At 48.7% G+C, this 57,671-nt stretch carries 40 protein-coding genes (2 of these 40 only partly in view); 14 read left to right on the forward strand and 26 right to left on the reverse strand.

Features of this window, described 5'->3' with window-relative positions:
* Positions 1-850: the 3' portion of an amidohydrolase family protein gene (locus H6570_11125; GenBank protein MCB9319827.1), read on the forward strand. 488 nt of this gene lie to the left of the window's left edge; only the last 850 of its 1,338 coding nucleotides appear in the window; its start codon lies off the left edge, out of view; it ends in the stop codon at positions 848-850.
* On the opposite strand, the gene H6570_11130 is transcribed toward H6570_11125, so the two are convergent.
* The gene (locus H6570_11130) at positions 844-4,110 is read right to left on the reverse strand and encodes a VCBS repeat-containing protein (GenBank protein ID MCB9319828.1); all 3,267 of its coding nucleotides are present in this window, start codon (positions 4,108-4,110) and stop codon (positions 844-846) included. The two genes, H6570_11125 and H6570_11130, sit on opposite strands and share 7 nt — an antisense overlap.
* Before the next feature lie 378 nt (positions 4,111-4,488).
* Between H6570_11130 and H6570_11135 the strand changes: the two genes are divergently transcribed.
* On the forward strand, positions 4,489-5,547 hold the full coding sequence (locus tag H6570_11135; protein ID MCB9319829.1) for a LacI family DNA-binding transcriptional regulator: 1,059 nt from the start codon (positions 4,489-4,491) through the stop codon (positions 5,545-5,547).
* Positions 5,548-5,735: 188 nt separating this feature from the next.
* On the forward strand, positions 5,736-8,000 hold the full coding sequence (locus H6570_11140; GenBank protein ID MCB9319830.1) for a CRTAC1 family protein: 2,265 nt from the start codon (positions 5,736-5,738) through the stop codon (positions 7,998-8,000).
* Positions 8,001-8,862: 862 nt separating this feature from the next.
* Here the strand turns inward: H6570_11140 and H6570_11145 are convergent.
* Both H6570_11145 and H6570_11150 read right to left on the reverse strand, forming a co-directional pair.
* Positions 8,863-10,443 (reverse strand): SusD/RagB family nutrient-binding outer membrane lipoprotein, encoded by a 1,581-nt coding sequence (locus H6570_11145; protein MCB9319831.1) that lies wholly within the window; start codon positions 10,441-10,443, stop codon positions 8,863-8,865.
* Between the two features lie 11 nt (positions 10,444-10,454).
* Complete coding sequence (locus H6570_11150; GenBank protein MCB9319832.1) at positions 10,455-13,439, reverse strand: SusC/RagA family TonB-linked outer membrane protein; 2,985 nt, start codon at positions 13,437-13,439, stop codon at positions 10,455-10,457.
* Between the two features lie 609 nt (positions 13,440-14,048).
* Here H6570_11150 and H6570_11155 point away from each other — a divergent pair.
* Positions 14,049-14,636: a hypothetical protein gene (locus tag H6570_11155; protein MCB9319833.1), complete on the forward strand. Its 588-nt coding sequence runs from the start codon at positions 14,049-14,051 to the stop codon at positions 14,634-14,636.
* A 125-nt stretch (positions 14,637-14,761) separates the two neighbouring features.
* Here H6570_11155 and lnt read toward each other — a convergent pair whose 3' ends face one another.
* From lnt to H6570_11210, 11 genes are all read right to left on the reverse strand, one after another.
* A complete protein-coding gene (lnt, locus tag H6570_11160; protein MCB9319834.1) occupies positions 14,762-16,519 on the reverse strand; it encodes an apolipoprotein N-acyltransferase in 1,758 nt (585 codons plus the stop codon).
* Entirely contained in the window at positions 16,516-18,666 is a 2,151-nt protein-coding gene (metG, locus tag H6570_11165) for a methionine--tRNA ligase (GenBank protein ID MCB9319835.1), read from the reverse strand. The genes lnt and metG overlap by 4 nt, the downstream gene beginning before the upstream one ends.
* A 462-nt stretch (positions 18,667-19,128) precedes the next feature.
* Positions 19,129-20,436 carry an NADH:ubiquinone reductase (Na(+)-transporting) subunit F gene (locus tag H6570_11170; protein ID MCB9319836.1) on the reverse strand — a complete coding sequence of 436 codons (1,308 nt, stop codon included), beginning with the start codon at positions 20,434-20,436 and terminating at the stop codon, positions 19,129-19,131.
* 32 nt (positions 20,437-20,468) lie between these two features.
* On the reverse strand, positions 20,469-21,077 hold the full coding sequence (gene nqrE / locus H6570_11175) for an NADH:ubiquinone reductase (Na(+)-transporting) subunit E (GenBank protein ID MCB9319837.1): 609 nt from the start codon (positions 21,075-21,077) through the stop codon (positions 20,469-20,471).
* Positions 21,078-21,100: 23 nt separating this feature from the next.
* Positions 21,101-21,841, reverse strand: coding sequence for an NADH:ubiquinone reductase (Na(+)-transporting) subunit D (locus H6570_11180; protein ID MCB9319838.1), 741 nt, complete (start codon positions 21,839-21,841; stop codon positions 21,101-21,103).
* 22 nt (positions 21,842-21,863) lie between these two features.
* A complete protein-coding gene (gene nqrC / locus H6570_11185) occupies positions 21,864-22,607 on the reverse strand; it encodes an NADH:ubiquinone reductase (Na(+)-transporting) subunit C (protein ID MCB9319839.1) in 744 nt (247 codons plus the stop codon).
* Positions 22,600-23,847, reverse strand: coding sequence for an NADH:ubiquinone reductase (Na(+)-transporting) subunit B (locus tag H6570_11190; GenBank protein MCB9319840.1), 1,248 nt, complete (start codon positions 23,845-23,847; stop codon positions 22,600-22,602). Before H6570_11190 ends, nqrC begins: the two co-directional genes overlap by 8 nt.
* 35 nt (positions 23,848-23,882) lie before the next feature.
* Complete coding sequence (locus H6570_11195) at positions 23,883-25,433, reverse strand: Na(+)-translocating NADH-quinone reductase subunit A (protein ID MCB9319841.1); 1,551 nt, start codon at positions 25,431-25,433, stop codon at positions 23,883-23,885.
* A 165-nt stretch (positions 25,434-25,598) separates the two neighbouring features.
* A complete protein-coding gene (locus H6570_11200) occupies positions 25,599-26,207 on the reverse strand; it encodes a nicotinamide mononucleotide transporter (protein MCB9319842.1) in 609 nt (202 codons plus the stop codon).
* Between the two features lie 9 nt (positions 26,208-26,216).
* Positions 26,217-28,613: a DUF1573 domain-containing protein gene (locus H6570_11205; GenBank protein ID MCB9319843.1), complete on the reverse strand. Its 2,397-nt coding sequence runs from the start codon at positions 28,611-28,613 to the stop codon at positions 26,217-26,219.
* 31 nt (positions 28,614-28,644) lie between these two features.
* Complete coding sequence (locus H6570_11210) at positions 28,645-29,673, reverse strand: PorP/SprF family type IX secretion system membrane protein (protein MCB9319844.1); 1,029 nt, start codon at positions 29,671-29,673, stop codon at positions 28,645-28,647.
* 273 nt (positions 29,674-29,946) lie between these two features.
* Between H6570_11210 and H6570_11215 the strand changes: the two genes are divergently transcribed.
* From H6570_11215 to H6570_11230, 4 genes are all read left to right on the forward strand, one after another.
* Positions 29,947-30,945, forward strand: a complete 999-nt coding sequence (locus H6570_11215) for a DUF2279 domain-containing protein (protein ID MCB9319845.1) — start codon at positions 29,947-29,949, stop codon at positions 30,943-30,945.
* Positions 30,946-31,049: 104 nt separating this feature from the next.
* The gene (gene pckA, locus H6570_11220; protein MCB9319846.1) at positions 31,050-32,675 is read left to right on the forward strand and encodes a phosphoenolpyruvate carboxykinase (ATP); all 1,626 of its coding nucleotides are present in this window, start codon (positions 31,050-31,052) and stop codon (positions 32,673-32,675) included.
* Between the two features lie 20 nt (positions 32,676-32,695).
* On the forward strand, positions 32,696-33,883 hold the full coding sequence (locus H6570_11225; protein MCB9319847.1) for a metallophosphoesterase: 1,188 nt from the start codon (positions 32,696-32,698) through the stop codon (positions 33,881-33,883).
* Between the two features lie 150 nt (positions 33,884-34,033).
* Positions 34,034-35,740 (forward strand): PQQ-dependent sugar dehydrogenase, encoded by a 1,707-nt coding sequence (locus tag H6570_11230; protein ID MCB9319848.1) that lies wholly within the window; start codon positions 34,034-34,036, stop codon positions 35,738-35,740.
* 17 nt (positions 35,741-35,757) lie between these two features.
* On the opposite strand, the gene H6570_11235 is transcribed toward H6570_11230, so the two are convergent.
* The 5 genes from H6570_11235 to H6570_11255 all read right to left on the reverse strand — a co-directional run bounded on the left by H6570_11235 (position 35,758) and on the right by H6570_11255 (position 43,768).
* The gene (locus H6570_11235) at positions 35,758-38,235 is read right to left on the reverse strand and encodes a zinc carboxypeptidase (protein MCB9319849.1); all 2,478 of its coding nucleotides are present in this window, start codon (positions 38,233-38,235) and stop codon (positions 35,758-35,760) included.
* On the reverse strand, positions 38,236-39,192 hold the full coding sequence (gene metF, locus H6570_11240) for a methylenetetrahydrofolate reductase [NAD(P)H] (GenBank protein ID MCB9319850.1): 957 nt from the start codon (positions 39,190-39,192) through the stop codon (positions 38,236-38,238).
* 222 nt (positions 39,193-39,414) lie between these two features.
* A complete protein-coding gene (locus tag H6570_11245; GenBank protein ID MCB9319851.1) occupies positions 39,415-40,083 on the reverse strand; it encodes a carboxypeptidase-like regulatory domain-containing protein in 669 nt (222 codons plus the stop codon).
* A 273-nt stretch (positions 40,084-40,356) separates the two neighbouring features.
* Positions 40,357-42,762: an endopeptidase La gene (gene lon / locus H6570_11250; GenBank protein ID MCB9319852.1), complete on the reverse strand. Its 2,406-nt coding sequence runs from the start codon at positions 42,760-42,762 to the stop codon at positions 40,357-40,359.
* Between the two features lie 97 nt (positions 42,763-42,859).
* Positions 42,860-43,768, reverse strand: coding sequence for an alpha/beta hydrolase (locus H6570_11255; protein MCB9319853.1), 909 nt, complete (start codon positions 43,766-43,768; stop codon positions 42,860-42,862).
* A gap of 205 nt (positions 43,769-43,973) precedes the next feature.
* On the opposite strand from H6570_11255, the gene H6570_11260 reads away from it, so the two are divergent.
* A complete protein-coding gene (locus H6570_11260) occupies positions 43,974-45,749 on the forward strand; it encodes a chloride channel protein (protein MCB9319854.1) in 1,776 nt (591 codons plus the stop codon).
* Positions 45,750-45,851: 102 nt separating this feature from the next.
* Here H6570_11260 and H6570_11265 read toward each other — a convergent pair whose 3' ends face one another.
* On the reverse strand, positions 45,852-47,759 hold the full coding sequence (locus H6570_11265; GenBank protein MCB9319855.1) for a type IIA DNA topoisomerase subunit B: 1,908 nt from the start codon (positions 47,757-47,759) through the stop codon (positions 45,852-45,854).
* Between the two features lie 161 nt (positions 47,760-47,920).
* Complete coding sequence (locus tag H6570_11270; protein ID MCB9319856.1) at positions 47,921-48,415, reverse strand: hypothetical protein; 495 nt, start codon at positions 48,413-48,415, stop codon at positions 47,921-47,923.
* A gap of 169 nt (positions 48,416-48,584) precedes the next feature.
* Here H6570_11270 and H6570_11275 point away from each other — a divergent pair, with 169 nt between their 5' ends.
* Positions 48,585-49,139 carry a CvpA family protein gene (locus H6570_11275; GenBank protein MCB9319857.1) on the forward strand — a complete coding sequence of 185 codons (555 nt, stop codon included), beginning with the start codon at positions 48,585-48,587 and terminating at the stop codon, positions 49,137-49,139.
* A 331-nt stretch (positions 49,140-49,470) separates the two neighbouring features.
* Here H6570_11275 and H6570_11280 read toward each other — a convergent pair whose 3' ends face one another.
* A complete protein-coding gene (locus H6570_11280) occupies positions 49,471-50,187 on the reverse strand; it encodes a gluconate 2-dehydrogenase subunit 3 family protein (protein ID MCB9319858.1) in 717 nt (238 codons plus the stop codon).
* Positions 50,188-50,189: 2 nt separating this feature from the next.
* The gene (locus H6570_11285; protein ID MCB9319859.1) at positions 50,190-51,929 is read right to left on the reverse strand and encodes a GMC family oxidoreductase; all 1,740 of its coding nucleotides are present in this window, start codon (positions 51,927-51,929) and stop codon (positions 50,190-50,192) included.
* 280 nt (positions 51,930-52,209) lie between these two features.
* On the opposite strand from H6570_11285, the gene H6570_11290 reads away from it, so the two are divergent.
* Together H6570_11290 and obgE are read left to right on the forward strand one after the other, a co-directional pair.
* Positions 52,210-52,788: an adenylate kinase gene (locus H6570_11290; protein MCB9319860.1), complete on the forward strand. Its 579-nt coding sequence runs from the start codon at positions 52,210-52,212 to the stop codon at positions 52,786-52,788.
* Positions 52,789-52,813: 25 nt separating this feature from the next.
* Positions 52,814-53,809, forward strand: a complete 996-nt coding sequence (obgE, locus tag H6570_11295; GenBank protein ID MCB9319861.1) for a GTPase ObgE — start codon at positions 52,814-52,816, stop codon at positions 53,807-53,809.
* A gap of 16 nt (positions 53,810-53,825) precedes the next feature.
* Here obgE and H6570_11300 read toward each other — a convergent pair whose 3' ends face one another.
* From H6570_11300 to H6570_11310, 3 genes are all read right to left on the reverse strand, one after another.
* Positions 53,826-54,593 carry an amidohydrolase gene (locus H6570_11300; GenBank protein MCB9319862.1) on the reverse strand — a complete coding sequence of 256 codons (768 nt, stop codon included), beginning with the start codon at positions 54,591-54,593 and terminating at the stop codon, positions 53,826-53,828.
* 242 nt (positions 54,594-54,835) lie between these two features.
* Positions 54,836-55,411, reverse strand: a complete 576-nt coding sequence (locus H6570_11305; protein MCB9319863.1) for a 50S ribosomal protein L25 — start codon at positions 55,409-55,411, stop codon at positions 54,836-54,838.
* 138 nt (positions 55,412-55,549) lie between these two features.
* Positions 55,550-56,482 carry a ribose-phosphate pyrophosphokinase gene (locus H6570_11310; GenBank protein MCB9319864.1) on the reverse strand — a complete coding sequence of 311 codons (933 nt, stop codon included), beginning with the start codon at positions 56,480-56,482 and terminating at the stop codon, positions 55,550-55,552.
* A gap of 382 nt (positions 56,483-56,864) precedes the next feature.
* On the opposite strand from H6570_11310, the gene H6570_11315 reads away from it, so the two are divergent.
* Both H6570_11315 and H6570_11320 read left to right on the forward strand, forming a co-directional pair.
* On the forward strand, positions 56,865-57,464 hold the full coding sequence (locus H6570_11315) for a hypothetical protein (protein MCB9319865.1): 600 nt from the start codon (positions 56,865-56,867) through the stop codon (positions 57,462-57,464).
* A gap of 31 nt (positions 57,465-57,495) precedes the next feature.
* Positions 57,496-57,671, forward strand: partial view of a flotillin family protein gene (locus H6570_11320; GenBank protein ID MCB9319866.1) — the start only. 1,276 nt of this gene lie beyond the right edge of the window; only the first 176 of its 1,452 coding nucleotides appear in the window; the start codon lies at positions 57,496-57,498; the stop codon falls past the right edge of the window.

Here is a 57,671-nt window from a genome sequence, read left to right on the forward strand (position 1 = left end):
AGCTCAAAACCCGGAATACTTTCAACCTGCATCAGCGAGCCTGTTTGATCGTTTACAAGATGCAGCTGGAGGGCACATCCGGATCGCCAACATCCCTGCGGAACACGGACCTTCCGGCCTTGATCTGATCAGGCATCTGGTCGATAAGGGTGTTACAGTGGCAGGAGGGCATTCTGGAGCCTATGCAGCGGATACCCATAAAGCAATTGATGCCGGCATGCATCTAGCCGTCCATTATTTTAATGGGCCTAACCGTCAATCTTACAAAACATTCCACCAGGGCGGAACCATGGAAGCCTTCCTGGTACGCGATGAAGTTTCATTGGAATTGATCGTTGATGGGTATCACATCAGTCCCGCTTACGTCCTGGATGCAATAAACCGGAAAGGAACGGAACGCATCATTGCCATCACCGATAGTCTTTTCGTGAGTGGCAGTACATCCATTTCCACATTCAGCCTGGCAGACATACCCGGCATGGTATCCGCCGACAAACAATACCTTAAAGTAAGGGGACAGGATGACACACTTTTTGGAAGTATCCTGACTCCAATTAAAGGCTTCAGTAATTTACTGAACTGGATGACCCGGGAAATGGAGGGTGTCTGGTACAGGAAACATCCCCACCTACCATTTCATGACGCGCTTAACCGGATATCGCAGATGATGAGTGGAAATCCGGCAAAGCTGCTTGGGCTGGATAAAGCACTTTCCGGAAGGGCTGCTACCGGTAAAATTGCTACCGGACATCTTGGAGATCTGATTATTATGGACCTTCCCCACTCCGCTAGCGATAGCTATCAGCCGGTTCTTAAGCATTGTTTTTTGGCTGGAAAAATGATCTATTGAATGGCAGCCGGATTGACAATATCGTAAACCATCAGCGGGAGTCCATTGCGTCCAATGACTAGTTTTTTCACAGATCCTGCCTGGATCTCAGCAGAACTCCGCACATCACCCCGGATCCATAAACCCGAATCAGGGACCTGTCTCCAGTCGCCACCGGCTCTTTCCAGCAGAACACCGTGATTGGCATCTATCTCGCCAATTTTCACTCTGGTTTTAGAAGCGTTTCCCGTCAACAAAAACCGGTTGCCCTTATTTATAGAGCCCGGCACTTCGGTAATGGAAAATACCGGTGCTACCTGAGCACTTTGGGGGAAGGGTACAAAGGTCCAACCATCTGCATGATGATCCAGATATCCGGAACGCAATTCATTGATGGTATCAGATTGGACCGACGGCAAATAGGTAAGCAGGGTCTTGGTGGTGGCATTTGCATAGGAGGCATAGTCTGGAAACTGCTTTTTCAACGAAGGAAGCTGTGCCAATAGATCATCCCTGGAAATGAAGGGGTAAGATACGCCATCCGTAAAACTGGTCAGGATGGCATCGGTGTCTCCATTGTTATCACAGTCTCCAAAGTAAAGCACCATTGGCTCGTTTCCAGTCGCTCTGAATGGTGAATTCAAACCAAGATTACCCAGTACTATTTCCAACTCAGGATCCTCATCAACATTGAGGGCTTGCAACGCGGTCCACCAACCCCGGTCCGAAGATTTATACATCAATTGCCATTGCGTGGAATATTGCCATATTTCTACCGGCCGCCAGGGGGCGGTAAGGACCAGCTCTCCCCTGCCATCTCCGTCCAGGTCCGTCCATTGTGAAACCTGGACGCCCAAATGGTTGAAAGGTGTGTGCCGGTCAATGGAAAATGAACCTTCTTGCTGGAGTAGCACAAAACTTTCACCAGCTAGTGGATACTGTCCGGTCACGGTTGGGGAACCGGCAAAAATATCCTTTTTGCCATCCCCGTTAAAGTCTCCTATGCTAAGAGTAAAAATACTGGAAGCAGGCAAAGACGGCAATGGCAATTTGGAAAAACCTCCCTGTTTGTTTTGCAGGTATACACGCACCGGTTCGTGGTTGATACTGTCAGCTTCCACTTCAATGGCACTTCCAATGACCACATCTTCTAAACCGTCGTCATTCAGATCAGCTACTGCGACTGCAACATCTTCAAAACGAGCATCTGAATCCAGCGCCACCGGGACTTCTATGACAAATTTCCCGTTTTTCTGATAAGCAATTTGAGCCGGATATCCTTTCCCACCGGTTAAGAGCAAATCCGGTGTTCCGTTGTGGTCGAGATCTGACACAGCCATTGCCGGGCCTTGATCTGAATAAAAGAATGGCAAGGAGGGATGATCGAAAAAATCAATGTATTCATCATCCCGATGTGTCATCACCAGAGTAGATGAATCCAATGTAAATAGTGCCGGTTTTTGATGATCCGTTTCAGGCAATGGCTTGCCTTCCCCGCGCTGAAGCGTGACCATCTGGTCAGCAGCAAAAGCACCAAAGGTCTCCCGGTATCCATCACTCCACCGAACCTGGATGGAATCGATGTGATCTTTCGTTAAACCAGCGTGGATGACCGGTTCCATAGAAGACTGGTATCCTCGTGTGGTGTACATGGCACGGTAAAGCATTTGGTCAGATGTATATATCCGGCAACTGGCGCCTATGCCAAAAGGATTATTTTGTTGGCCCCGGCACATGATTTCCACATAGTGACCCTGTCCCAGCTCCCGGGTGTTATTCCGAAAGAGGGTAGCCCTTGCATTGCAATTATTCAGGATCAAATCGAGGTCGCCGTCACGATCCAGATCCGCATAGGCGGCCCCGTTTGAGAGTCCGTCCGAAAAAATGTCCGGTGATGCTGCAGCATCGGTAAACGTTCCATCCGATTGTTGCATTAGCAGACGGTTAGGTACATTGATCTGGGGCATTTTGCGGATCAGGTCGCTGATCTCCATTTCTTCTCCTGGATTGGCCTTCAATTTTTGATCTACGGTGTAAGACAGAAAATCCATGTTGGTGTAGTCACGGAGGTAACCATTGGAAATAAAAAGATCCGGCTTCCCATCCAGATTATAATCAGCGATCAGGGGAGCCCAGGACCAATCCGTGGCACTGATGCCCATTTCCTGACCCACCTCTGAAAATTGACCATTTCCATTGTTGATCTGAAGCATATTGCGCATGGATTGCTTGTAAAAACCCTGGTCAAGGAGGATCCGGTATTTACTGTAATTATCCGGTCCAAATGCCATTTTATTGCGGTAATTGGTTGCAGGCAACATGTCCATCGTCACCAGGTCAGGTATTCCATCATTGTTGATATCACTCGCGTCCGATCCCATTGAAAACAATGAGGTGTGATCGAATGCTTCTCTCAGCTCTTCCCTGAATGTTCCATCGTGTTGATTGACGTAGTAATAATCTTCTTCATTGAAGTCATTGGACACAAAAATATCAGGCCAGCCGTCCTGGTTGAAATCTTCAATCGCCACTCCCAATCCAAACCCCAATACATTCTGTATGATCCCTGCCTGACTGGTTACTTCGGTAAATTTTCCCTTGGTACTCAGGTCATTTCTGAACAATTTATCTCCATAAAAGCGATTTGTTCTGCTCTTAAGGTGCCGGATCGCCTGATTGAAATTGGTAAATTCAGGTACGGAATGGTTCAGCAGGTAGACATCCAGGTCTCCATCCCGGTCATAGTCAAAAAATGCAGCATGCGTGGTATAGGCCGGGTCATTCAATCCATACTCGGCTGACTTTTCGGTGAATGTCAGGTCGTGATTATTAATAAACAACAGGTTGCGGCGTGCATCCGGGTCGGAAGAAGCAGAGCGGCAAACATATATATCAAGCCAGCCATCAGCGTTAACGTCGGCCATGACCACTCCGGTATTCCAGAAACCGGCCGCTTCTACACCGGCTTTTCCGGCGATGTTCTCAAAATGCCAATCGCCTTTGTTCAAATACAGGTGACTGGCCGTCATATTCCCGGTGAAATAGATATCCGGTAAACCATCGTTGTTGATGTCGCCAACGGCCACCCCTCCTCCATTGTAGAAGTATGTATAAGTCAATACATTGAATTCCGGATTCTCCTCAAGCTGATTGACAAAATCGACACCTGAGCTTCTGACAGAAACGGCACTGAACAGATTTTGATGATCTTCTTCCTGGCTGCAATTCGAGAGGATGAAGCAAATGAGGGCAAACTGAAGAAGAATCAATGTGTATTTCATACCCCGAAAATAAAAAAGTACCAGCTAATTAAAACTGGCACTTTTTTTAGCCTTATGAAAAATGTACTTACTACTAATGCGTGTCAAACGTTGTTTTTGAAAAATGTGTGCGAACACAGTAACAAATTAGTTTGACACCGTTCTTTAAATATAGCAAAATCAAATCAAAAATGTCGTTTTTACAATTATTTTCTGACTGATTTGTCCTGAAAAACGGATTGGTCCAAATCAATCCGGGATACCGGAATCAGGGTACCTGACAACCTGGCTATATTTGAATTAATCGGGCCATTTTCGTTTGGCAAAGTCTCACGTGAAGGCTCGATCATATGCCTGGAATTTGGTAACTTCCCCTTAATAAGCAAGTAAACAATCTTAATGGAGAAGGTACGGATAAAGGATATTGCGGCCATTGCTGGCGTATCTCCAGGTACAGTAGACCGCGTAATCCACAACCGTGGTAATGTTTCGGAAAAAGCCAGGCAACGCGTCCTGGAAGTAATGCAGGAATTAAACTACCAGCCGAATATCATCGCAAGTACGCTAGCCTACAATCGTACCTTCAGGCTGGCTATCATGACACCATCCCCAAAACACGATTCGTATTGGGAGCTCCCCTACTCAGGGATCACCAAAGCATGGAATAATGTTAAACATTATGGTGTGGTGATCGATGAGTATTTTTATCATCCCCGTCTGGAAGCCTCTTTTCAGGCTCGTGCGAAACAAGTCCTGCAGGACCGGCCGGATGCCATTCTGCTAGCCGCTGAAACCGAAAAGGAAAGCCTCGACTTTATCCACTCCTGCCTGAAAAAGAACATTCAATGTATGCTGATCAACACCCTGCTAGAATCACCGGACATTATTGGATATGTCGGACAGGATTCATTTCAAAGCGGTATCCTGGCTGCTAAACTGCTTTCAAGTGTCATTGAACCATCGGATTACCTGTTGATCATCCACGCAGAAGAATATTTTGAACAATCGAGACATCTGGTTGAAAAGGAACTTGGGTTCCGGCAATTTATGGAACAGCATAGTAATCCAAAAGTCGAGCACCTGGTTTTTAACAATCATCATGAAGATTACATTCAAATGGAGCTGAGTGATTTCGTCAACCAGCATGGGGTGCCCGGAGGCATTTTCGTTTCCAATTCAAGAGGCCATTTGATAGCACAGGCGTTGAATAATTTGAATATTCACACGAACATCGTCGGATTTGACCTCATCGAACCCAACATTCGTCTGCTAAACGAGGGATCCATTTTGTACCTGATCAACCAGAATGCTGAACTACAGGGCTATTATGCCCTGATGAGTATTGTAAATAAATGCATCCTTAAGAAAGAAGTCCCGGCCCGCCATTTTCTGCCCATTGATATTGTTGTGCCGGAAAATGTCTCGTACTATCTGGACACCATGCGCTGGATCACGTAACAATCTTTGGTTTATTTGCAGCGCCTCAACTTCCGGGCCATCAGCCAGCAAGCTATCCCTCCATCCACACTCAACCAGTTAGCATTCTGCGATTAAGGTTCGTCCAAACCATTTTAGTCGAAAATTGTATATTTCGCTCCATTGAGGTTGAATTATCGACATAAATTCAATGCAAAAAGAAAGCTGAAATGGATTGGGGCAGCGTAAAAGCAGGAATTCTTCTTTGCATCCTATTTGCTTGTAACACTTCAGAGAATGACCCTTCGGGCATTGCTATCTGTACGACCAAAGTAAAGCCTGACAAGGCTACCCGTGAAATGATTGACAAGGTCCAGTCGGCGTTCAATGCCATTGATCCCCTCCAGGCCGAATACATCTTCAATAGCCGGCGTGCAGAACTCCTGGAGAAGAAAATGGATGGAATGAAACCGGGCACCGAGCGAAACCTGGTAGTCTATGACTATGGCATTGAATTATTGCGGGCAGGACAGACCGATAAAGCGATCGAAGTGTTCGAAAATTTCAATAACTACTTCAAGGATAAGTTTTTTATCAACAAGGATAAAATCCTGGAGGAATTCAGAAAACAATTGGCTATCAGCTATATGCGCAAAGGTGAGCAGGAAAACTGCATCATCAATCACAACAACGAATCGTGCATCATTCCCCTGTCTCCCAAAGGTCAGCATATCAACAAAGAAGGATCAACCAAGGCCATCGAATACCTCAAAGAATGTCTTGAAACCGATCCGTTTGACTTTGAGAACCAATATCTGCTGAACATAGCTTACATGACGCTGGGCGGTTATCCGGACCAGGTTCCCGAAGAGTTTTTGATTCCCCAGTCTTATTTTGATCAGCATAATTTTCCTAAGTTTCATGACATAGCAGGTTCCCTCGGTGTGGACGTGAATCACATGTCGGGGGGCGTCTGCCTGGATGATTTCAATAACGACGGCTACCTCGATATCATGGTATCCTCCTGGGGCTACCAGGATCAGATCAGGTATTTTGAAAATGACCGGATGGGAGGGTTCATTGATAAGACTTCAGCAACCGGGCTCCTGGGAGTCACCGGCGGTCTGAACCTTAAGCATGCAGACTACAACAATGACGGAAACGTTGATTTCATCATCCTGCGGGGTTCCTGGTTGGAGAATTACGGCAAAATCCCCAATTCGCTGATCCGCAACAATGGGGACGGAACTTTTACCGACGTTACCATGGAGGCTGGTGTTTATTCCGAGGAACCAACCCAGACCGCCATCTGGACTGATTTTAACCTCGATGGCTGGCTGGATCTTTTCATCGCCAATGAGTCATCCGACAAAGGAGCTTTCGGATGTGAGTTTTATCTGAACAACGGGGACGGGACCTTCAGTAACAAGACGATGGAGTCCGGCATTACAGAGATCGGCTATTTCAAGGGTGTGGACTCCGGCGATCTCAATAACGATGGCTATCCGGATCTTTACCTATCCAATTTTAATGGTAAAAACCTCCTTTATTATAACGAAGGTGTAAAAGAGGGCGTATCCTTCCGGTTGGCGCCGGACAGTGTGGGCGTCTCCGATCCGACCCACAGTTTTTCAACCTGGATATTTGACTACAACAACGACGGGTTTGAAGATATTTTTGTCTCCGCCTACTCGGATGTGGAGCGTTCTGCCGCCAATATATTCATGGCGAATATCCGGTTGATGGAAGACCCCCGCGTAGATCAACGCACCCCCCGACTGTACCGGAATAATGGTAATGGAACGTTTACCAATGTATCCCACGAGGCTGGCCTGACCGAACCATTATCCACCATGGGTTGCAACTTTGGTGACCTGGATAATGACGGCTATCTTGATTTTTACGCCGCCACTGGTGACCCCAGTTACATCTCTATCGTTCCCAATAAGATGTACCGGAATGTGAATGGAGAATCCTTTGAAGACGTCACTTTCAGCGGCGGTTTTGGCCACATCCAGAAAGGTCATGCCGTAGGATTTGCCGACCTGGACATGGACGGTGATCAGGACATCTATGCCGTTCTGGGGGGAGCTTACGAAGGCGATAACTTCCGGAATGTATTGTTCGAAAATCCGATCGGCAATCAAAACAACTGGATCAACATCAAACTGGAAGGTAAAACCTGCAACCGGTCTGCCATTGGTGCCAAAGTCATCGCCACCATCGAAGAAGATGGAAAGACCAGGAAAATATTCAATACTGTAGGAACCGGAGCCAGTTTCGGAGGAAACAGCTTATTGGCAGAAATTGGCCTGGGAAAGGCTGAAAGCATCAAAACCCTGGAAATAATCTGGCCGGATAAGGGAAGAACTACTTCTGTATTCAATGATGTCCCGGTAAATCAAGTGGTAAAAATCACCCAGGGTATCTCTGAAATACAATCAACCGGCTTATCCGCACTGACATTCGTCAAGACCGCTCACGAGCACCATTAGAGAGATTTGAGATTTGAGATTTCAGATTTGAGATTTCAGATTTGAGATTGGCAAATTAAGTTGTATCAGACAAGACTGATTGCGGAAGTTGTTCATATGGACATTCCGTGCATTCATCTTCTCAGGACGCTTTGAAGTTGGTCTTTATGGTCAAACTATTTCAGGCATGAACATCACACCCCATACCCCATACCTTCTTTAGAGTTAATGAGTTAATCAGATGATGAGTTAATGTGTATGATGGAAAGATCGTACTATTGAAGCTATGGTCCCAGCCCATGCTGACTGAAGCGTCAGTACCCCGTACCCTTCTTTTAAGTTAATGAGTTAATCAGGTGATGAGTTAATGTGTATGATGGAAAGATCGTACTATTAAAGCTGTGGTCCTAGCCCATGCTGACCGAAGCGTCAGTACCCCGCACCCTTCTTTTGAGTTAATGAGTTAATCAGGTGATGAGTTAATGTGTATGATGGAAAGATCGTACTATTGAAGCTATGGTCCCAGCCCATGCTGAACGAAGCGTCAGTACCTCATACCCCATGCCCTTCTTTTGAGTTAATGAGTTAATCAGGTGATGAGTTCATGTGTATGATGGAAAGATCGTACTATTGAAGCTATGGTCCCAGCCCATGCTGACCGAAGCGTCAGTACCTCACACCCCATACCCTTCTTTTGAGTTAATGAGTTAATCAGGTGATGAGTTAATGTGTATGATGGAAAGATCGTACTATTGAAGCTATGGTCCCAGCCCATGCTGACCGAAGCGTCAGTACCCCATACCTAATATCTAACTTCCCCAATAAAAAAATGGCTACCCGAAAATTCGACTAGCCATTTTTTATTTTAAAAGAGATTTAATCCCTAGAAGTTTGGTCCTCCGGTATCCCACCACAGGTGCGTACCGATCTCATCAGGGCCACCCAGTTTCTGTGTAGCGTCAGCCACACCGCCCGGGTTGTTGGAACGCTCGCCATTGACAAATGGCATACGTCTCAGGAAGTCGTCTTTTGCGATGACACCCCAATCTGCGTTACTGTCGTTCTGGTAATTGTAAGGAAGTTTCGGATAACCGGTACGACGGTGATCCACCCAAATTTCAATGCTATTGTGAACAGCGGCAATCCATTTCTGGGTCATGATCTTCTCCAGCTGTACCTCTTTGTCGTCCGCTTCGTCCCATTTTACCGGAACTTTGATTCTGCTGATAAAGTCATTGACATCACCACTTGCTTTTGGATCATCATAATCCAGCGGCAGGAAGGTTTCGTCCTGTTGCAGATAAGCATCCACACCGGCTGCGCCCCATTCGGCAAAGCTTTCTCTTACACCGGTTTCGTAATTTTGCTGAGCGCTACCAGCACCAGCCCATCCACGCAGAGCAGCTTCAGCAAGGAGAAAATACGTTTCACTGGAAGCAAAGCATCTCCGTGCCGGCCAGGTAATGAATGCCGTTGCAATCGTTGAATACGTGAGACGGTCGTCTTTTGCAACTAAAGTAGCACCGTTACGTACCCCTTTGTACGGGAAATCCGGGTGATCGGGATAGAGGGTATTGTCTGTCGCCGGATCAAAGTATTTGGAAACACGGGGGTCTTTATAACCACCGAGTACCGATTCCATCGTAGCACTCATACGCGTGTCACCCCATCCAAAGCAAATCCGGGCAGGACGGAAAAATCCATCGTAATTCTTGATGTAAAAATTATCGGATGTGGTTGTGATCATGCCTCCGGGAGCTGCTATGGCTTTTTCTCCCTGGGTTTTGGCCAATGCGGGGCTTACCTTTGAAATACGCATGGCTAATTGCAGGCGCATGCTGTTAGCAAGTTTAATCCAGGCACTGACATCCCCCTGAAAACTGTCATCAAACTTCGTCATACCACCGTAGTCCACGTTACGACTGAAGGCGTCGACAATTTCATCCAATTCCGCAAACCAGGTATTGTACAGTGTTTCTTCACTGTCGTACAAAATGGTTTTATCCGATGAACCATAATTCGAGTAGATGATCGGGCCATGATAGGCAGACAATCTGGAAGCTGCCAGAACACGAAGCAACTTAGCCCAGGCAACAAATACTTCATTATTCTCTGCTTCAGCGATTTGCAAGACCTGGCGCACAGGAGCGAAGATGGATCCGTAGATACGGCCCCAGTAACTATTCCAGCGAATGTAATAGGTTGTGTTGTTAACACCCCCTACAAAAGGTGTCGGGGTACCTAACTGTCGGGTAAAGGACTCATTACACAAGTTGTGTTCAATCTGGTCCCCGAAGATGTTGTTGAGCATCGTTGGGAAATACGCTCCAACGTGATTGTTGTCCTGCCTTAAGGATTCATCCGAGATCTGATAAGGATTGGTGTTTAATTCAGCAAAATCCTTCGTGCAACCGGAATATAAGGTAAGAACAATTAGAATGGAAAATATGCTTAGCTTTTTCATATTGTCAGTTCTTAAAAATTAATGTTGATGTTAAACCCAATTGTCCTCGTTGCTGGTGTATTGAAGGTGTCCAGTGAATTTGAACTCCGGTCTGTGCTCATAGCCAATTCCGGATCAAATGGAGCCTTCAAATAAAGCAATAACAGGTTCTGACCAACAAGTGAAATGGTCGTTTGTGCTTTTGAGAACAATTTGGGACTGTAGGTCAGTGCAAACTGTGTCAGGCGCACGTTGGTCCGGTCATAAACATAGGGTTCGCCGATACCATTCCGGTCACCGACTGCCCGATACCAAAGTTCGGCATCTACCTTTGAAACAGGCGTTTCATTTTGTACGGCATTAACAGTTACTCCACCAGCATCACGGGCATCGGCTGTTCTTTTCGACACACCAGCTCCGTCAAGCATGGCTTGGGTCTGGCTGAAACACACACCGCCGAATTTACCATTCACGATGAAGTTCACGCCAAAGTCACCAAATTTAAAGTTGTTATTCCAACCCAAGCTCCAATCCGGGTTCAGGTTACCAACCAGTTCCTGCATGGCTGTCTTTAAAGGTTTGCCATTGTTGGGATCAAGAATGATCCGGTCCTGGTCATCCCTTTGGAATTTGTAGACATAAAGATCTCCAATGGAACCTCCAGCTACAAAACGTGAACCATAGCCTTCTGAATCACCTGTGCTGATGGAGGCCAGGTCAGGATGCATCTCCACAACTTCATTTTTGTTACTCCAGAAGTTGAAGGAAGTAGTCCACAGCAGCTTAGGCGTATAAACCGGGGTAAAGTCCAGGGTCATCTCAATACCCTTGTTAACAATCTTACCCGCGTTAACATAATACCGCGTATATCCGGAACCGGAAGGTGCCGGCAGGTTAATGAACTGATCGGTACTTACCGTATTGTAGTAGGTAAAGTCAACTCCGATCCGGTCGTCCAGAAAACGCCAGTTGGTACCGTATTCGCTACTGGTGATGATTTCCGGTTTCAGGTTTTCAAAAGGTTGCTGGGTATTACGGTTTACACCGCCTGAGGATGCAATTGTATTCTGAGGATTAACTACGTTGAAAGGTACTTCATTACCCACTTTGGTATTGGAGTATCTGATCTTGGCAAAAGTGATTGCTTCTGGCAATTCGATCATTTTACTCAATATCAAGGTCGCTCCGAAGGAAGGATAGAAATAAGATTCGTTACCAGTGCCGGCGAGGGAAGATGCCCAGTCATTACGGCCGGATAGATCAACGTATACCATATCCTTGTATCCTACCGTAGCATTCGCGAACACAGCCTGCTTAACCAGGCGGCTGTTCAGTGTTGACTGCACCTGAACATTCGGCGGCAGGTTCTGGAAGTAAAATTCATTGGCATAGATCAATCCATTATTGGCATCTCCATCAACCCGGGTACCTAACCCGAATACGGTTTTCTGATAGCTGGATCCTCCGATAACACCCAAACTGAAATCTCCAAAGCGATCGTTGTAGTTCAGGATAGCATCGGTATAGAGGAGCTGATCGGTATAGTTCCAGTAATCCCAGCTTCCGTTAGGATGCACGTTGGTGGTATTACCACCACTGGTAAACCGCTGTTCCTGCAGCTTGTCTGCGTAGTCATAGTTTCCACGTGCGGATATCGTAAGCTTATCACTGATTTTGTAGTCCAGGTTCACACTACCGATCATCCTGTTTGTCTTATCAGTACGTGGTTGCTCATGCAACAACCAGTAAGGATTGGACTGATGGTGGTCGATAACAAACCAGTTCTGGCCAATCACATTACGGTCAGGATCGACGACTGAATAGTTTTCCTTGTAATATTCAAAATCACGGTCTCTCGGGAAGTAATAAAGTCCCGACAGTGGATTCAGATAGTAACCGGTAGCCGGACGGTTTTTACCCAATTCATTGGTCAGGATCACATTCGAGCCAATGGTCAGTTTATCGTTCAGCATTTTAGTGGACTGCTTGAAGGTCACATTATACCGGTTGTAGGTATTCAGCGGAACAATGCCCCGGGCGTTCACATTGCCAAATGAAAAGTATGCTTTGGTTCTGTTGGTACCACCGCTGACCGAGATCGAGTTGATCTGATTCAGTCCGGTCTGGAAGAAATCATCCACATAATCACTTGGATAATTCCCCGCTGTTGATGACCAGCTTTCCTTGGCACCACCAACACTACCATACTTGAATTGCAATTCGGGTTTGAGCAGAATATTTTCGAAGGTCAGACCGGTGCTAAAATTGACTTTTGCAGGTCCTTCTTTCCCAGATTTGGTCGTTATCAGAACCACCCCGTTTGCGCCCTGGCTTCCATAGAGGGCAGCTGCATTGGAGCCTCTCAGAATGGTGAGGCTTTCGATGTCATCCGGGTTCAACTGGGACATACCATCACCACCGTCAAATCCGCCCCACATACCGGGTTGGCTGGTACGGTTGTTAGCCATAGGAATACCGTCGATGACAAAGAGTGGGTCACTGTTTCCATTCAAAGACTTATCACCCCTCAATACGACCCGGGTGGATCCGCCTGGTCCGGAGGAGCTCTTCTTGATCTCCACACCGGCAGCTTTTCCGGATAAGCTGTTCAGGAAGTTGATGTCCCGCGCTTCCAACAGCTCATTAGCCCCAACCGTTTGCTGAGCATAGGTCAGTGAACTCTTTTCCCGCTCGATTCCAAGAGCGGTTACAACCACTTCCTCGAGGCCGATCCCTTCTTCCAGGGAAATATCAATCACGGATCGCCCTTCTACCGGAACTTCAGCAGTTGTAAATCCAGTGTACGAGAACTCCAGGACCCCGTCGGCCGGAACATTCAGGGAATATTTACCATCAATATCGGTGACGGTACCATTGGAGGATGTTCCTTTCAACAGAACGTTCACTCCAATTAAAGGGTCACCCTCTACTGAGGTTACCGTCCCTGTGACGGTGTGTTGGGCCATAATCCCCGTACTAACACATAGTATGGCAAGAATGGTAAAAAATAGTTTCATAAACGATTAATTTTCATGATTGGAAAAATGATATTAGGCATTTCGATATAATCATAGAATAATAATACACTAAACTTTTTACCAATTATAACTTTTGATCTGCAAATATTTCAAAAGTGGAAAGAGGGGTTGTAAAAGTTCCAGCTGATGATAATTGCAGTCGATATTGAATTGTTGGTCATTCCATTTCAATCCGCATAGATCCTGATGCCACCGCCCGGATTAAACCATCAACCAGGATCTTGCCCACTTGAGCCTACCCATAGCTATCCCGCCATCCCTAATCAAAACTTCTTACCTGCTCAAACCTGTCTTTTAGAGATGATAACGTACAGTATCAATAAAATGCTTATCCGTAATATGAAATGATATGATGGAACAAAATATAGAATTTTATTATTGTATGCGCACACAATTTGCAAAATTTTAGTTGGTATTTGAATTTTGTTGAAGATTACAGCAGAAGTATGGAACTTTTTAGCTGAAACATAAACCTCAGAAATTAATGCAAATTGCAATAGCCAGACTAATGCCGGCACACAAACCGTCGGGCGATTTGTTACCCTTGGATTGTTCATTTTCGATACCTTTGAGCCAAATCAGATAATCATGTTCACACTCAATATTTATCTACGTCTGGCCCTGATGGCTGTCACCCTCATCGGAGGGACAGTCCTGATCTTTACAATGGGGTTCTGGTACGGATTCCCCTTTGTGCTGGTAGGCCTGACCCTGCTCTTTGGATATTTATGGCTGGGCACCGTTCAGTCTGCCGCAGAATTAATGCAGAAAATGGATTTTGCCGCTGTGGAAAAAAGGCTGGCTTTAACCCTGTTCCCAAAACTGCTTTACAAGCCTAACCGTGCCTACTACTTTCTGATCAAAGGGTCCGTAGCCATGCAAACCAAAAATTACGAAGCAGCAGAAACATGGTATAATGAAGCCCAGGAGATTGGTTTACCCGGTGATAATGAAAAAGCAATGGTTGCCCTCCAGATGGCCAATCTTAAGGCCGCCAAAGGCAAATGGAAAGAAGCCCAGCTGATCTTTAAGCCCATCAAAAACTACAAAGTCACCGAAGCTCAACTGCGGGAGCAAATCAAACATTTCGAAAAAGTTCTTCAAAACAGCGGGCAGGTTAAAGCTCACCAGGGTATGGGAGTGAGCCAGAAAATGAGAAGGTACAAGAAGTTTTAAGCACCCCTCCACCCTTTTTGACCGGAGACTAATCTTGCATTTACCCTAAAATCGAGTTCTGCTGGTAAGTTTTCAGAAAAAATCATTGAGGGAAGTGGATCAAGGGATACGGACGGGCAATGATGCTAAGTCTGTTCCTTACGGCGGTATTTGGCCGTAATGGCCACGATCGCCGCCAGACCGGAGATCAACAGGGCGATCCGCGCCAGAAAGTCGCCGATCCGGGCATAATAAGTTATCGTGTCATTCACATGGATGGTCTGCTGAGCCGCCGCTTCTTCACCATAAGCATTTACCACCTGGATATCTCCTCTTTGATTGATGTAACTGCACCAGCCCATATTGGCGGAACGAACCACATCTTTTCGCAATTCAACGGCTCTTAGTCTGGCCAGGGCTGCGTGCTGCCGGTGTCCAGGCGTATTATCCCACCAGCCGTCATTGGTCATGACAGCTAGCCATTGTGCACCATCCAGGACGTATCCGATGTCGTATTGGCCAAAGATGGATTCGTAACAAATGACCGGCCCAACATTAGATGACTGGCCATGGAATGCAGTCGGGTGTTCCTGTTGCCCCCAGTCACCCATGGCACCACCCAATTTCTTGACTATTGGCCGCAGGAACGGCAAAAATCGCTTAAACGGAAACAACTCCGCTCCCGGCACAAAGATGGACTTCAGGTATTTGGAGGGTGGTTCGTTAGCGGTAAACTGCCAGGCACTGTTCTCCTGTGCCACGAACTTGTCCCCATACTGATCAAAGTCGCCGGGAGGCTTATTCTCTGCCGTATACATCATATAAGAGCTCAGGCCGGTCAGTAAATGTAAGCGGGGATGCACATTGACCAGCGCCTGAAGCGAGTCGATGACCGGTTGGTCATCCAGAAAGTTGGAAGGATAAGGGCCAAAGCTTGTTTCCGGAAAGATCAGGTAATCGGTGGTATCGGTCAGGACAGACCGGCTCAGTCTTAAAAAACGCTCCAGCTGTTCTGCATCGGGAATGTTGAATTTATCGTAGTGGGGCTCAAAATTCGGTTGCACCACGGCAACATGGATAGGCTTGCCGGTCTCCTCGTAACGATTGTACTGGACTATACTGATGATCAGTGGTGCGATCAACATAACAACCAGCCAGGTCGCTGTTTTCCAAAATGAACGCTGGTTCTCCTGTCCTCTGGTCGTCCACAATACATAAACCAGAATATTGACCACCCAGACCCATACTGCTCCTCCAAAGGCACCGGTATAAGAATACCACTGGACCCAGGCCGGATGAGCTGCAAAATAATTACCAAGATTAAGCCAGGGCCAGGCCAGGTCCCAGTGCAGGTGCAACCACTCAAATGCCGTCCAGTAAGCGGGTATGACCAGCCAGGGCAAGACTCCACCGGTTAGTCTCTTCTGCGTCTGGAAAGCAAGCCAGTACACCCCGGCCATGAAAAAGCTATTCAACCCGATGGCCGTCAGACCGGCGACAAACGCGGTGTTCATCACCCAGAAGGTACTTAATGCATTCCACAGATAAAAAGCATGAAATGCATAGAAAAACACTCGTCGGCCTTCATTGGGCCTGCCATAAAGATCCCTGGTCACTAGAAAGAGCGGCACGAAGGCTACAAAAACAAGCGGTGTAATCCCCGGATCCGGGAACGCCAGGTACAGGAGCAATCCGGTAAGCGAAGCCCTGGATATATGAGCTGTTTCCTGCACATACTTCCAGCGTGTCAGGAAAATATACGTTAACCATAATCCGAGAAAAAATGGAATCGGCCAGTAGGACCATAAAGGGAGGTGAAACAACTGATACCCGGAAATACACAATGCCAGTACTCCGATCACTAAACCGGCCCAGCGTGCGGTATTGGGTAATGGATCCGTCATTTCACTGTACTACCAGGTGAAACCGGTGTCACCGGTTGTACAAAAATAAGATTGCCGTCAGGATCCTCTGCTGTCAGGATCATCCCATTGCTCACGATTCCGCGCAATTTACGAGGTGCAAGGTTAGCCAGCACCAACACGGATTTCCCTACGATGTCCTCCGGCTTATAATGCTGAGCAATACCCGAAACAATAGTTCTTTTTTCAAATCCAAGATCCACCTCCAGTTGTAATAATTTATCTGCTTTGGGAACGTAACCGGCATTCAATATCGTACCTGTCCGGATATCCATTTTACTAAACAGGTCGTAATCAATACTTTCCTTCAACGGTTCTCCGGTGAATTCCGATCCCGCAGGTTTATCAGCAGGCTGATTCAGCTTGTTGATCTGCTCCTGGATAACCTGATCGTCAATACGGGTAAACAAATGTTCCGGTTTCTCAACGTAATGCCCTGCTTCCAGCAAAGGAAGCCCTTCGGCAAGGTCATCCAGCATCTTTACCAGCTCTCCGGATTCTTTGATCGGCTCCATGTTCAGCATGGTACGCATCCGATCCGAGGTAAAAGGTAAAAATGGTCTCACGACAACGCTTAATGCGGCAACCACCTGTAAACAGAAATTGATCACTACTTTAACGGATTCCGGGTCATCATTGATGGTTTTCCACGGTTCATTGTACTGCAGGATGGAGTTACCCATACTGGACAGCTCCATGATCCGTTTGAGCGCTTCCCGGAATTCGAATTCGCGCAAGGCACGCGATACTTCCTGTAAATGATCAAACATCAGGAGCATCTCCGAATCGTGGTAACTGGGCCAATCGGGGTCAAAAGCTCCCGTGAAACCTTCATCCGGATCGAAGGCAGGCACTTCTCCCTGATAAAATTTGTGGGTGAGAACCAGTACACGGTTGATGAAATTGGCCAGGTTGCCGACAAGTTCGTTGTTATTGGCATCCTGGAATGATTTCCAGGTGAACTCGCTGTCCCGCTGCTCAGGCATGTTCTTGACAATGGTGTACCTCAGGACATCCTCACGTCCGGGAAAATCATCCAGGTATTCGTGCACCCAAACGGCCCAACCTTTGGAGGTGGATAATTTTTTTCCCTCCAGGTTCATGAATTGATTGGCGGGGACATTTTTCGGCAGAATATACTGACCATGGGCATTCAAAATGGCAGGAAAAATCAGACAGTGGAAGACAATGTTGTCTTTCCCGATAAAATGGACCAACTGTGTATCCGGATCCTGCCAATAGGTCTTCCAGTCTTTACCATGATCAGCTGCCCACGCCTTGGTTGCGGATACATAACCAATCGGAGCGTCCATCCAGACATATAGTTTCTTGCCTGCTGCCCCGGGGATCTCCGGAGGTACATCCACACCCCAGTCGAGGTCCCGGGTCATTGACCGTGGATTCAACCCGGCATCCAGCCAGGAATTACACTGACCGATCACGTGGTTCTTCCATTCGGATGGTTCGTGCAGCTGAGCGCCATTGAGTTCTCCGGTATTGATCCAGTGTTTCAACCAATCTGCATATTTATCCAGTGGAAGAAACCAGTGTTTGGTTGGTTTAAGAACCGGAGTAGAGCCTGTCAGGGTTGATCGCGGATTGATGAGTTCCTCCGGGCTGAGCGTAGAACCACATTTTTCGCATTGATCCCCGTAAGCCTCTTCGTTTCCACAATTCGGACAAGTGCCCATGATGTAGCGGTCAGCAAGAAACTGTCCGGCTTCTTCATCAAAATACTGCATTGTCTCCTGCTCGACGAACTCGCCTTTCTGATACAGGGTACGAAAGAACTCCTGGGATGTATCGTGATGAATTGGAGCGCTGGTGCGATGGTATATATCAAACGAAACACCCAGCCGCTCAAACGTGTCTTTAATAAGGGTATGGTAGCGATCTACTATTTCCTGCGGACTGACTCCTTCCCTGCGGGCCCGGATCGTAATAGCAGCCCCATGCTCGTCGGAGCCACACACATGTACAACCTCCTTTCCCATTAGCCTCAGATATCTTGTGTACGCATCGGATGCAAGATATGCACCTGCCAGATGGCCGATGTGCAGCGGGCCATTGGCATAGGGTAAGGCGGAAGTGATCAAATACCGTTTGGGTTGAAAGAAAAAATCTGCCATGTGACCGGTTTTTGAGAATTCCTATCCGCCACGAAGATAGCATTCACCGACGGATAGAATGATTATTTATATGAAAAATGAGAATAGTTGTGGGATTTGGGGTGTGGGGTACTGACGCTTCGGTCAGCATGGGCTGGGACCATAGCTTCTATAGTACGATCCTTCCATCATACACATTGACACATCACCTGATTAACTCTTTAACTCAAAAGAAGGGTGCGGGGTACTGACGCTTCGGTCAGCATGGGCTGGGACCATAGCTTCAATAGTACGATCTTTCCATCATGCACATTAACTCATCACCTGATTAACTCATTAACTCAAAAGAAGGGTGTGGGGTACTGACGCTTCGGTCAGCATGGGCTGGGACCATAGCTTCAATAGTACGATCTAACTGCAAAAAAAATGCCCTGGTCAGGCAAGTCTGACCAGGGCTTATTATTTATTTGGCTTAAGAAGTGATTATCCTCCGAAGTCGTCGAATGAAATGTTGTCGTTCGGGACTCCCAGTTCATCCAGTGTCTTCAACAGAGCTGCATTCATCAGTGGAGGACCGCAGAAGTAATACTCGATCTCTTCCGGTTCCGGATGCTTGCTCAGGTATTGATCCAGGAGAACCTGGTGGATGAATCCGGTGAAGCCATCGCCATTCGGATCATCAACATTTTCTTTCACCGTCCACTTATCCTCATCGGTGGCATTGGACAACGCGATGTAAAAGCGGAAATTGGGAAACTGTTTCTCAATTTCACGGAATTCTTTCACATAAAACAACTCACGACGTGAGCGTCCGCCATACCAATAAGAAACTTTACGATCGGTCGTCTTCAAGGTGTGGAACAGATGGAACAAATGTGACCGCAACGGAGCCATACCGGCGCCACCACCGATGTAGACCATTTCTTTCTTGGTGTCTTTGATAAAGAATTCACCATAGGGGCCGGAAATGGTGCATTTGTCACCAGGTTTGAGGGAGAAAACATACGAAGAACAGACCCCTGGATTTACACTCATCCAATTGTTGCTCTTGCGATCCCAGGGAGGTGTTGCGATCCGGATGTTCAGCTTAACGATGTTTCCTTCTGCCGGGTGATTGGCCATGGAATAAGCGCGAAACTGAGATTCCGGGTTTTTCATTTTCAGATCCCGCAATTTCCACTGGATCCATTCATCTTCAAATTTGCGCGGATCTTCATGGTATTCCGGGTGAGCCGTTATATCCATATCCTTGAATTCCACATCACATACCGGCACGTCAATCTGGATGTATCCTCCCGGTTTGAAGTTCAGGACCTCACCTTCCGGCAGCCTAACGACAAATTCCTTGATAAAGGAAGCCACGTTGTAATTGGAAATCACTTCACATTCCCATTTCTTAATTCCGAATACTTCCTCCGGAACACGGATCTCTAAATCCTGGCGGACCTTAACCTGACAAGCCAGGCGCATGTGTTCAGCGACTTCTTTGCGGGACAGGTGATTCAATTCGGTAGGCAATACGTCCCCGCCGCCACTGTCCACATGACACTCACACATGGCACAGGTTCCTCCACCTCCGCACGCGGAAGGAAGAAAGATGTTCTTGTCGGCGAGTGATGAAAGCAGCGAACTTCCCGGCTGGACTTTGATCGGATGTTCCTGATCGCCATTGATGACAATGGATACAGCACCCTGGGGCACCAGCCGCTTACGGGCATAAAGTAACATCACCGCCATCAACAGGATCAATCCGCTGAAGACTGCGACTGCTAATATCAAATTGGAAACCATTGGAATGATCTTTTTGAATCCTTGGATAAAAATTATTTGCCGGCCAATGCTGCCGGATCGATGCCCATCAAGCTCATAAAGGCAATGCCCATCAACCCCGTGAGGATAAATGCCATTCCCAAACCGCGTAATGGTGCAGGCACCTGCGAATAGCGCATTTTCTCCCGGATGGCTGCGATCGCCACGATCGCCAGGAACCAGCCGAAACCACCACCGAGGCCGAATGCCACCGACTGGGTAAAGTTGTATTCACGGGATACCATGAACAAAGAACCTCCTAGGATCGCGCAGTTTACTGTGATCAGAGGAAGGAAAATACCCAGTGAGGTGTACAATGCCGGTGAAAATTTCTCAATGACCATCTCTACCAGCTGCACCATCGAAGCGATCACCGCAATGAACAGGATGAACCGCAGGAAGGTGAGGTCGGTATGGAAGATCCCATTCTCTCCCAGCAGGTATTCATTGATCAGCCAGTTGATCGGAATGGTGATACCCAGTACGAATATGACGGCCAGTCCCAAACCAAATGCTGTTTTAATCGATTTGGAAACGGCCAGGTAAGAACACATGCCCAGAAAATAGGCCAGGACCATGTTCTCAATGAAAGCGGACTTGATGAAAATATTTATAAAATCCATGACTGGAGTTTTAATTCAGTGAATCAGGAAATGTCAACCAATTTCTTATTGAGTGAACGGTGGATCCAGATGATGATCCCAATGATGAAGATGGATGCGGAAGACAACACCATGAGGTTGTTGTTCAGGTACCAGGAACCAAACCAGGCTCCTACCCCATGATCAGATGCTGTATTGATCCAGTATTTGGTGATCTCATTGCTGGGGCCGATGATGTTCATCGCCGCCGGGCTTCCGGCAAACAGGGTCCCTTTTCCGAACAATTCGCGGATAATGGCGATGATTACCAGTATCCCGCCATAGCCTAAACCGTTGCCAATCCCATCCAGAAAGGACCGCCAGGGCTTGTTTGCCATGGCAAATGCTTCCAGACGTCCCATCACGATGCAGTTGGTGATGATCAGACCGATGAATACCGACAGCTGCTTCCAAATGGCATAATTGAATGCTTTCAGGATCAGCTCGACCACGGTCACCAGCGTGGCGATGATTACCAGCTGGACGATCATACGCACCTGCTTGGGAATATAGGTTCGCAGCATGGATGTGAATAAGTTTGAGAACGCCACCACCAGGGTTACGGCAATAGCCATAACAATGGATGGATAAACCAAAGAGGTGACCGCCAGTGCCGAACAAACACCCAATACCTGCACGGTGATGGGGTTGTTGTCATTCAAGGGGTCGGTGAGAAGCTTCTTCTCCTTTTTACCAAAGAAGGGTTCCTTCTCTTTTACGGCTTCTTTGACAGTTGCTTCAGCCATAGTCTTTGTTTAATGTGTTTTTTTAACCTTTCTGTTTGTTAAAATAAGCTTCGTATTCCTTGATACCACGAAACATCATTTCGGATACCCCGTTACTCGTGATGGTTGCCCCGGAGATGGCATCCACCTGATGGGTCGGATCTTTCACACCACCTTTCACCACCTGTACAGAGACATAATTCCCTTGTGGATTGTACAATTCCTTTCCGCGGAATTTTGCACTGAAAGCCGGGTTGTCTTTGATCTCGGCCCCTAATCCGGGTGTCTCTCCTTTATGATCAAACGAGGCGCCTACAATGGTGTTGAAGTCGCTCTTTACTGCAACGTTACCCCAGATCTCATCCCAGAGCCCATTGCCCCGGATCGACAGGATGTAGACTTTTTCGCCTTTGTTATCAAATACATAAACTGGATACATCCGCTGATCTTCCGGCTTCTTGCGTTCCTTGGCCATATCGATATCCTCCGGCAGACCGCCTTTATAGCCAGCAGCCAGAATCTGTGATTGCTCGATGAGGTTGCCTTTGGTATCAACAGCTTCTTCCTGAACCTGGTTGCTGAAAACATCCACAACTTCCTGGTCGGTCATCTGACTGACATCTTTATCCAGCAGGGTATTTACCGAGGATAAGATAGCCCGTTTTTCAAAGATCTTGGCAGCAAGATCAGCCCTGTCCTTTGTCCCAAAAAACAACAGGGACAAAATCGTGGCTGAGACGATGGTCAGTATCAGGGTAAAGATTAAGGTATATCTGGTATTATGCACGTTTCAAGCGTTTTGTGATATTAGACTGAACAACGAGATAATCAATCAGAGGTACAAACGTATTCAACAACAAAATGGCCAGCATCCATCCTTCCGGATAGGCCGGGTTCAACACGCGGATGACCATACCGATGCAACCGATCAAAAATCCGTAGATCCATTTGCCGCGCTGGGTATTGCTGCCGGTAACCGGATCCGTGGCCATAAATGCCATTGCGAAGAAAAAACTACCCATATAGAACTGGTAATACCAGGGCACTTCCATAAATGGTGTGGCTCCCCAGGCATTTAAACCCAGGGCTACCAGGGCTGCACCCAGGATCATACCAGCCATGATCCGCCAGCTGGCGATACCGGTTATGATCAGTACCAATGCTCCGATCAGGATCAAAGGCTTGCTGGTTTCACCAATCGAACCGGGGATAACCCCCCACCACATCTGGGAGGGTGAATACACTTCGGTCACTTCGTGCCATCCGGCATGGGCGGCAATTCCCAGCGGAGTGGCGCCGGTAAAGGCATCTGTGATATGTGCAGAATCATTAAAGGTACTCCATCCGAAGGCATTGAACAATCCGTTGAAGAGGTGCTCGGCCCATCCATAATCCACGGCGGCGCCGGGAGTCAGATGTTCGAACCCGGCAACCCATACGGTGTCTCCGGAAATGGTGGTCGGATAGGCAAAAAATACAAATACCCGGGATAAGAGGGCAATGTTCCAGATATTCATACCGGTACCACCAAAGGCTTCCTTGCCCAGGATAACGGCAAAAACAATGGAAAAGGTCAGAATCCAAAGCGGGATATCCGGTGGCATGATCAACGGGATCAGCGCTCCTGTTACCAGGAATCCTTCTTCAATACCGTGACCCTTCCGGTTGGCGAAATAAAATTCGATGCCGAGACCTACAACCATGGAAACGACCCAGATCGGTATGATCTTGATCAATCCAAAGATCAACTTGAGATGTAAGGCTTCGTAATAACCGGTATGCTGGCCAATCGCCATAAAATGCTGCTGGCCGATATTGTAAGCTCCAAATACAAACGGCAGCATTAAGGCCAAAACCACGAAAGTCATGGTCCTTTTCAGATCCATTGCATCACGAACGTGGACGCCCCCTTTGGTTACTGTATTCGGCGTAAAGAGGAACGTAAAAAATCCATCGTACACGGTATGCAGAAATGGACTCTTCTTCTTATCCGGTTCTAATTTTTTAGCAAATTCGAGCAATCCCATGCTACGTATATTAATTCTTTTTATTCAATGTGATGTTAACCCTGCTCACGGATGGCATTCAATCCTTCCCGCAGGATCTTCTGCACCGGGCTTTTTGAGGTACATACGTACTCACACAAAGCCAGATCTTCTTCCGAAAGCTCCAATATACCCAACCCCTCCATACTCTCCAGGTCACCGGCCAGAATGGATTTGATCAGATGCTGAGGATAAATATCCATGGGTAAGACTTTCTCATATTGACCGGTCACTACCAATGCGCGTTTTTCACCGTGGGTGTTGGTATCCACATTGTAAGCTTTATGGTCGACCCATGAATTGAAATACGTCTTGGAAAGTGAGGGAATGGCTTTGCCGGGTACCAGCCAGCCAAACGTGTCGTAATAGTCCCCTTCGGGGATGACCGTGACCTGGTCATCGTGGATATTCAGGAAGCCTTCCGGCTTTTTTGCCTCCCCGGTCAATACATCGCCAGAAATGATGCGGGAATGTGTATCCGTAAGGCTGCCAGCCAGCAGTTCTCCGATATTGGCACCTACAACCGTACGCACATAATGCGGGTCTTTCACTTCAGAGCCACAGATCACCACTACCCGGCCCATATCCATATGACGATCCAGGATCAATTTACCCAACGTAATCACTTCCTGCACACCCAGGGTCCATACTACGTCACCATTTTTGATCGGTGCGGTGTGGTGCATCTGTATGCCTACATTCCCGGCCGGGTGAATCCCTTTAAACCAGGTCTTCTCCACATGCTGGGCACCAGTGAATGCTTTATTAGGAGCCTGGCTACCATTGGCATTGAGGCCGAGATATACCTTGCCGTCCGTAAGCTTGCTCAGTACATCCAATCCCTGCTGGAATGCAGCTTCCTGTCCTTCGACAACCAGATTAAGGTCCGGCGCCAGCGGGGCGGTATCAAACGTGGAAATAAAGATATTTTTGGGCGTTACTTCCGGATCGGCAATTACGTCAAACGGACGCTGATTGATCAGCGGCCAGAAACCGGAAGACTTCAGGTAGCTGATGATGGAAGCACGATCGGATTTCTGCAAGTCCAGTGCCGGCAATTCCCGGTATTTCTGATCCTTGTCCGCCAGGATGACCACTTCAGCTATTGAACGCTTTTCGCCCCGGTTGATGGCAATGACCTCGCCACTTACCGGAGCCACATATTTGATGGACTCGTCGTTTTTGTCGTGAAACAGCGGATCCCCGGCTTTCACTTCATCCCCTTCATTCACCTCCATCTTGGGGATTGGCGAAATCCCGCGGAAATTGGGCGGTATAACTGCAAAGCGGGTCACCTGACCACCTTCGACGATCTTGCTGCTGGCGGCACCCTGGATATTCAGGTTGAAACCCTTCTGCAAACCGACAAACTTGCCTCCGCCGGTATAGGACGGAGCCTTGGATCCTTTACGGTAAAAAAGGTCCCCCAACAATCCCAGCGCCGCCAGTACGACGACGATAAGGACGATCCAAAATGAATTTGAACTGGGTGAACTGGTGGTTGATTGGGCTTGTATTGAGAGAAGACCGGATATTAAAAATATCCCTGATAGAGCTGTTTTTCGCATTCCCATGGTTAAGAATTATTGCCTTGGAAGCTAGTCGTCAAATCGTTTTTCAAAAACTCCGCAAATATAGAAAGCTTTTATATTAAAATCACAGAACCTATGTAGCTTCAAGAAAGAACTCATTATTTAGACCAAATCTAAACATAATGCCCGGCAGGCATTCCGTCAGGTCTGTTGTCTATGCCATTCCCTGCGCCACGAGACCCATCCAAAAACCGCAACCAGTGTATAAATGAGGTATAAAAGAGCATACAGGTAGGCAGACCGGGACCAGGTTATGCCGATGTAGGCGACATCGATCAGAATCCAGTAAAGCCAGTTTTCCAATCTTCTTTTTACGGTAAGCCAGGTAGCTACTATTGCTCCGATGGTTGTGAAAGCATCCGCATAAGTGGCAGCTGCAGGTGTATAATTATCGAAAAAATAACCAAATAACAGACTGAGAGGTACGATCCAGATCATCAGTTTCAGATGTTCCGCCCAGGGCATGCGTTCGATCCGGATACCCGTGCCGGATGCAGAGGCATTCCACTGAACGAGTCCCCACACCCCCATTCCCACATAAAACAACTGAAGAATGGCATCAAGGTAGAGCAGATAATAGTAGACATCAGCATAAGCCCACAGTAAACAGCTTACGATACCCCAGTACCAGCAGGAACGTTGTTGCCGGGCCGCCAGCAACACGTAAACGATGCCGGTCCCCAGAGCTAGCCACTCGTACCAGGCAAAACCAATCAATGCCGTGCGGACTTCATTCCAGAAAGCCGCCATTTGCTGCTGTTATTCGGACCCTTTCACGAAGGCACGAATTCGCGCTTCCGCAACATTGGGAATTGCGTTGGTAACCAATTGAATGGTTACTTCATATTCCCCCTGTTTATCCGTGCTGTCAAAGGTTACTTTAACCTCCCCCGATTTACCGGGGTGGATGGCTTCCTTAGGCCACTTAACCTTCAGGTCCTTGCCCGCGGTAGCCAATCGTATGATCAGGTCAGAGTCTCCCGTATTCGTAAACACAAAAGTGTGATCCTTAACATCTCCTGCTTTTAATAAGCCGAAATCGTGGAAGGATTCATCAAACTTCAGGACGGGCATCAGTATACGGATAACCGGGTCGGCTGAAGCGTCGGGACCTCCGTGATTCTGATTGTTCGGCTGTGACAGGATCTCTTTCTGAATTTCGATGGTGGTTGGTCCTTCCAGGATCTTGAACTCCGTGCGCCGGTTGAACCGGTGTTCGTCGTCGGAACAGGGAACCCCATTGGTACAACGATTCAGGATAAACCGTTCGCCATAACCTACCGCCTTGATGCGATTGGGGTCTATTCCCCGCTCCACCAGCCAACGCTTGGCTGATTCGGCGCGGCGCTGGGAAAGATTATCGTTGTAAGCATCATTACCCTGTGAGTCCGTATGCGAACCCAACTCGATAACCATTTCGGGATACCGGTTAAGCAGATCCAGCAGGACAGCAAGGTCTTTCTCAGCATCCGGTAATATCTGATCGTCATCAAAATTATAATAGATATTACTCAAGCGGATTGGCTCTGTCACGGTAATGGTCTCGGTCTCTGGTTTCGCAGGTTTTTGTTTCAGCCGGATGGCGCGCTTGATGGTGTAATCATCCACGATTCCCACGGTGTGAAACTGGATGGTGTCCGGAAAATATCCTTCCCGGTCCACCGTTGCTGTGTAGGCCTTTTCGCCTTCCAGAGGAATATCAAAGATGTTGTTGTCATCCTGCTTCAGGCTGGCCGCCGGCTGGTCCGCCCGTTCATCTTCCAGCATCTCGAAAACCTTGACGGTAGCTCCGGATAGGGCCTGGCCTTTGTCATCAAATATTCCTGCCAACAGGTTGATCTTAATGGTCTTTTCCGTGAAGAAGTAAATGTCATCACAGCACGTCTTGTTCATGACCGAACGTGCGGTTGGACTGGCCCGGTTGGAAACCAAAAATCCGTTAACCCCGGATCCGTCTACGTAAAAACTCAGGTCATCGGCTGTCGAGTTAAAACGGTAGCCCATATTTTTAGGCTCACTCCAGGTGCTTCCATTCCATTCGGTTGAAAAGATGTCAAAGCCCCCCATTCCGGTTCTGCCGTCGGTTGAAAAATACAACTTGCCGTCCCGGTAATAGGGTGAAAGGTCGTCACCGGCGGTATTGATCACATCACCCAGATTGACGGGAGCACCAAAGGCATCCGCACTCTGCCGGGGAGCATAGTAGAGGTCGAAGCCACCTTTCCCTCCGGGGATATTGGCCGCAAAAAAGAGCACATTATCTCCGTACAGCTCTCCTTCCATCGGGTGCTTGACCAGGTAGTCACCATTGATGCCCTGTACAAATTTAGGTGGTGTCCAGCCCCTGCCCCGTTTGGTGGAGACAAACAGTTTGCTTTCTGTCAATGAATCACCGTCATAAGCCATGCGGATAAAATACATGGTGGAACCATCCGGTGAGATGAAGACATTCCCATTGTGGATACCTTCCACATTGATATCATCGGGCAGCGCTTTGGGTTTATCCCATTTGCCTTTATCGTCCTTGGAAGTCTCATAGATCTTGGCATAGAGGTCGGTCTCCTTGCCGTCCTTTACCAGCAATTTATTGCGCTGAAAGGAGGTTATGTACAGGTTGCCTTCCGCATCCATACTCGGAGAGGCATCGGTGTACATGGAATTGACCGGCCGGCCCAAATTGATGACAAGCATGTCCTCATTCTTGGGCAGATCATCCTGTGCAAGAATACCTGCCACTTCTTTCTGAACCATCGGCCTCAATGGGTTCTGCGGAAAACTATCCAGGAAATATTTGAATTCCTGGAAGGCCTCCTGATATTTTCCATTTTTACGGAGGTAGAGACCGTAATAATAACGGGAATCGGGATACTGATTTTTAGTATCACGCTTGGCGATCCGTCCCCACCAGGCTTCGGCCAGTTTATAATTCCGCAGTTCACCATAGATCCCTGCAATTCTGACGGCCAGCTCTTCCGTCCTCAATTCCTTATACGCCTCTTCATACCACTGGACCGCATTGACATAATCATGTTGCTCCAACTTTTCATCCGCAGCCTCAATCAGTAACGGTGGCGTGGTGCCCCGGATAGGCTGGGCGAATAAACCAGTAAACCACACTGTGAAAACGGCGAGGATGGTAAAGCGAAGCATTATCATCTTGCACATATTGTTATCCATATAAACTTCATTAAAAACGCGGACAGAAAAAGATATTGTCTGCCTTTGGCTTTTTATAAATGCGGGCGATGTATGAAGCCGCTATTTCGATCCCGCCCACGGTCTTACTGGCAGACGAGAATTTGGAGGCATTGACATCATACGCCATACCCACCCGGAATGGCCCGTAGTCCATACCTACCAGCACTTCGATGGCATCACCAAAACGATATCCGGGACCGAAACTGAACAGGATGTTCTTTTCAGGATCAAGCAAAAACCCTACCGGTAATTGAAGCGCCGCTTCAGAGGCGGAGCCTACTTTCTGAAAAAGAAAGGCCGGTGTCAATAACAGACGGTCTGATAAAACATAGTTGAATGCCGCATGGGCCAGCAGCCGGTTAGGCTTCAGCGACCGTCCGGATTTACGCAATGAGATATTCGGCCCGGCGATGTGTCCTACCGAGATGCCGATCGACATATCCAGTACATCATTCACAACCCCCTGGTAAGAAAGTCCGGCGGTGATATCCGTTTTGTCCTTGCCGGTTGCCTTTTTACTCTCCTTGTCATTCAGGTCTGATTTATCCGGACTGGTAGCCCCACCGGGCAACAATTCATCTTCGAATTCCAGATCCTGAACGTTGCCGAAGTAGCGGAAAGATTTGCCACCCTGTACGCCAATGGAGAACACCCTTGAAGCGTCTTTATCCAGGCCTATATGGTAGGTACCACTCAGATAGGCGCCACCCTGCGTCAGATTGCCGGCACCGGATACATCCTGGTAAATGGTAGCTCCAATCCCCACCCAATCCTGTTTGCGGAACCCGGTTATGATGGGCGCATCGACGTATAAAGAAGGTGTCTGATAAGCTTCAGCAACCGAGAACCACTGAGTTCTGAATATTCCTCCAATCCGGAAAGTTCCCTCGTAATTACCAGTCAAAGCAGGGTTCATTGTTAAGGGCGACATGTAAAACTGTGAAAAATGAATATCCTGGCTAAACACCGGGAGGGCTGCCAGCAGGAAAATGCAAATTTTCAAGTAGACATTACGCATAGCATGTGTTTGTAATGCGAAAGATAATCTTTATTTGGCGAACACGCCTATTTCTTTAACGCTTCGGGGTTTATTGCGCGTTGGTTAAACCTTTGGAAAATGTCAACCAACGCGTAAATCAACAAAAAATTCAGCGGGTTCATTCTGTTCCGCCTAAAATTTATCAGTTTAGTCCACCTAATGTTCCGAAATGGCCGGCCGATCAGCATTGGTTCCAATTACAGGTGTTCACATCACGGATCAGGATGTTACGGAATGTTTCTAAATTCGGGCATGCATGAAAAACGTGTCACCCGATATGCATTCATTTGTTTGTTTTTATTACTCGGTAGTACGATCCGGATAACTGCCCAGCAACAGGCTGGTTCGTGGCAGCGTTTCTGGACGCCAGCAGACACCTTTCACCAGGCCCGGTTTTGGATCGCCACAGGTAGTGGAACCGCCTTGTACGCGGTAACTATGGTGGGGTTGAATGAGGCCTGGTACAAGACTTTTCCGCGCAGTTCTTTTCACCTCCATAATGATTGGGGAGAGTGGCTTATGATGGACAAGTTCGGCCATGCATTCACCACTTATACGGAAAGCCGGCTGCTGACGCAGGGCGCCCGCTGGACCGGGATGCGGGAATCATCCTCGCGATGGCTGGGTACCGGCGTAGCACTGGGTCTACAGACGAGCATTGAATGGCTCGATGGTCATTCCAGTCAGTGGGGCTTCTCCTGGCCGGACATGGGTTTTAATGGCCTGGGTGCACTTACTTACGCGGTGCAGGATATGATCTGGCACGATCAGCGGGTGGTGTGGAAGGTGTCCAACTGGTTGCCGGCCTATCCGGCCCAACCGAGGACAGAACTGGGTGGCTATTCGCTGCGCCAGCGGTCAGAAGAACTTTTCGGCTCTGGATGGGCAGAGCGGTATCTGAAAGATTACAACGCGCAATCGGTGTGGTTATCCATCAGCCCCAAGGCTTTTTTTCGGGATTCGCGATGGCCTCCATGGCTGAATATTGCACTGGGATACAGCGCTGAAAACATGTTCGGCGGTTATGCCAACCGTTGGGTGCTTCCGACCGGCCAGTTTGTCCAGCTCGATGCAACCAGTTATCCCCGCTACAGCCAATATCTGTTATCTCTGGATATTGATTTCACCCGTATACCCACCAAAAGCCCATTTCTGAAAGCCGTTTTCGAGGCATTAAATGCCTTCAAATTCCCTTTCCCGGGTCTTGAATACAACTCCCTGGGGCAATGGAAAGCCGGGTGGCTGTATTGAAAACACCTTCGTCAATTACCTTGAGAATGGTTCAATTAGAGACCTTGCAGACCAATTAGTTGGCAGGGATTACCTATTTTAGGCCCGAATAAAAAAACAATTTCATGTCATCCAGTAATCAACCGATAACCCCTCAACAAGCTATTGAATCGATTATCAAGAACAATGAATTGGTCTGGAATGCCTCATCGGCAGCGCTCATTGAAGCAGCATTACTGAACCGTGAAGGTGACCTGGCAGATAATGGAGCACTTACCGTGGAAACCGGAATATTCACCGGAAGGAGTCCTCAGGACCGTTATCTGGTGAAAGATGAAATTACTGCTGAAAAGGTACACTGGGGCAACCACAATCAACCCACGACACCGGAGGTATTCTACCGGTTATTGGGTAAAATGAAAGACTACCTGAAAGGCAAAAAACTGTATGCCCGGGATGCCTATGCGTGTGCAGATAAAACCTACCGGATGAAGCTACGCGTTTTTAATACCCTGGCCTGGCATAATTTGTTTGCATACAATATGTTTTTGCGCCCTTCCCCGCACAAGCTATCCGATTTCAAACCGGACTTTACCATCCTTTGTGTACCGGAGTTCACAGCCGATCCGGAGACTGATGGCACCAGGTCTTCCAATTTTGTGATCGTCAACTTTACCGAGAAAATGGTGATCATTGGAGGAACTGCCTATGCCGGTGAAATGAAGAAATCCATCTTCTCCGTCCTCAATTTCACCCTGCCCACGGAAAAGAATGTGTTTCCCATGCACTGCTCGGCGAATGTAGGCCCGGATCACGATACCGCCTTGTTTTTTGGGTTGTCCGGCACGGGAAAAACCACCTTGTCCGCTGATCCTCACCGCTACCTGATCGGTGATGACGAACATGGCTGGTCCGAACATTCCGTATTTAATTTCGAAGGGGGCTGTTATGCTAAAGTCATCAACCTGGACGAGGAAAAAGAGCCGGATATTTACCGGGCAATACGTTTTGGCGCCATTGTCGAAAACACCCGCTTTTTTACCGGCACGCGTGACATTGACTATACCGACAGCAGTGTAACCGAGAATACCAGAACCTCGTATCCCATTCATTTCATCCAGAATCACCTGGAACCGGCAGTAGGCGGTACACCTCACCACGTGTTCTTTCTGACCTGTGATGCCTATGGGGTGCTGCCACCAATCACCCGGCTGGACAAGGCACAGGCGATGTATCACTTCCTGGCAGGATACACGGCCAAGGTCGCCGGTACCGAAGCGGGTGTGAAGGAACCCCAGGCCACATTCAGTACCTGCTATGGCGCTCCTTTCATGCCATTGCCACCATCCACCTATGCCCGCATGCTGGGCGAGCGGATGGAAAAGCACCAGGTGCAGGTATGGTTGATCAATACCGGATGGACGGGAGGCCCTTATGGCGTCGGAAAACGGATCGATATTCGCTACACAAGGGCCATGATCCATGCGGTACTCGCCAATAAAATGGAAAAAGTAGGTTACCGGCAGCATTCGATCTTTAAAATTTCCATACCCATGCATTGCCCGGGAGTACCGTCATCTGTATTAAGCCCGCGCGAGACCTGGAAAAATGACCGCGCTTATTATGCCCAGGCCAACAAACTGGCTCTGAAATTCATCGCCAACGATGAGAAAATGCAGTGGAAACTGGGATCAGAAATTCTGGTCGGCCAGCCGATACCGAACAATAGTTATGAAGTCATTTATCCCTGACCAAAATCAACCATCACCTGATGATCAACCTGATACGTGTACTGGCATTGACCGGTAGTATTTTGTGCCAGCTGGCTTTATGGAGCCAGCCTACGGTCGTCCAAGGCACTGTGTTTTCGGACGCCAATGGAAATGGCAGGCAGGATAACCAGGAAATTGGACTTGCCGGGGTTGTGGTGTCCGATCAGAACCAGGTGACCCGGACGGATGTAAACGGCCATTATACGCTGAGCAGCGACTTCCCCTATCATACCATCCAGATTACCCTGCCAAATGGTTATTTAGGCAAATTCTGGTATCCGGTAAGCGATCAGGTCAATTTTGCACTTACTCCAACCGGCCCTCAGGATCATTTCATATTTGTCCATGCCTCCGATTGTCATGTAGACTCACTCAATCTGCCGAGGATGGCACGGTTTCGCACCTTGCTGGATTCAATTCAGCCGGCTTTCGTGCTGATGAGTGGCGACCTGGTACGGGATGCGTTACGGGTAACGGAGCCCGTAGCCCGGGGCTATTACGAATTGTACATGGAACAGATCGGTCTGATTCCTTATCCGGTGTTCAGTGGAGTAGGAAATCACGAATTATTTGGCATTGAACGCGATAAATCACTGGTCAGTGCGTCCCATCCATTGTACGGAAAAAACATGTTCCGCCACTATCTCGGGCCTGATTATTATGCGTTCAATTACGGAGGTATCCATTTTATCAGCGTGGATGCCATGGAATACCAAAATCTGTTTTATTACGGGGGTATCGACACCTTGCAGCTGTCCTGGCTAAACAGGGAATTAGCTGCTACATCCGGAAACCCTTCCGTGATTACCTTCAACCACATCCCGCTCGTTTCTGGTGGATTCAGTTTTCAGGCTTTTGATGAAGACGATTATTATGGTCCCAACATCATGCGGGTTGACGGCAAGCTGAGACACCGGCATATTGTGGCTGACTACGATGCGCTGCGCAAGGTGATCGGGAATCATCCCTATCCGCTGGCTTTGTCCGGCCATTACCATGCGGCGCAATCTGCTTCGTTTGAATTGTCAGGCACTCAATTCCGGCAAACCTCTGCTCTCACGCGGCCCGACCGGTTTACTTTTCATGATTTCGAGATCCGTTCCGGATTTACCGTATACGAAGTTGACCATGGAGCGATCATCCGGAGCACCTTTGTTCCTTTAAATCTGCCGGATGTCCAAAAATGACAATGGATGCAGACCAGGTCGAATTAATGTACCAGCAGGTGCTGCCAGGAAATCGTCCTGAACCGGATTCTTTTCCTTACTTTCATTTTCTTTGAAACATTGCATGACCTGTCGGTTATCTTCTGGCTGATGCCGGCACAATTACCACATATGCCCTTGCGAAAATACCGATTACTTGCCCTCGTTGCAGCAGCTTGTTACCTGCTGGCTTGTCAGCAACATTCCGGCTCCGAAATTGCATCGGACCCCCATTCGATCCGGCGCGGACAATATTATTACGATCTGTACTGCTCATCGTGTCATAGCCTGAATAATCAGAGTATTGGCCCGGCACTGGCAGGGATCACGGGCAAGGAAGGTACGGAATGGTTAAAGTCCTTTATCCGGGATGCGCCCGCCCTGATCGACAGCGGCGATAAGCGGGCCAAGGCTCTATTCGCATCGTACCGCCAGTACATGCCTGCCTTCCCTATGCTGCAGGACTCCAACATCGATTGCATTTTGGCCTACCTCAATGCCCAACCGGCCCCAACGGTTGCTATTGCAGACACCCTCGGACTCACAGATCCCATTCCGGACAGCATTCCTCTTTCGGATCATGTGGTAGATTTACAGCTCGTTACGCAAATCCCGGCTTCGGGAGATGCTCCCCTCATGACAAGGATCACCAAAATGGATTGCGCCGCAAACACCGGACGCACATTCATGCTGGATCTGCGTGGCAAATTGTATGAGATGTCCTCCGGAAAAAACACCCTGTATCTGGATATCGCGACGTATTTCCCGAAATACATCGATGTCCCCGGCCTGGCAACCGGATTTGGCAGTTTTGCTTTTCATCCGGATTTTGAACACAATGGCTTATTGTACACCACCCATACGGAAGCAGCGGGATCAGCTCCGGCCGATTTTGCCCTTTGGGATTCCATCCCGGTAAAACTGCAATGGATCCTGGATGAATGGACAGTGAAAGACCCGGCTGCAAAGACCCTGAATGGTAGCCATCGGGAATTGATGCGCATCGAGATGGTAACCCAGATCCATGGTGTACAGGACCTGGAATTCAACCCGAATGCCCATCCTGGCGATCCGGATTACGGCTTATTGTATATCGGTATCGGCGACGGAGGCAGTGTGGAGTCCGGATTCCCTGAGGTCTCCCTCAACGGAGGAAATAAAATATGGAGCTCTATCCTACGTATAGATCCCACGGGTCGTGACAGCAAGAATGGACAGTATGGCATCCCGGAAGACAATCCCTGGGCTGCCGATAGAGATCCTCAGACGCTGGGAGAGATCTATGCACGCGGGTTTCGCAATCCCCACCGGCTCACCTGGTCTGCTGACGGAAAAATGGTAGCCTCCTGTATTGGCCATCACATGATCGAAGAGGTCAACCTGATTGAGCCGGGGCAGGATTATGGATGGCCCGAACGGGAAGGAACGTTCAAGATGCGCTACTCCGAAACGATGACCACCATATTCCCCCTGGATCCGGCGGACACCCTGGTCACCTATACCTATCCGGTTGCCCAGTTCGATCATGGCGAAGGATTTGCCATCAGTGGCGGATATTTCAGTCCATCCGACAGTAAGGTATTGCCAGGGACTTATTTCTTTGGCGACATCGTCAATGGCCGTTTATTTTACATCAATCAAAATGAAATCAAACAGGGATACCCAGCTACCGTGCATGAGTGGCGGATTGCTGTCAACGGCCAGCCGACCACCTTACTGAAACTGACGGGTGCCGATCGCGCAGACCTCCGGTTTGGCAAGGATTGTGATGGCACCTTCTACCTGTTCTCCAAAGCAGATGGAAAAGTCTACCGGATGACCGGAGAAATGCCGCTTTAATCCGGAATCTTATCCGGTTAGAAGAATAGAGCGTTCGCAAACAATTGATTGCCTTGTTCCCAGAAACCGCGGAAGAGCGGGTTGTCCACCAGGTATACAACCTTCCCTCGACCTACGGATTTCTCTCCGAACACCAGGCTGCCCTTCAACTGGGGCAAGAGACGGTGACCTACGAATCCCGTATAAAATACATCGTCGCCAAGTTTTCCGGGACTCCATCCACCCGCCACTGGCTCATACAGTGTGGTGCCCGTCTTGAGGCTGAAGTAGGGGTTCGTCAAACCGAAACTTAACGGGTGGGTGGCATCCAGGTCAACCCGGAATACTGCGCCGGGAAGGTCCTCACTGATGGCGTCGCGCATGCGTTCCCCGTAGGCAACATCGGAGTCCTTGTTATCCTCACCTGTTTTTGTTTTAAGGCCCAGGTCGTCATCTCCGTTCAACGCCCTTATACCGGACCCGATGGCGATGATGCGTCCACCGCCTCTTAGCCAGGCTTTGATCGATTCCTTGTTCTTGATGTCGTAAAACCCTTCCGGCAGAATCAATGTATTGTAGTTGCTCAAATCCGTCCGGCTCAAAGCATCCACCCGGATGACCGACAATGGATAATGCAATACTTGCTCAAAATAGTACCAAACCTGGCCAAAGGAATTCGAACTGGTCCCTTCGTCTCCAAGCAGGGCGACTTTAGGCAGATTGATCAGGTCCATCTTCCCGGAGCCAAAATCCGGTCCTTTGTCGGAATATCCGCCGTCAACACGCACAAATGCAACATGAGCAGCCTCCTGGGCATTTAAGACAAAGCCATGCAGGTCGGTGCCCAGCCTGCGGTTGTCACCGCGCAGGACCAGGACAGTGCCGGCCGGGTAGTCACGCCCTTCGATGCGGAAGCCTTCGCTGGCCACCCGGGTCTGTACACCATTTTGCTGTAAATGAGCCAGGGCGATGGCACTCGAAGTAGAATTCCAGGGCAACAAATAAGCATAGGCCAGGTCGCTTCCCAATGCCTTAGCAGACATCGGAGGCATCCAGCCGGTAGGATCGATATCGATTTTTTCGGTTAAGCCATAAGCATCTACCCCAAAAGCATAGGGTATGCACCAGGAGGTTATATCGTAGGTGACCGAATCCACCAGATGAGGGTTCGGTTCGAAGAGGATACTCAGAAAATTGGAGAATGGCTGGTAGGCAGAAATCAGCAGGTCGCCCGGATCGACGGATGCATTGGTCATCGTGGTATCCTGGAACCGGATGGCCTTAGCGCGCCGGCTATCCGTAGATTTACCATACTGGATATTGTTGCGGTCGAGCAGCTGGGTCAGGCGAGCAATTTTATCTGCATTTCCTTTGACCAGGTAACCCTTGTAACGCGAGACCGGTTGGTTGCGGCTTTGGTAGTAGTCAGCAAATGCCGCCGTAAGCTCTGCCGCATGGCCGGCCCCTACTTCCACGGTTGACAGGGCGGTGGTTGTATGGTGCGCGATCCGGTCGTATAAGGTCAGCGTGTCCCCGGTGGGCAATAACACACCCCGGCTTCCGGCGCCCCCTCCACCTTCTTCATAGGTCATCCCAATAGCGCCATGGTAAATCGGATAGGTATCCCCGTAACTGGGATAGAGCAGGTCAAATACTTCTTTGGTAAAGAACAACCAGCCATGTTCGGCAAAATGGCGGGCATGATTTCGTCCGATCACATCCTGAAACTGGCGCTGAAAGGGTGTGATCAGTTCGTGGTATGGCTGGGCGGCAGGAGCGAAATAATAGGGAGAGGTATAACCCATTTCATGAAAATCGGCATGAATATGAGGCAACCAGCGATTGTATTGCGCAATGCGTTGCCTCGACTCCACCTGGGTCTGCCAGGCCCAGTCGCGGTTCAGGTCAAAGAGGTAATGATTGGTACGCCCTCCGGGCCAGGGCTCACGGTGTTCCCAGGACTGGATATCGGTATTCATTTGGGTTGCTGCGGTCCGGCGGTTCCATTCGGTATACCGTGAATAGCCGTCCGGGTTGATGCTGGGGTCCAGGATGACCACGGTGTGCTTCAGCCATTCATCGGCTTTGCCCCCGGTATGCGCTAACGCATACAACACAGGCATGGAGGACTCCGAGCCCGACGCTTCATTGCCATGGACGCTAAAACTGAGCCAGACGATGGCGATACCGTCATCCACCGGTTTACCCGGTTCCAGACCGGCACGACGCAGGTTGTTCAACCGGATCTCCTCCAGGCGGGCCAGATTCTCCGGCGTGGATACAAATGCCAGCTCCAGGGGACGCTCTTCATTAGTCCGTCCGTATTCCATCAGCTGGACGCGGTTGGAGTTCGCTGCCACATATTGAAAATAATCGACGACCATATGATGCGGCGTAAATTTATCTCCCACGGCATGGGGCAAAAAAGCATCCGGCGTCATTAATTCCTGTGCTGAAGCAGGTCTCAGGAATCCGACGGTTAGCAATAGCAGTAACCAATTTTTCATTTCAATCATTTAATAGATGGATTCAACAATGCGTTTGGTCGTATCCGACTCACCCATGGTATAATAATGCAGGCACGGAGCTCCAGCGGCTTTGAGCTCTTTTGATTGCTGGATACACCACTCAATGCCTACTTCGCGAACAGCCTTGCTGGTAGTTGCCTTGTTCAATTCATTGATCAGCGTATCAGGAAGTTCGATATGGAAAATCCGGGGCAATGAACTGATCTGATTGGTCTTGGTGATGGGTTTTAATCCGGGTACGATCGGCACCTTAATATCCATTTGGCGGCATTTCTCGACGAAGTCGAAATACTTGCGGTTATCAAAAAACATCTGAGTGACAATGTAATCGGCGCCAGCATCCACTTTCATTTTCAGATAACGTAAGTCCTCTTTATTGTTGGGCGATTCAAAATGCTTTTCCGGATAGCCGGCGACCCCGACGCAGAAGTTGGTCTTTTCACCATCTTCGATGGAGGCATCCAGATAGGCTCCTTTGTTCATGTTCTTGATCTGCCGCACCAGGTCCAGCGCATAATGATGGCCTCCTTCCTCGGCAATGAATTGTCCGTCAAATTTGCGGGCATCGCCACGGATAGCCAGCACATTGTTGATATTGAGGAAATTGAGGTCGATCAGTGCATTCTCCGTGTCTTCGCGGGTGAAGCCACCGCAGATCAAGTGGGGCACGGCGTCCACGCCATAGCGATGCATGAGGGCGGCGCAAATGCCTACGGTGCCGGGTCGCTTGCGGATGGCTACCTTCTCGTAATAACCACTGTCTTTTTTCTGATAGATAAACTCTTCCCGGTGGTAGGTCACATCAATAAACGGAGGTTTGAACTCCATCAGGGGGTCCAGCACGTCAAAGATGGCCTGCATACTGCCTCCTTTTAGCGGTGGCAATATTTCAAATGAAACCAGCGTCTCTCCCTGTGCCTGCGTAAAATAATCCGTGACTTTCATGCCCAGTAACTAATCGGGTGATTAAGGAAGCGCAAGATAGAAAAAGTCTTAGAGTCTCCTGTCCACGAGTAATAGGTTTCAGGCACCTCACTCTAATCCTGGTTGGAAGTAGTTTAGATACTAATACCGATAGAAGCCGGGTCTATGCGAAGGAGTTGTCCTGGGCGTCTTATCATCCAACACTTGAATTTCCACTAATGGATCGAAACTACTGAAGTGTTATCAGTTATCGTCCTTCTTCTTCTTGAACTTGCCGTCCTTGATGTATTTGATGAAGCGCTGCCAGGCCAGCGGGTCGAAGATGGGTTGGGGGCGGTATTGGCCCGCCGAATAATTCTGGATAGCAATCTGGTTGAAATAAACTTTACTCACTTCACGCCCTGAATGCGGCAGGGTAGCCATCATCAGGTTCATGGTGTACGGTTTTAGATTCTCGATAGCCCGTTCCTGCAGGTCATCATTTACTTGCAATGCCAAAAACTCTACCTTGAAATTTTCCCGGCTGGGGATGGGTAACACCACAATTTCAGGAAGGTTGAGCGTGTCGTGCAACAGATTCAGGTAATAAAAGATGTAATCCTGCTGGATGGTATCCGGTATCGTGTAGCGCACCGATTTGTAACCCAGGAAGGAGAAGTCTACTGTCTCCCCCGGCTGCACCGGCAGGGAATAAAATCCGACCTCGTTGGTAAAGGTACCCCGGTTGGTTCCAACGATCGCCACATTGACCAGCTCCAGCGGTCTGATGTCTTCACCATCGTCGGTCACCACAAAGCCACTAAGCTGATGGACCTTGGGCAATAACTTCATCTGGGCTGAAGCCGTACCAGCTATCAACAGACCTACGATCAAAATATACCAGCGCAACAAGTGATGTATGTTCGATTTCATTCTGGCCGCTAAGTTAATGCCAAATCCGGGATTGTGGGAGCAGCTACAGCTATCTTTACGATCCACCCCGAATTATATCTATGCTAAGAACGGTTTAATCACCCATTCTATCGATGAACTACCGGCCTTTAACAAAATCTTAGAGATTTATAGATTTGAGATTTGAGATTTGAGATTTGAGATTTAAAGATTTAAAGATTTGAGATTTGAGATTTGAGAAGGGGCTCATACCTCATACCTCACACCCCATACCTCATACCTCGCACCCCCCACCTACTCCAGAACCTCATTCAGGACATCCAGCATCCGGTCAAAATATTTGAACTTCAACCCTTTGACGTATTCCGCTTCGATTTCAAGCACATGCCGTTCATTGTCCCGGCACATGATGATCTCTTTGAGCCCGGCGCGTTTAGCGGCCAGGACCTTCTCTTTAATTCCACCGACAGGCAATAATTTTCCCCGGAGGGTAATCTCACCGGTCATAGCAATGAAGGGCTTTATTTTACGTCCGGTCATCAGGGAAGCCAATGCGGAAAGCATGGTTATTCCGGCAGACGGGCCATCCTTCGGGATAGCGCCTTCCGGGATGTGGATATGAATATCACGATCATCAAAGCGCTGTGGATCTATGCCCAGGTCAGCACTGTGGGCTTTGAGATAACTCAGGGCTGTCGATGCAGACTCTTTCATTACATCACCGAGGTTACCCGTCAGGATCAACTTGCCCTTACCGGGAGCAGCACTGGTCTCGATGAAGAGGATATCGCCCCCCACCCTGGTCCAGGCCAGGCCGATGCAGACACCGGGAACCTGCACTTCCTGGTACTGGTCGTTCATAAATTTGACCGGTCCCAGGGCAGCATGGATCGCATCTGTCTGCAGTGATTTCTGATACATCTCCTCCATCGCCACTTTCTTGGCAACCCAGCGCATCACCGCCGCCAGGGTACGGTCCAGGCTACGCACTCCGCTCTCGCGTGTATAATCCTGGATCAGCTGGCCAATGATGCGGTCACTCAATTTAACATCGGACGCCTTCAGGCCGTGTTCCTTACGCTCTTTCGGTATCAGGTGCCGTTTAGCGATCTCTACTTTCTCTTCCGAGGAATAACCGGCAATCTCAATGATCTCCATCCGGTCCAGCAATGCTGGCTGAACGGAAGACAGACTATTGGCGGTAGCGATAAACAATACTTTTGACAGATCGTATTCCAGCTCCAGATAATTGTCGTGGAATGTGGCGTTCTGCTCAGGATCCAGGACTTCCAACAGTGCAGAAGAAGGATCTCCTTTGTAGTCGCTGCCCAGTTTGTCGATCTCGTCCAGGATAAAGACGGGATTTGAGGTCTTGGCCTTCTTGATGGACTGAATGATCCGTCCGGGCATGGCTCCGATGTAGGTCCTGCGGTGGCCACGGATTTCCGCTTCATCGTGCAAGCCACCAAGCGACATCCGGACAAACTCCCGGTTAAGGGCACGGGCTATGGACTTACCCAGCGACGTCTTACCGACACCGGGAGGGCCTACGAGACAAAGGATCGGAGCTTTCATGTCTCCTTTCAGCTTCAGTACTGCCAGGTGCTCAAGGATCCGCTCTTTCACTTTATCCAGTCCGAAATGATCCTGATCCAGGACCTTGCGCACTTTATGCAGATCAAACTGATCCTTGGAATAGGTATTCCAGGGCAGATCTATCAATGTCTCCACATAGTTCAGCAACACACTGTATTCCGCCACCTGGGGATTGGTCCGGCGCAGACGGAGTAACTCCTTGGTGAATGCATCGTTGACTTCTTTGGACCATTTTTTCTTTTTTGCCCGGGCCTCCAGTTGGGAAAGTTCCTGTTCCTGGGGATTCTGGCCCAACTCTTCCTGGATGGTCTTCAGTTGCTGATTGAGGAAATAATCCCGCTGCTGTTTTTCCAGGTCGTGTCTTACCTTGGACTCGATCTGATCGCGTAACTCGAGCAATTGCAACTCGCTGTTCATGTATTGCAGCACCTGCCGCGCGAGCTCACCCAGGTCGTTGATTTCCAGCATGGATTGTTTCTGCTCCATCTTCAGGCCCAGGTTAGAGGCGATGAAGTTGATCAGGAACGTGTTGTTGGACATGTTCTTGAGCATGATGATCGCTTCGGACGGAATCTGTGGTGACAGCTCAATGATGCGCTTGGCCTGCTCCTGGATGGATTGCACCAGCGCCTTGTATTCCATCTCATCACCGGGCTCGACATAACTCAGCCGGTCAACCGTACCGGACAGATACGGGTTTTCGCGAACGATTTCACGCAACTGGAAGCGTTGTCTGCCCTGGAGGATGGCAGTACTGCTGCCATCGGGCATTTTCAGGATCTTGATGATCCTGGCAATCGTTCCGATCTGGTAAAGATCCTTAGGCGCCGGGTCTTCCATCTGCGCTTCGTGCTGCGTCAGCACGGCAATCCATTTGTGGGTCTGGTGTGCCTGCTTGATGGCACGAACCGATTTTTTACGGCCTATATTGATCGGGATGACAACCCCGGGAAACAGTACAGTATTTTTTAAGGCCAGAATAGGCAATTCTTCCGGTAAATCGACGATGGGCGAGTCCTGATCCTCCTCGATGGAGAAAATGGGCATCATATCACCATCCTCCTGCATCACCGTATCACTAAATCCTTCGAATAATTTCGACATGTATATTGGTAATTACTTGGATTAACCTACGCAAAGATCAATAACCATACCACGCACTGATTCCTGTCAATCCGGCAAGATCGATGGCAAACCACCCTTATTCACCTGACACTTCGTCAGGATGCAGGCCATATTGCGCAATAGCCATGTCATTTAAATGCAATACATCCCGGCGCATCACATCCATGCGGGTCCACAGGATGAAATGATCCGCACCACTTAGTGTATCAATGGCCAATGTGGTGGAGGGAGGCAACTCCTTCTGGACAAAGTACAGGTTATCAATGTTGACCAGGAAGTCGGCAGTGCCGTGGACAAATTCCACGGGACACCGGATGGTTTTCCACCCAGGCACCTGGCGAACCAACTCTTCATACAGAGGCATGATCTCCTGATTGGACACCCGGAAAGCCGGCGGCAATAAGCTGCGCACGATCGGCCAGTTCAGTGGACCGTGCCACCATTCCCGTGGCTCCTGTGCCGGATCCACGGATCCTCCCACCAACATCAATCCCTGGACCAGATCCGGCTGTATCATCGCTGCTTCAGCTATGATTGGTCCTCCGAGTGAGTGGCCTACCCAGAGCCGGTAAGGTGCCGGCAGGACTTTAACCGTATTCAGGATGGCTTCAGCCTGTTTTTGCATGGATGCTTCGGCGGTGCCAAAGTCCGAATATCCAAAACCCAGGCGGTCAACGGCTACCATCTGGAAGTGTCTTAGCAATGCCGTATCCTGCATGAAGGACATAAATGCGGTCAGCGACCCCGGTGATCCATGAACCAACACCAGCAATGGCAATGTAGTGTCGCCCACCTGAACATAAGCCAGCTTGCCGGGCTCCATGGCATGAAAATGAGCCTTTTTACGGGTACTTTCGAAGATGCGGTGCTCCATCCGGCCTGGCTCGTCTCTGAATTTGAGAAACTCCATCTTGCCAATGCCAACACATGCCGCAAAACAAAACAGTAAAATGCCTACCAGTACGTGTCGTTTCTTTACAGCCATATAGAATTCAATCTATCCTGCTAACTTACTGTAATTGCTTCGACTTACAGTAACAATTCCTCAGGACGATTTTGTGAACGAATGGCATCGTTGTGATATCAATGACAAATTCATCCGGATCCCCGCATGAACTGCAATTTCTTTTGCCCTTTCATGACCCGCTTCCTTTACATCACTTTTGAATAATTCGTAAATTTGCCGCTTCATGGCGGAACGCAATAAATTGGTCCTTCGCATCATCCAGTTGATGCAAAAATTACCATCCAGACAGCTGATGATCGCGCTAAGCATCATCATCGGATTTCTGGTCGGATTGATTGCGGTATTTATGAAAAATGCCGTGCGGATACTGGAACACCTGCTGACCAGCGGATTTGTCGTAAACTACCACAACTACCTGTACTTCATTTACCCGGGCATCGGGATCCTGGCCGCCATCCTGTTCATCCGGTATATCCTGCGCAGGCCTGTCCGTGATGGTATACCAAATGTATTGTACGCGTTGTCCAGGCAGAACGGGATCATCCACGGCCATAACATGTATTCTTCGGTCGTTACCAGCGTCCTCACAGTAGGTTTTGGAGGCTCAGTCGGACTGGAAGGCCCGACTGTGGTCACCGGCGCGGCATGGGGTTCCAATTTGGGTAAGGTCCTCGGGCTGAATTACAAGCAAATCGTGGCTCTGGTCGGAATCAGCGCCTCGGCATCCTTATCAGCGATATTTAAAGCGCCCATTGCTGCTATTGTCTTTGCCCTGGAGATCATCCTTTTTGATATGACCATGACGGCATTGGTGCCCCTGCTGGTCTCGTCCATCGTGGCCACACTGACCTCTTATTTCTTTTTAGGTCAGAATGTGCTGTATCCGTTTAAGGTCGTCCAATCCTTTCAACTCAATGAGACGCCTTATTACCTGTTGCTGGGTATTTTTTCGGCATTGATCTCGGTCTATTTTATCCGCACCTATGTTTTTACAGGAAAAGTTTTCGAGAAGCTTCCCGGATGGATAACCAAATTGGTCGTGGGCGCCACCCTCCTGGGTGTATTCATTTTCTTTCTTCCCTCACTGTACGGCGAGGGTTACGAGTCTGTCAATGAAGGCTTAAAAGGGAACATGGAATTCGTCTTTGACAACAGCATATTTTATGCCTTCAAAGACAACATGCATATTACGCTGTTACTACTGCTCAGCGTGGTTTTATTTAAGGTGCTGGCCACCTCCCTCACCTTCCGCAGCGGAGGCATCGGAGGGGTGTTTGCCCCTACCCTGTTTATCGGCACCATGACGGGTCTCCTGTTTGTCAAGTTTCTAAATTTCTATGGACTGGCCCATTTGCCGGAAAGCAACTTTGCCCTGGTGGGTATGGCGGGCCTTCTGGCCGGGGTGGTGCATGCGCCGCTCACCGCCATATTCCTGAGTGTGGAGATTACCGGCGGCTATGAGCTTATCGTGCCCATCATGCTCGTTGCGACCACTTCCTACGCCCTGTCAAAACTGCTTTCTCCCCGCTCCATATATACCATCCAACTGGCCAGTCGCGGTGATGTACTGACGCATCATAAGGACCGGTCACTGCTGGCCATGATGTCCGTCAGCGATTACATCGAAAAGGATTTTCTGCCGGTAGACATCAATGCCAATTTGGGTGAACTGGTCAAGATCATCGCTCAATCCAACCGCAACATCTACCCAGTCGTGGATCAGGACAACACCTTTTACGGCATCATCTCCCTGGACCAGATACGCCACAATATGTTCAAACCCGAGCTTTACGAAACCACCAGGGTGCGCAATCTGATGCTCATGCCAACCAAGGTCGTCCAGATGAGTGACGACATGGAAACGGTAGCGACAAAGTTCCAGCATTCCGGAAAATACAATCTGGTGGTTCTGGATGGCGATAAATACGTCGGTTTTGTCTCCCGTTCCAATGTGTTCTCGAGTTACCGGGAATTATTGCAGCATATCTCGGATGAGTGAAATGCGGTGATTGCCATTACTTCAATCCTGGGAATACAGCTTAATTCTGAAGTGACTTTAGGAGGATCTGACTACAGCGATTGAACGCTTTGGAGGAAGGGATTAAGAAACCTCCTCTTCTTCCGGCATCTCCATCACCTCCGCTTCTTTTACCGCACCGTTGACCTCATCAATCTCCACCTTGAGGTTGTCGATGATAAACTGCTGTCGCTCCATGGAGTTCTTACCCATGTAGTAATCCAGGAGCTGATCCATATGGGTATTCTCATTGAGGACTACCGGCTGGAGGTGGATGTTCTCTCCGATAAAATCTCCGAATTCATCCGGTGATATCTCCCCAAGACCTTTGAACCGGGTAATCTCCGCTTTGCCGCGCAGCTTCTTGATGGCAGCCTGCTTTTCTGCTTCGGAGTAACAATAGTAGGTTGACTTTTTATCGCGGACGCGGAACAGAGGCGTATCCAGGATATACAGGTGACCAGCACGAACGAGGTCCGGGAAAAACTGCAGAAAGAAGGTCAGGAGCAGCAGCCGGATGTGCATGCCATCCACATCGGCATCGGTGGCAATGACTACGCGGTTGTAACGCAGGTATTCGATGCCGTCCTCGATGTTCAGTGCATGCTGAAGGAGGTTGAATTCCTCGTTCTCATACACGACTTTCTTGGTTAATCCGTAGCAGTTCAATGGTTTACCCCGCAAGCTGAATACTGCCTGGGTGCCTACATCACGGGCCTTGGTGATCGATCCACTGGCGGAATCTCCTTCGGTGATGAATACGGTAGTGCGGGCCAAGGTCTCTTCATCCACCCTTTTTTCATCGAAATGGTAGCGGCAGTCGCGCAATTTCTTATTGTGGAGATTGGCCTTTTTGGCACGCTGATTAGCCAGCTTTTTGATACCGGCAATTTCCTTGCGTTCACGCTCAGACTGAAGTATCCTCTTTAATAAAGCATCAGCAACCTGGGCATGCTTGTGCAGGTAATTATCCAGCTCCTTGCTGATAAAATCATTAACAAACGTCCGCAGCGTGGGACCATCAGGAGCGATGGTCTGCGATCCCAATTTGGTTTTTGTCTGAGACTCAAACACCGGCTCTTCTATGCGAACGGAAATAGCTCCAATCACCGAAGACCGCACGTCCTTGGGATCAAAATCCTTTTTGTAAAATCCGCGGATGGTATTTACTATCGCCTCGCGGAAGGCAGTCAGGTGTGTACCGCCCTGCGTGGTGTACTGGCCATTGACATAAGAATAATATTGTTCACCGTAGTGCTGGCCGTGGGTAAGGGCAATTTCGATATCTTCTCCTACCAGGTGAATGATGGGATACCGCAACTCCTCATCCGCCGTCTTGCGCTCCAGCAGATCCAGTAGGCCGTTCTTGGAAACCAGGGTCTGCCCATTGAAGCGAATTTTCATGCCCGCATTCAAATACGCATAATTCCAGAGCTGGTTCTCTACCAGTTCCAGGTTGTATTTATACTTTTTGAAAATGGAATGATCTGCTGTAAAAACGACCTTCGTACCGTCCGGTTCGGTGGTCTTAATCAATTTAGACTCCTGCCGCAAATCACCTTGTTCAAATACAGCCTGTTTCATTTTGCCCTCGCGGTAAGCTTCGACCGTAAAGTGGTCCGACAATGCATTGACGGCTTTGGTACCCACCCCATTCAGACCGACCGATTTCTTGAAGGCCTTCGAATCGTACTTGGCTCCGGTGTTGATGCGGGACACGCATTCGACCACCTTTCCCAGGGGAATGCCGCGCCCGTAATCACGAATCGTCACTTCCCGGTCATTGATGATCACGTCAATTACTTTCCCGAAACCCATGACATACTCGTCGACTGCATTGTCAAACACCTCCTTTAACAGGATGTAGATGCCATCATCGGGTGCACTTCCATCACCCAGTTTACCGATGTACATACCGGGACGCAACCGGATGTGCTCTTTCCAATCCAGGGATTTGATGTTATCTTCTGTATACTGAACCGGGTTACTCATACTAGTAGTTTTCTTAATTTATCTGGGCGTCAAAGGTAATAAGTTCCATATGCAGAATGTGTCTCACCTTCAGCCTGAACAAATTTAACAATCATATTATTAAAAACAATAACATAAACCAGGGCAGGGTCTGGGAATAAGTACCAGGCAAATGGATTGGGTCAGTGTTTCTTCAGGGAGGACAACCGTTTGGCGACGGTCGGGAATGCCGCGTGGGTAAACAGATAGGTGGGTTTTTCCAGGGTAACCGGCAGACGATAGGTCTTCATGAACCCTTGAAAGAAGCCATTAAGTGTTACCTCGTCGATGTACTTGGAATTGGGCTTTAAAAAATAGGCCAGGTGTTCCAGTTGACCATTAGGAGCCCAAAATGCATAAAGCAGTAGCTGCAGGCCATCGAGGTCAACACCTACTTCTTCGGAATACATATCCATTTTTTGGAGCATATCGGTCCAGTAGGCATAGGCCCGTTCATGGTCCTGGTCCAGCTGGCTGGCCAGGTGGTTGTATTTCAGGAATAGTTGTTCAAATGCTTCCGTATGGTCTCCGATATGGAATACCGCAGCAAGGGTATCTTTGGGTACCTGCGCTCCCGCAACCACCACACCAAAAATGCCCCAGATCAGTAAAATAATATGCCGACGGATGCTATTCATCGGAGATTTTATCCCTTAAATATAACAATTTCAATGCATATATTGCACCGGCCTTCATCTGACCGCGCTCAGCGTATGTCTAATATAAACAGCCGGCGCTCTAATTCAGTGCAAGATTAGGCATATTTACTTTAATATTAACGCAAATATCTTACCAAATACCTTTAACATGATCCTAGATCTCTTTCTGGTTCTCATTGCTGCTTTCGGATTTTACATGGGATACTCCCGCGGGGTCATCAAAACGGTTTTCACGGTTGTCGGCGTTTTGCTTGGCATCCTGATCACCCTTAAGCTCTCGCCCATCGTCATCGGATTTTTGGAAGGTCTCTTTGACCGGCAAAATCCCTGGATCTTCATCCTGGGTTTTGTGGGCACTTTTATACTGATTCTGGCCCTGGTACGGTTTACCGGAAAAAACCTGGAGAATTTATTCAAAGCCGTCAAACTCAATTTTGTCAATAAGATCGCAGGCGGAGCCTTGCTCAGTTTGCTGTTTATCATCTGTTTCTCCTACGTGGTCTGGTTTCTGGACCGCACACACCTGGTTAGTGATTCGACTAAAAACCGGTCGGTGACTTACCCTGTCCTGGCAGTAATGCCGGAGCAGACAAAATTGGTCGCTGAAAAATTGAAACCGGTCTTTCGCGAATTCTGGGACAAGACCGTGCAGATCATCGATGGCATCAAAGAATCTTCCGAGCAAAACAAGATAACCAACTGAAATCATTTTGAACACTGACCCAGATCCAGGTAATCCTTACTCTGCTATGCTACCTTGAGGAAGATGGAGCGCGTCTTCCGTTAGAATATCAGGAAAGAGGTAATCGTAAACGCGTTAATCGCAACAACTATTCCTTGCGAGACGCTTTAGATACGATTCCGGACTTCTGACTATTTCCAGTACGCCTGGAGTAAGCAGTGTTTGAGAATTGATTAATGAGAGATGGGGCATTCCTGCGGGGATGCCCATTTTTTTCGGAAGGACATTATTCCAGCTGAGGCCTTCATCCATCGCTGATTGGGTGCTAAGGTAACAGCGATGTAGGGGATTATTATCCGCGCTTCAGATTACCTTCATCGTCCCATTCTGCCTGCAACTCTCTTTCATCCGGGGTGACGCACACGTCCAGCGTGCGCTGGTCGTAGGACAGGCCGTGCTTATCAAGAACTTCCTGGGGAACACCGTCCCACACATTGGGTGTATTTCCGACATAACCCAGATCCTTGATTCCCAGCTTGGAGGTGAAAAACCCGGTAGCCGTGAGATTACGTACGGTATTGAAAAACCGGACGCCGGACTGATAGGCAGGTTCCACCTCGGCAGGATAAGCCAGTTTATCCAGAAAAGCTTTTTGATCTTCCGGTGAGCAATCCATGAAAGCTTTTTCGTGCAATGCCAGAGTCTGGTGATCCAGCCACATCAGGCCTCCCCGCATGGTATTCTGATAGCCGGGTTGGTCTTTCATAATGAAATCGATGAATGCCGGCACTTCCGCTTCGGTGGCGCTGCCGGATACATCATCCGCTGGTATGATCAAATCACAGAGCACCGCCAGCGTCGCCATTTCATGGGCATTGAAGAAAGGTTCTTTCATCAGGGACTGATCCCTCTTTTGTTCCTCCGGTGTACGGCCATAGGCTTCCGTAGAACCGGTCTCCGCCGGCATGGACGAGGTCTCCTCCTTCGTGGCCGGATTGCAACCATGGATCAACAATCCACCGGCAATACCTCCGGCTACTAACGTCTTAAGGCTGTTTCTTCTATCCATGATCAAAGATTTTGCTTTTTCATTTCGGACATTAAATATTCGGAGGCACGGATTGCCAGTGCCATGATGGTCCACGTCGGGTTTTTATCCGCCTGCGAAACAAATGGTCCTCCGTCCATGACAAAAAGGTTGGCAACATCGTGCGCCTGATTGTAAGCATTGACGGCCGAGGTCCTTGGGTCATTACCCATCCTTACCGTTCCAACTTCATGAATGATACGCCCCGGTGCGGCAAGTCCATAGTCGGATTCCGGCCCCGGCTTATTGCCCAGCAGGATACCACCTGCCTGGGTGATGATCTCTTCAAAGGTATCCTGCATGTGCTTGGCCTGGTTGCGTTCGTGATCACTCCAGGTGTAGTGAAAGCGCAATACTGGGATGCCATATTTATCGACGGTGTCCGGATCTATTTCGCAATAGTTGTCTTCCCGGGCTATGCATTCGCCACGACCTGACATACCGAAAGTAGCACCATAAAAGCGACGCAGATCTGCTTTAAAGCCGGCACCATATCCACCAGCGCGATGGTTCTCGCCATTAGCCCCGGCGACCTGGCCGTTCAGGCTTTCCAGTCCGAACCCAAATCCGTAACCCGGCATACCCATGCCACCCCAGTATTCGATATGATATCCACGCGGGAAATTCAATTTCTTATTGTCGAGCCACCAGGGTGTATACACATGCATACCGCCTACCCCGTCTTCGTTATACCGCTCTCTGTCCAGCAAATCTGGCAATAAGCCCATGCGCGATGCCCCGGTTGAATCATGGAGGTATTTCCCGACCACATTGCTGCTGTTGGCCAGGCCATTCGGATGCCGGCTGGATTTACTGTTCAGCAACAGCCGGGCTGATTCACATGCGCTGGCCGCCAGGATAATGGTTTTACCGCGTACCTGGTATTCGCGTAAGTCTTCTTTGTTGATGTAGGAGATCGCTTTGGCTTTTCCTTCCGTATCGGTGATTACCTCACGTGCCATTGCATTTACGTACAGGTCCACATTTCCAGTGTCCAATGCCGGCTTAACCAATACCGAACTGGACGAAAAGTCGCCGTAAACCATACAGGAACGGGAACATTGCTGGCAGTAAAAACAAACACCCCGGTCTTTATTGATCCGTCGCGTCAGGATAGAAAGTCTGGCCGGTATGACCGGAATATTGACCTTACCTGCACCTTTTTTGATGAACATCTCATGCAACCGTGGCTTGGGAGGTGGCAGGAAGAAGCCATCAGGTTCGTTGTACATGCCTTCTTTAGAGCCAAAAACTCCGACCATTTTATCCAGCCGGTCGTAGTACGGCTTTACATCATCGTATCCGATGGGCCAGTCATCTCCCAGGCCATCCATACTACGACGCTTGAAGTCATACGGGCCAAAACGCAGGGAGATGCGCCCCCAATGGTTGGTACGTCCACCCAGCATGCGCGACCGGAACCAGTCAAATTCGGTCCCGTTTTTACGCGTGTAGGGCTCACCATCGATTTCCCAGCCACCATACGCCATATCAAAATCGCCGAATGCACGTGTAGTGCCTGCTCCCCGCCGGGGTGACATCCACGGCCACTTCAACTGTGTTTGTTGCTCCGGATTTTTTGGATCGAAGTTCGGACCTGCTTCCAGCAACGCCACCTTTAATCCTCCTTCAGCTAACATTTTGGCGGCCATACCACCTCCTGCTCCCGATCCCACAATGACAACGTCGTAGACGGTCGGTTGCTCGATAATCTGAAAAGACATAAGCCAACAATTCTATTCTTGCATTGAAGATGGTAAAAAAGATTGAAACTCGGCAAATACCCACGCAAAGTATTCATGAATTCCGTTCCACAAGTACACAACGCTGGTCCACATTACGCAATGACCCGCAGAGCTTACCGGATCAACGCCGGCAGACCCGCAGATCATCCGACAAACTCAACTATTTTATTATCTTTCCGCCCGCTCTGAACCAATGAAACCCGAGCAGGCCTTTCCGGGTTTATACCGATTGTTATTGTATCATGTAAAGTGTTGTCACATGCTTAATTTAATTTTGTTTGGACCTCCGGGTTCCGGAAAAGGCACGCAGGCGATCAAAATCGCTGAAGCTTACGACTTAATCCATATTTCTACCGGTGACCTGTTTCGTTATGAAATGGGTAATAATACCCCGCTTGGTCTGAAAGCAAAAGAATACATCTCACAGGGTGCACTTGTACCCGATGAAATCACCATCGGAATGCTTGCCAATAAACTGGATCACCACCTGGATTCCAATGGGTTCATCCTGGACGGATTTCCCCGCACGATCCCGCAGGCAGAAGCGCTGGATGAATTATTCGCTTCCCGGGGCTGGACGATTGACCTGCTGCTGGCACTCGAAGTGTCAGAAGATGAAATTGTCACCCGGATCCTGAAGCGTGGTGAAACCTCCGGCCGTTCCGACGACCAGGACGAGTCCATCATACGCAACCGGATCCGTGAATACGAAGCCAAAACTGCACCTTTGTTCGCGTTCTATCAGGAAAAAGGAAAAGCTTCAACCCTCAATGGCATCGGCTCCATCGAAGAAATCTTCGGTGGGCTTTGCGATCTGATCGAACAACATCAGTCTTAAACCGTTCTTCTGGTATTATCATCGTATGGCCGACCAGAATTTTGTTGATTATGTAAAAATTTGCTGCCGCTCCGGTAAGGGCGGAGCAGGTTCACCTCATTTGCACCGGGCTAAGTTCAACCCTAAAGGAGGGCCTGACGGTGGCGATGGTGGCCGGGGTGGGCATATACTGGTACGGGGCAACAATCAACTCTGGACTTTACTTCATCTGAAATACCGCAAACATGTCATTGCCGGTCATGGTCAGCCCGGAGCAGGCCAGGAAATGACCGGTGCGGATGGCGACGATGTGATCCTCGACGTACCGTTGGGCACGGTGGCCAAGGATGCCGAAACCGGTGAGATCCATTTTGAGATCACCGAAGAAGGAGAAACCAAAATCCTGGTTCCCGGAGGCCGCGGCGGACTCGGAAATGTTCACTTTAAATCTGCAACCAATCAGACTCCGCGTTACGCCCAACCGGGAGAGCCAGGCAGGGAAGAATGGAAGATCCTGGAGCTAAAGTTGTTGGCTGATGTCGGCCTGGTAGGATTTCCCAATGCAGGAAAATCAACGCTCCTCTCCAGCATCAGTGCAGCCAAACCCAAGATAGCAGACTATGCATTCACCACCCTGACTCCAAATCTGGGGGTAGTTCCCTACCGTGACAACCGTTCTTTTGTAGTAGCGGATATCCCTGGAATCATCGAAGATGCACACCTGGGCAAAGGACTGGGTCTGCGCTTCCTAAGGCACATCGAACGCAATGCCGTCCTGCTCTTCATGATCTCCTGCGAAGAAAACGAACCTACCAAGACCTATCATACCCTGACCCATGAACTCCATGAATTTAATCCGGAACTCATGGATAAACCACGGATCATTGCGATCACCAAATCAGATCTTATTGATAAGGAATGGGAAGACCTGCTCCGGCCACAATTACCAAAAGATGTTCCGGTAGTATTCATTTCGGCGGTATCAGGTTACGGCCTCGACCGGTTGAAAGACCTGTTGTGGAAAATGCTCAATGAGTGGTGATTAAAATTTCAAATTGTCAGGGCAGGATCTTAAATGCATCCTGATCCCGGAGAAATGCATATTGCCTGCGGAATTCCTGCAGTTTTTCCCGGTCCAATTCGGCATATAGCAGGTCTTCATCGTCTTTTTTTGTGGCTATTTCTTCACCCTGGTAATCAATGATCGCACTTTCGCCGGAATAATAATTACCCGATTCATCCCAGCCTACCCGGTTCACGCCCAGAACAAAACACTGATTCTCAATGGCCCGGGCTTTCAGCAGAGAAGTCCATGCCTGGCTGCGCACCTGTGGCCAGTTTGCTACATACAGCAATAGATCATAGCCGGACGTATTGCGACTCCAGACCGGAAAACGCAAGTCATAGCAAACCAAAGGCACACAGGTCCATTCCCGGAAGGTAACACTCAATCGTTTCTTACCTGCAGTATAGGTCTGATCCTCTCCGGCATAGGAAAAAAGATGTTTCTTATCGTAATGGACAATCTGGCCGTCCGGAAGCTGCCAGATCAATCGATTGTAATAACGTGACCCTTCCCGGATGATAATGCTTCCCACAATCGCTGCATCCATCTGTCTGGCCTTTTCCTTCATCCAGAGGATGCTCGGCCCATCCATCGTTTCCGACTGGCTCATGGCATGCATGGTAAATCCGGTCGTAAACATTTCCGGTAGAACGATCAGATCCGTATCGCCCGGAACGCGCTGCATCAGTTGATCCAGATGATCCCGGTTAGCCTGGGCATCCTCCCAATGGATGTTGCTTTGGATAAGAGTTACCTTCATTTAGGTGTCCGATAAATTATTGAAAGCTCCAAAATAAGCTAATAACTGTTTTTAATGGACAATTATGATGTGAAACCCGGCAGATGGAGATTTGAAATTAATACGGAAGGTGGTACGGCAAATCATGGCTGGCAGGAATCCGGAACGATTCAGGTACCATAAAAAAAAGAGACGTATTTGGAGGTACGTCTCTTTTTATGAATCGGTAACGAAACAGTTTCGTTACTCTCCGCCTTCAAAGATTAATCTTGCTTGGATGTAGCTGAACGCAGAGCACGTGGAATGGTCACGGTAGCTACCGGAATGGAGGGAGCGTTCAGGATCTCCACACCTTCTACTTTTTCAATGTCACGCACCCGGACTGTCTGTCCCAGATCCAAACCAGACACATCAACAGTCACTTCGGAAATCAGGTTTTCCGGCATTACTTTCACTGAAATATTACGCATTTTGGTAACCAACTTTCCACCCAGTTTCACACCTGGTGAGGCACCTTTGGTTGCCAGTGGCACATTGATTTTCACTTTATGCCCGGGCGTTAATTTCAAAAAGTCGATGTGGATCACCTCGTCGGTTAGACGATCGAGCTGCACATCCTTAAGAATGCATTTATGGATGGTTCCGTCAACGTTGACTTCTGCCACCTTAAATTGAGAGGTATAGACCAGTTTCTTTACATCGTGTGGGTCTACAGTAAACGTTATATTGGTATCGGCACCATACAAAACACATGGGATCAGGCCTTCATTGCGTACTTGTTTGGCCCATTTGGTTCCCAGTTCCTGACGTGAACTTCCGTTTATGGTTATAATTTCCATCGTTAATATTTTAACACCTTGTCAAACAGGACTGCAAAGATAATACAAATTCTTATAAGTAAAAGGAATTTCAAAAATTGCCGGACTACCCAGCCAGCGTGTTTAAAGTTGACCCATGGAGACAGTCTTTGATGGGCATCACCCGTCCACAAACAAAGCAGAGATGGAGCGGTGTTCGTGGGTGTTTCGTATGGCCCGGGCGAATAATTTAGCGGTGGTCAGCACTTTGATTTTCTCATGCTTTTGCTTTAACGGAATGGTATCCGTCACGATCAGTTCCGAAATTTTGGAATTGGTAATATTTTCAAATGCCTTGCCGGACAATACCGGGTGGGTACAAATGGCACGTACACTTTTAGCACCCTTCTCGATCAGTGCATCGGCTGCCTTGCAAAGCGTTCCTGCCGTATCTACGATATCATCGACCAGGATGACGTCTGCGCCATCCACTTCACCGATGACCGTGATGCGATCCACCTCATTGGCTTTCTTACGGTACTTGTCACAGATCACCAGGTCCCGCTTGAAATATTTGGAGTAGGTCCGCGCCCGCTTCACTCCGCCCACATCCGGAGAAGCGAATATGATGTTGTCCAGTTTTTGGGATTCCAGATACGGTATGTAGATGGCTTCACTCTTAAGGTGGTCAACCGGGATGTCAAAAAAGCCCTGGATCTGGTCGGCATGAAAATCCATGGTCATCATCCGGTTAGCACCGGCTGCTTCGATCAGATTCGCAATCAGTTTGGCTGAAATCGGGACCCTGGGTTTATCCTTGCGATCCTGCCGGGCATATCCAAAATAGGGAATTACCACACAGATGTATCCGGCAGATGCCCGTTTGGCCGTATCGATCATCATCAATAATTCGAGAAGGTTTTCCGGCGGAGCAAAGGTAGACTGGATAAAAAATACATACGCACCGCGCACCGATTCATTGATCTCCGTTTGGATTTCACCATCGCTGAACCGGTGAACCGTCAGGCTTCCCAGAGAATATCCGTAATAGTCAGCTATTTTTTCAGAAAGGGATCGGCTGTTGGTGCCGCCGAAGATCTTTACATCAACCATATTAACTGCTTTGGGATGCATGCCCCGGGCATGACCTGTTTTTGCTCTTAAGCCGCAAATATATCAATTTGTGAATTGACCTGCTAAGGCCAGTGCTCCTTTATACCGGGCGATACGTTAATTTCCAATGCTGCGCCAGCAATGCGTTAATTCAAGGAACCAAAAACGATTCCCTACTGCCTTCATCGTCATGTCCCTGTCTGCCAGAATTTCATCAACCATCATTCATTGGATGCTCAAACAATGGTAAAACATCCCACACTCAAAGAGAGTCATCGAGCCTCACGGAAAACCATCGAGAATTTGCCTTGTTTCGTCGAACAATTTGCCATACCAGGGTCCTTGCAGTTATTTTTAATAAATACCACGAAATAGGCATTGCATGACTTCGATGACTCTAGCGGAATGGTGGAATGGATTGTCTCCGATCGAGCACATTTTTTGGGGTGTCGCTGTCATTGCAACCACATTATTCCTCATCCAATTTGTTCTTAGCCTGGTCGGATTGGGCACCGACGGGGCGCTTGACATGGAACATGACAGCCTGGAAAATGACCTGGCGCTGGAACATGAATTCAGTTTGTTCTCCATCCGCAGTATCCTGGCCTTTTTTACCTTCTTTGGGTGGATCGGCATATTGGTCTTCGACAATGCCCAGAATGCTACGCTGGCCCTACTGGTAGCACTGATTGCCGGCATAGCGGCCATGTCTACCGTGGCTTACATCATGTATCTGCTGCATAAGCTGGAAGAAGAAGGTACACTCCATATGGAATCTGCCATTGGCAGCAGTGGAGAAGTTTATTTCTCCATTCCGGAAGAAAAACATGGTCCCGGAAAAATACACGTAAATATTAACGGCTCCCTGCGTGAAATTGAAGCCTGGACAGAAGGCCACCGCCTGCCCACCGGCACCAAAATACGCATTGTGAGCCTCCTGAATAAACAATCCGTTCTGGTTACGCCAGACGAATCACTTTGACCCTTTGTTCACGAACTAAACCATTCCTACCATGGTCGAATTAATAACCTCTTTTGTTGGAATACTATTCCTGCTCAGTATTCTCATCTTTGTTATAGCCCGTTATAAACGTTGTCCTTCCGATAAGATCCTGGTGATCTATGGTAAGACCGGGCAGGGCTCCGCAAAATGCCTCGCCGGTGGTGCCGCATTCGTCTGGCCCATCAT

The organism is Lewinellaceae bacterium (assembly GCA_020636135.1).
GTDB lineage: Bacteria > Bacteroidota > Bacteroidia > Chitinophagales > Saprospiraceae > JAGQXC01.

Excerpts from the sequence above, each read along its gene's own strand:
- H6570_11130 (MCB9319828.1), bottom strand. The coding sequence starts at position 4,110 with ATGAAATACACATTGATTCTTCTTCAGTTTGCCCTCATTTGCTTCATC.
- H6570_11135 (MCB9319829.1), top strand. The coding sequence starts at position 4,489 with ATGGAGAAGGTACGGATAAAGGATATTGCGGCCATTGCTGGCGTATCT.
- H6570_11140 (MCB9319830.1), top strand. The coding sequence starts at position 5,736 with ATGGATTGGGGCAGCGTAAAAGCAGGAATTCTTCTTTGCATCCTATTT.
- H6570_11145 (MCB9319831.1), bottom strand. The coding sequence starts at position 10,443 with ATGAAAAAGCTAAGCATATTTTCCATTCTAATTGTTCTTACCTTATAT.
- H6570_11150 (MCB9319832.1), bottom strand. The coding sequence starts at position 13,439 with ATGAAACTATTTTTTACCATTCTTGCCATACTATGTGTTAGTACGGGG.
- H6570_11155 (MCB9319833.1), top strand. The coding sequence starts at position 14,049 with ATGTTCACACTCAATATTTATCTACGTCTGGCCCTGATGGCTGTCACC.
- lnt (MCB9319834.1), bottom strand. The coding sequence starts at position 16,519 with ATGACGGATCCATTACCCAATACCGCACGCTGGGCCGGTTTAGTGATC.
- metG (MCB9319835.1), bottom strand. The coding sequence starts at position 18,666 with ATGGCAGATTTTTTCTTTCAACCCAAACGGTATTTGATCACTTCCGCC.
- H6570_11170 (MCB9319836.1), bottom strand. The coding sequence starts at position 20,436 with ATGGTTTCCAATTTGATATTAGCAGTCGCAGTCTTCAGCGGATTGATC.
- nqrE (MCB9319837.1), bottom strand. The coding sequence starts at position 21,077 with ATGGATTTTATAAATATTTTCATCAAGTCCGCTTTCATTGAGAACATG.
- H6570_11180 (MCB9319838.1), bottom strand. The coding sequence starts at position 21,841 with ATGGCTGAAGCAACTGTCAAAGAAGCCGTAAAAGAGAAGGAACCCTTC.
- H6570_11190 (MCB9319840.1), bottom strand. The coding sequence starts at position 23,847 with ATGGGATTGCTCGAATTTGCTAAAAAATTAGAACCGGATAAGAAGAAG.
- H6570_11195 (MCB9319841.1), bottom strand. The coding sequence starts at position 25,433 with ATGCGAAAAACAGCTCTATCAGGGATATTTTTAATATCCGGTCTTCTC.
- H6570_11200 (MCB9319842.1), bottom strand. The coding sequence starts at position 26,207 with ATGGCGGCTTTCTGGAATGAAGTCCGCACGGCATTGATTGGTTTTGCC.
- H6570_11205 (MCB9319843.1), bottom strand. The coding sequence starts at position 28,613 with ATGATAATGCTTCGCTTTACCATCCTCGCCGTTTTCACAGTGTGGTTT.
- H6570_11210 (MCB9319844.1), bottom strand. The coding sequence starts at position 29,673 with ATGCGTAATGTCTACTTGAAAATTTGCATTTTCCTGCTGGCAGCCCTC.
- H6570_11215 (MCB9319845.1), top strand. The coding sequence starts at position 29,947 with ATGCATGAAAAACGTGTCACCCGATATGCATTCATTTGTTTGTTTTTA.
- pckA (MCB9319846.1), top strand. The coding sequence starts at position 31,050 with ATGTCATCCAGTAATCAACCGATAACCCCTCAACAAGCTATTGAATCG.
- H6570_11225 (MCB9319847.1), top strand. The coding sequence starts at position 32,696 with ATGATCAACCTGATACGTGTACTGGCATTGACCGGTAGTATTTTGTGC.
- H6570_11230 (MCB9319848.1), top strand. The coding sequence starts at position 34,034 with ATGCCCTTGCGAAAATACCGATTACTTGCCCTCGTTGCAGCAGCTTGT.
- H6570_11235 (MCB9319849.1), bottom strand. The coding sequence starts at position 38,235 with ATGATTGAAATGAAAAATTGGTTACTGCTATTGCTAACCGTCGGATTC.
- metF (MCB9319850.1), bottom strand. The coding sequence starts at position 39,192 with ATGAAAGTCACGGATTATTTTACGCAGGCACAGGGAGAGACGCTGGTT.
- H6570_11245 (MCB9319851.1), bottom strand. The coding sequence starts at position 40,083 with ATGAAATCGAACATACATCACTTGTTGCGCTGGTATATTTTGATCGTA.
- lon (MCB9319852.1), bottom strand. The coding sequence starts at position 42,762 with ATGTCGAAATTATTCGAAGGATTTAGTGATACGGTGATGCAGGAGGAT.
- H6570_11255 (MCB9319853.1), bottom strand. The coding sequence starts at position 43,768 with ATGGCTGTAAAGAAACGACACGTACTGGTAGGCATTTTACTGTTTTGT.
- H6570_11260 (MCB9319854.1), top strand. The coding sequence starts at position 43,974 with ATGGCGGAACGCAATAAATTGGTCCTTCGCATCATCCAGTTGATGCAA.
- H6570_11265 (MCB9319855.1), bottom strand. The coding sequence starts at position 47,759 with ATGAGTAACCCGGTTCAGTATACAGAAGATAACATCAAATCCCTGGAT.
- H6570_11270 (MCB9319856.1), bottom strand. The coding sequence starts at position 48,415 with ATGAATAGCATCCGTCGGCATATTATTTTACTGATCTGGGGCATTTTT.
- H6570_11275 (MCB9319857.1), top strand. The coding sequence starts at position 48,585 with ATGATCCTAGATCTCTTTCTGGTTCTCATTGCTGCTTTCGGATTTTAC.
- H6570_11280 (MCB9319858.1), bottom strand. The coding sequence starts at position 50,187 with ATGGATAGAAGAAACAGCCTTAAGACGTTAGTAGCCGGAGGTATTGCC.
- H6570_11285 (MCB9319859.1), bottom strand. The coding sequence starts at position 51,929 with ATGTCTTTTCAGATTATCGAGCAACCGACCGTCTACGACGTTGTCATT.
- H6570_11290 (MCB9319860.1), top strand. The coding sequence starts at position 52,210 with ATGCTTAATTTAATTTTGTTTGGACCTCCGGGTTCCGGAAAAGGCACG.
- obgE (MCB9319861.1), top strand. The coding sequence starts at position 52,814 with ATGGCCGACCAGAATTTTGTTGATTATGTAAAAATTTGCTGCCGCTCC.
- H6570_11300 (MCB9319862.1), bottom strand. The coding sequence starts at position 54,593 with ATGAAGGTAACTCTTATCCAAAGCAACATCCATTGGGAGGATGCCCAG.
- H6570_11305 (MCB9319863.1), bottom strand. The coding sequence starts at position 55,411 with ATGGAAATTATAACCATAAACGGAAGTTCACGTCAGGAACTGGGAACC.
- H6570_11310 (MCB9319864.1), bottom strand. The coding sequence starts at position 56,482 with ATGGTTGATGTAAAGATCTTCGGCGGCACCAACAGCCGATCCCTTTCT.
- H6570_11315 (MCB9319865.1), top strand. The coding sequence starts at position 56,865 with ATGACTTCGATGACTCTAGCGGAATGGTGGAATGGATTGTCTCCGATC.